Genomic DNA, 57,671 nt, shown 5'->3' with positions numbered 1-57,671 from the left:
TGGTCCCGGTCGTCGCGGGCAGGCGGCGGCGCCGCGAATTGCGGTCGGCAATTTCGGCGGCAGCGGCAGAAGACACGGAACGACGACGGCGGTCCGCGCCGTCCGCCGCGGAGCTGGCCCTGTACTCGCCCGGTGCGGAGGAACCGGCAGGCGCCGAACGGGCAGCCTCCGGCGTCTGGCTCCGGCTGGGAACGGCAGACCAACCGGCGAACATCCGGTTTGAGCCAGAGGACCCGGACTTCCAGCTGCCGTGCCTCGGAGCCGTGCCGCTACTTCTGGATCCCGAGGTTCCACTGGTCACCGTTCGGGGACCGGAAGCTGAAGCGCAGGGGATGATGCGCTCCTTCCTCATGCAGCTCACCGGATATCCGCGGGCCAGCGGGACCCGGATTGTGGTTCACGGCCCGCCCGGCCTGGTGCCGCTGACGGCGCGGTACCTGCCCGCTGTCACCCTGCACGCGGCAGCAGGGATCACCGCGGCGGTCCTGGCGGTGGATTCCGCAGCGGCCGGCCCTCCGGGTGTATTCCTGATCGCCGGCAGCCGGACGACCAGCAGTGCAGATGCCGGACTCATCGAGAGCGCGCGCCGCCATGGCTGGCGGGTGGTTCACTTCGCCGACCGCCCTGTGCTGCCGGCGGACACCGATATTGAACTCGGCGAGCGCAGGGCCTTGTTCCGCTCCCCCGGATCAACGCGGCGGTTCGTTCCCGATCTTGTGCCGCTCAATGTCTTCGACCGCTACTGCCGGCAATCCGGCCATGCCCTGGGAGGTGCCCCGCGAAGCGGCGCGACCTTGCCGGCCGCCTGTCCGCTCACCGACATCCTCGACATGTCGGAGGCCGGAACGGCCCGGCGCTGGGCGAGCGGCAGGCTGATGCCTGTCTCTTATACACATCTAGATGTGTCCCCATCGGTCGCATGTGTATAAGAGACAGGCGCCGGCGGCGTCCGCATCCTGGATCTGGAGGCTGACGGTCCGCATGTGCTCATCGCGGGCACCACCGGATCCGGGAAGTCGGAGCTGCTCCGTACGCTCGCCGCCGCGTTGGCCCTGAGTTTCCCGCCGGACCGCGTGAACGTCCTATTCTTCGACTTCAAGGGCGGGTCCGGGCTGGGCCCGTTGACGGCCCTGCCCCACTGTGTGGGCATGCTCACGGACCTCACCAGGAGCGAACTCGATCGCACATTGGTGTCGTTGCGTGCCGAGGTCCGCCGCCGGGAACAAGCGCTGGCCGCGGCCGCTGCCCCCGACCTGGCGGCCTATCGATTGTCCAAAGCGGCCGACGAGCACCCCCTCCCCCAGCTGATCCTCATCATCGACGAGTTCCGGATTCTCGTGGAGGATGCGCCGCTGTCCCTGAGCGAGTTGATGAGGATCGCCGCCATCGGCCGGTCACTGGGGATTCATCTGGTCATGGCTACCCAGCGGCCGCAGGGCGCGCTCACGGCTGACATCCGTGCCAACGTCACAACCAGCATCGCCCTCCGCGTACAGTCCGCCCATGAGTCTGCCGACGTCATAGGAACCAACGCCGCCGCCGGTATTGCTGTTGAAACGCCCGGCCGGGCCTTTCTTGCGCGCGCAACCGAAGCACCGGAGGAGTTTCAGTCGGCCAGTCTCTCAGCCGGGCTCCCCGATGGGAGTGATTGCGATGTCGCCGTGCTGCTGACCAGCGAGGCGCTGGAGATGCCCTCCTCCGCGGCTGCCGGCGACGGGAATGCGGCACCGCCGCAGGCACCGGCCGCTGCAGTGGCGCCGATAGCGGCGGTGACCCGTTCGCTGTGGGAAACGTTGGGCGGGGCAGCCGTGCGCAGCCCCGTGGCTATGCCGCTGCCTGACGTGCTGCCCTGTCCGCCACGGGCACCGGCCCGGACTCCGGGCGCGGGGCCCGGCGGTCATCGGCCGGATGCCCCGGACACTCGGGATGACCGCTGGTGCCTGGAGCTGGGCTGGCTGGACCTGCCTGAAGAACAGCGACTTGCCGGCCTCAACTGGCGTCCCCGCAGCGACGGACACCTGGCCCTGATCGGCGGCAGCTGCGCTGATCCCGGCGACGCACTGTCCCTCACATTGGATCAGCTCCTGACGCACCCAACGGAGTCGCACCTGTATGTCCTCGATGCCGACGGTTCTTTCGCCGCGCTGGCGTCCTCGTGCCGTGCCGGCGCGGTGGTCAACCTCCATGATTTGCGCCGTGGCGTGCGCGTTCTGGAACGGCTGAGCGACGAAGTGTCACGGCGGCTGAGCCGGTCGGCGGCCACACCGGCGGTTCCCTTGGTGCTGGCCATTTCGGGCTGGGGTTCGTGGGTTTCCGCCTTGCGGGCGGGCCCGCTGATCTGGGCTGAGGATCTGGTTCACGGCCTGGTCCGGGACGGGCAGGGCGCCGGCGTTGCCGTCATCGTTTCAGGGGACCGTGAGCTCGTGACCGCACGCTTCTTTTCCGCCGTCTCCAACCGGATCTACTTTCCGAGGGGCGCCAGCGAAGAGAGCAGGCTGGCGTGGCCGCGGATGCCTGACATTCCGGCGGTGCCCGGCCGTGCCGTCGCGGTCGGTGCGCTCGCAGGGAACCGGCAGGGCGTCTGCCAGCTCTACACCCGGGATGGCCCGCCCGGCCAAGAGGCCCCGCCGCAGGAGTCCCCCCGCACGAGGCCCTTCAGGGTGGAGCCCCTCCCCTTGCAAGTTTCGCTGGCCGGACTGCTCGCCCGGATCGGCGGGCCGGAGGGAATTTCCGCTCCGGACCGGCCTGACGCGAGAACATCGGGGCGGGCGCGAAACCTGAAACTGTGTGTCGGCGTGGGCGGGGACGAGCTGGCTCCCGCCTTCGTACGCGTTCCGTGCGGCGGCGTCCTTGCCGTCCTGGGTGCGGCCGGTTCGGGGAAGTCTTCATTCCTGCGTGCGGTCCAGGCCCTCAATCCGGGGACGGCGGGCTGGGTCCTCCCGGCCCCGGAGGTGGACCCGGCCGACTTCTGGGCGGAGACCCGCGCCGCGGCCGCCAAGGGCCTCCTCGCCCGGGATGCGGTACTGCTCGTGGACGACGCGGATCTGCTGCCCGCCGCCGCCCACCAGCTGTTGCTGGAGCTGAACGCTTTGGGCCGGACGGTCATCATGGCTGCCGGCTTCGGCCCGGCCCTTGTGCAGCGCGTCCCGCTAGCCTTGGCCGCCCGCAATTGCGGCAGCGGCATCCTGATTGGGCCGCGCAGTCCCATGGACGGCGACCTTTTCGGGCTGAGGTACGAGCTGGAACCGGACCCTCCGCCGGGCCGCGCCCTCCTCCTCGCGGACGGCAGGGCAATGGCGGTCCAGCTTGCCGCGAGCCGTCCCGAGGACGTGTCCGCCGGAGAGCCGTTGGCGGGCGGTTAAGGCAAAGCTGCATCAGCCGGGACTCATCGCCGGCGCCGTCGCCGTACCGGCCCTTGTGCCTGCCCGGGCTCAAAGCGCGGGAGGCGCACCTGCGGGACGGGAGGCGAAGCGGACCACGCGCTTGTCGAAGAGGAGCACAATGGCGGCCGCCGCCGGGATGAGCATCGCGGCCCCTGCCACCGGGTAACCACCCGTCAGAGTGGGGAAGCCGACGGTCAGCACGAACAGTTGCGCCACCAGTGCACCAGCCCTGGGCCAGCGGAAGCCGCGGAACAGAAACACCGCAACGGCACACAGCCAGGAAGCGAATGCCAAAAGCAGGGCAAGCGTAAACACGGCTCCCCAGAAGGACAGGACCGGCGCTCCGGCCACGAGCTGAAAACCGTACCAGGCGGCGGCTACCAACAGCGCCGCGGCTTCGGCTGCGATAATCGCCGCAATTAGCGCGACTGCCCTCGGCCTTTCCCCGGCAGTCGCGGGCCGCTCCGGCCCGCTTTCGCGGTCGGAAAAGCCGCTGCCTTCGGGCTCGGGGGACGGTTCGGGGGGGCCTGCTGGGGGTCTTGACACACTGGCACCCTACCCGACATAGTCAACTGACGGTGGGGGCAGCCCTCCGGCGTATTGCAGGTGTGATGCATCGCTCACGCTTCCGGGGGATTTCGTGCACCAGTACCCCTTGTTTACACAGCGTTAACATGAAACGCTTGATCCAGATGACCAAGGGGGCCCTCAGGGCCCCTTTCCTATGTAGGCCCTAGTGAATATTTTCACAAGTGGCAAATGACTTCCCAGGAATGGAGTGACTGATCAGCATGGATTGGCGTAATCGCGCAGCCTGTCTCGACAAGGACCCGGAGCTTTTCTTTCCGGTCGGCAACACCGGGCCGGCGCTTCTCCAGATTGAGGAGGCCAAGAGCGTTTGCCGCAGGTGCCCCGTCGTGGACACTTGCTTGCAGTGGGCGTTGGAGTCGGGCCAGGATGCCGGTGTCTGGGGCGGCATGAGCGAGGACGAGCGCCGTGCGCTGAAGCGCCGCGCGGCCCGCGCCCGCCGCGCTTCCTAAGCGGCAGGTCAACACTACGGCGACGGCCGCAGACCAAAGGTCCGCGGCCGTCGCTTTTTTGTGCGCTTTACGCGCAGTGGGGCCCTCGCCTCAGCGGCTTGCGAGGCTGAGGATGATCTGGACCGCCGTCCCGCCTCCCTCACGGGCCTTCCACTGGATGGTGCCCCCCAGCTCACTGGTGACCAGAGTGCGGACAATCTGAAGCCCAAGGCCCTCGACGTGTGGCGTGTCCGGCAAACCAACGCCGTCGTCGGCCACGGTCACCGTGAGCAGTTCCTCGCCGTCTTCTCCAGCCGAGCGGTCGGCGAGGAGCCAGACCGTCCCGGTCCGGCCTTCCAGTCCGTGCTCGACGGCGTTCGTCACCAGCTCGTTGATCACGAGCGCCAGGGGCGTGGCAAAGTCACTGGGAAGCTCACCGAAAACCCCCGACCTTTGCGTCCTGACCTGCTGGGACGGCGACGCCACCTCGGCCGAAAGACGGAACTGCCGTCCGATCAACTCATCAAAGTCAACGCTCTGCGTCAGGCCCTGCGACAGCGTCTCGTGGACCAGCGCAATGGTCGCCACGCGCCGCATCGCCTGCTCGAGCCCCTGCTTCGCTTCGTCACTGACCATCCGGCGGGACTGCATCCGCAACAGAGCGGCCACGGTCTGCAGGTTGTTCTTCACGCGGTGGTGGATCTCACGGATGGTGGCATCCTTCGTGACCAGTTCCATCTCACGGCGCCTCAGCTCGGACACGTCGCGGCACAGGACCAGCGCCCCGAACCGCTGCTGCTCGTCGCGGAGCGGAATGGCGCGAAGCGACAGGCTGACGCCGCGGGATTCAATCTCGCTGCGCCACGGCATCCGGCCGGTGACGACGAGCGGCAGGGTCTCATCCACCAGGCGCCGGTCCCTGAGCAATCCTGCGGTGACTTCCGCCAGCGAACGGCCCTCCAGCGATTCGCCGTCGCCGAGGCGCCGGAACGCGGACACGCCATTCGGGCTCGCATACTGCACGATCCCCTCGGCGTCGAGGCGGATCAGGCCGTCGCCCACGCGTGGCGCCCCGCGGCGGGAACCCGTGGGTGAGGCAAAGTCGGGCCACAGGCCCAGGGTGCCCATCCGGAGCAGGTCGTAGGCGCACTGGCGGTACGTCAGCTCAAGGCGGGAGGGCATCCGCGAACTGGAGAGGTCCATGTGGGTGGTGACCACTGCCAGCGTGCGGCCATTTCTGACCATCGGCACGGCCTCGACCCGCAACGCCATATCGCTGCTCCAGTTGGTCTCGCTGGAACGCTCAATGGCGCGGCTGGCCCACGCTTTGTCGACCAGCGGCTGGAGATCGGACCGGATGCCCTCCCCGACGAAGTCGGCATGGAACACCGTATGCGTCGTGGAGGGCCGCACGTGGGCAAGCGCCACATAGCCGTGGTCCGGGTGCGGAAACCAGAGGGCGAGGTCGGCAAATGCGAGGTCGGCCACCATTTGCCAGTCGCCCACCAGGAGGTGCAGCCACTCGGCATCCCCCGGCCCGAAATCAGCATGTTCCCTGATGGGGTCCGTAAAGATTGCCACTGCACCTCCAGATTTCGACGCCGGGCCAATGCCTAGCGTCGGACGATTGACCTCAAGAGCCTCAATGCTACCGACAGCGACGCCATATCGTCGGCTTCGAGGGCATTGACCTCATCGAACATGCTCTTCGCCCGGCCCAGCTGTTCCGCGTTCAGTGCCTCCCACGCCTTGAGCCGCTCCTCGGCCGGCAGGCCTTCTGCAGTGGACTCAAGCACCGCCGTCGTCATGTCTGAAACGGTGGAGTACAGGTCGTCCCGCAGCGCGGCCCGGGCCAGCGCCTGCCAGCGGTCCTTCCGCGGCAGCGTGCTGATCCGTTCCAGCAGGGAATCCGCGTGGAAGCGGTTGAACACCGTGTAATACACGCGTGCGATCTCCTCCACCGGCTCCTTGCGGGAGTGGGTGATCTTCGCAATATCCAGGAGGACAAAGCTCTCAAACAGCTCGGCCCAGCGGTGGGCCAGGTCGTCCGGCAGGTCCCAGGACCGTGCCTTCTCAAGCCAGGCCGCCACCCGTGACCGGTCATCGCCGCGGAGGTAGTCGAGCAGCCGCGCCCGCATCGGATCCATGAGGGGCTTGAACTCGCTGACGACGTCGGCGATGGGCTGCGAGGCGCTCCCCTGGCCCAGGACCCAGCGCACCGCCCGGTCCAGCAGCCGCCGGATGTCGAGGTGAACCGTGCTCCAGTGTTCGGTGGGGAACGATGCCGGCAGGTCGTTGAGCTCGGACACCATGATGTCCAGTTCGTAGATCTCCCGCAGCGCAACAAACGCCTTGGCCACCGCGACTTCGCTGGCGGACGTTTCCTCCATGGTCCGGAACACAAACGTGATGCCGCCCATGTTGATCATGTCGTTGGCCACCACGGTGGCGATGATCTCCCGGCGCAGCGGATGGGAGTCCAGTTCGGCGTCGAACCGTTCCCGGAGCTGCTTAGGGAAGTATTCCCGAAGCGTGCGCCGGAACCAGGGGTCGTCGGCGAGGTCGCTGTCGCGCAGCGCCGTCGCCAGCTCGATCTTGGCATAGGCGGCCAGCACCGACAGCTCAGGCGATGTCAGCCCCTGTCCCTGTTCGAGGCGTTCGCGGAGGGCTGCGGTCGAAGGCAGGGCTTCAAGGTCGCGGTTGAGGTCCGCCGTCTTTTCCAGCCAGTCCATCAGCCGCTCGTAGCTGGGGCTCCAGTCGGCCACCTTCTGGCGGTCGTTGAGCAGCAGGATGTTCTGGTCGATGTTGTCCTCGAGGACGAGACGGGCCACTTCGTCGGTCATCGACGCCAGGAACCCGGGACGTTCGCCGGCATCAAGCTTGCCTGCGGCGACCATCCGGTCCACGAAGATCTTGATGTTAACCTCGTGGTCCGAGCAGTCGACGCCGGCGGAGTTGTCAATCGCGTCCGTGTTCAGGATGACGCCCTGCAGTGCCGCCTCGATGCGCCCCCGCTGGGTCATGCCAAGGTTTCCTCCTTCGCCCACCACCTTGACGCGAAGGTCACGCCCGTCAACGCGGATGGCGTCGTTGGCCTTGTCTCCCACCATGGCGTTGGTCTCGGAGCTGGCCTTGACGTAGGTGCCGATGCCTCCGTTATAGAGCAGGTCGGCCGGTGCAAGGAGGATGGCCCGCAGGAGTTCAGGCGGGCTGAGCTGGGTGGTGTCCTCCGGCAGGCCGAGGGCCGCGCGGACCTGCGGGGAGACCGGAATGGACTTGGCCTGGCGCCGGTACACACCGCCGCCTTCGCTGATCAGCCCCTTGTCGTAGTCATCCCACGACGATCGCGGCAGCTCGAACAGCCGTTGCCGTTCGGAGAAGGAACTGGCCTCGTCGGGGTTGGGATCCAGGAAAACGTGCCGGTGGTCGAACGCGGCCAGCAGCCGGATGTGCTTGGAGAGCAGCATCCCGTTCCCAAAAACGTCACCGGACATGTCGCCCACCCCGACTACCGTGAACGGCTCGGACTGCGTATCCAGGTCCAGCTCGCTGAAGTGACGCTTCACGGATTCCCAGGCGCCCCGGGCGGTGATGCCCATCGCCTTGTGGTCATACCCCACGGATCCGCCGGAGGCGAAGGCATCGCCCAGCCAGAAGCCGTATTCCGCGGCGAGCCCGTTCGCGATGTCGGAGAAGGTGGCCGTTCCCTTGTCCGCCGCGACGACCAGGTAGGAGTCGTCGTCGTCATGCCGCACGACGTCCGCAGGCGGCACCAGCCGTTCACCGTCGGCGGTGGTGACCAGGTTGTCGGTGAGGTCCAGCAGTCCGCGGATGAAGGTCTTGTAGCTTTCGATGCCCTCGGCCATCCACGCGGCCCTGTCCGCGGCGGGGTCGGGCAGCCGCTTGGCGAAGAAGCCTCCCTTGGCGCCGGTCGGAACGATGACGGCGTTCTTGACAGTCTGGGCCTTGACCAGTCCCAGGATTTCCGTCCGGAAGTCCTCGCGCCGGTCGGACCAGCGGAGACCGCCACGCGCCACCTTGCCGAAGCGCAGGTGCACACCTTCGACCCGCGTCGAGTAGACCCAGATTTCGAACTTGGGCCGGGGGAAGGGCAGGCCCTCAATGCCGGCAGGATCCAGTTTGAAGCTCACATACGGCTTGTCCTGGTAGAAATTCGTGCGGAGCGTTGATTCGATCAGGTTGGTAAACGTCCGGAGGACACGGTCCGCATCCAGCGTCGCCACCGCTTCGATCGACGACGACAGCTCAGCGCGGACTTTTTCCTGCCGTTCGGTCCGCTCCAGCTCAGTCAACGCCGGATCGAATCGTGCCGCAAAGAGGGCACTGAGCCCCCGAGTGACGTCCGGGTTGCTCAAAAGCGTGTCTGCCATGAACTCGAAGGAGTTGGTGTTACCCATCTGCCTCATGTATTTGGCGTAGGCCCGGAGGACGATGATCTGCCGCCACGCCATGCCTTCGCGCAGCACGAGCCGGTCGAAGCTGTCGGATTCAACGGCTCCCGAAACGGCTGCCCCGAACGAATCCGCCAGCAGCTGCCCGGTAGACACCGGGTCCACGCCGGCCGGGTATTTCAAGCCGAGGTCATAGAGGAAGAAGTCCCGGCGGTCGGCGGTCTCGATCTCGAAGGGACGCTCATCCAGCACTTCGAGGCCCAGGTTGTGAAAGTAGGGAAGGATCTGGCTCAGGCTCTTGGGCTCCAGCATGTAGAGCTTGACCCGGGCGTCCTCTTCGAGCGTCGCGCCGGCGCCCTCGGGCAGGTAGACGTGGACGCCGGGGCGTTCCTGTGTCGCTCCGGTCATCCGCTCGGCTGCGGCCCCGTACTTTTCAAACCGGGCGATGTCTTCGAGCGCGTCCTCAACCTCGTAGTCCACCCTGTAGCTGGCAGGGAAGGCCTCCGCCCAGATGGCAGCCAGCTCTTTATTCCCGTCGTCAGCGCGCCGGTCACGCAGGACCTCGCTGATTCCTTCGCTCCAGGAGCGGGCAGCCCGGACAAGCCGCTTCTCGAGGGCATCGGCGTTGACATGGCTGACGTCGGCACCCTTGGGCAGCCTGATCCGGAAGAAGAGACGGGCCAGCGCCGATTCCGTCATCCGCGCCTCATAGTCAATGGACTCGGCATGGAAGGTCTCGCGAAGCTCCTGCTCAATCCGGAGCCGGACATTCGTGGTGTACCGGTCACGCGGCAGGTACACGACGGCGGACATGAACCGTCCGTAAATGTCCGGGCGCAGGAAGAGCCGGGTGCGACGGCGTTCCTGCAGTCTTTGGATTCCGGTCGCCGTTGCGGCGAGGTCGGGAATCTCGATCTGGAAAAGTTCGTCGCGCGGGTAGGTCTCGAGGATTCCCAGCAGGTCCTTTCCGGAGTGCGAATCGGGCGGAAACCCGGCGCTGCGGAGAACGGCGTCGACTTTTTCGCGGACGATAGGGATGTTCTTTACCGAATCCGTGTAGGCGCTCGTGGCGAAGAGCCCGATGAACCGCTGTTCGCCGTTCACGTTCCCGGCGGCGTCAAAACTCTTCACACCCACGTAGTCGAGGTAGGCGGGCCGGTGCACGGTGGAACGGGAGTTGGCCTTCGTGATGACGAGAGCGCGCTTCTCCCGTGCCTTCCGCCGGCCTGCATCGGTGAGGTGCTGGACCTGACGGGTGTCGTCGTGCGCGCGCAGGAGCCCGAGTCCGCTGTTCTCACGGAGTTCCAGCACGTCCTCGCCGGCATCGTTTACGAGGTCGTACTCCCGGTACCCCAGGAATGTGAAATTTCCTTCGTCAAGCCACCGCAGCAGGTCCTGGGCCTGCCGGATCTCTGCGATTTGCGACGCATGGGCCACTTTGTCCAGGCCCTGTGCAATCTGCAATGCCTTATTGCGCATCTTCGGCCAGTCTTCCACCGCCGCGCGGACGTCGCCCAGGACGCGCTCCAGTCCTTCCTTCAGCTGGACCTTTGCTTCATCGCTCGCCCGGCCGATCTCGACGGCAATCCAGGACTCCATGTGGGAGGCGTTGTCACCCTGTGCAATCAGGTGCGACAGGCTGGGCAGCGCCGCCGTATCGCCGCTGGAGATCCCGATGTTCGACGGCACCCGGTCCACCTTAACCAGCTCATTGCTTTGGCGGTTGCGCGTGACCACAAACATCGGGTGGAGGACGAGGTGAATGGCCGAATTCTGCCGGACCAGCTCGGCGTTGACGGAGTCCACGAGGAACGGCATATCGTCGGTGACGATGTACACCACGCTTCGATCGGTTTCGTCGGAGATCGAGATGTTTGCCCGCCCGGGCTGGCGTATGGCCCCAACCTGCCGGTGCATGTCTGCCCGGGCAGTCAGAAGCTCACGGGGGTACGCTCGGGCGTCCTCCTCCGCGAGGTGCTCATAGTAGTCCGCAAAAAAGCCCTCTTCGGCTCCTATGGAACGGGACTGATCCTCCACACTGGACCCAGACGACATCGACAAACGCCTCCATCACAAGTTCACGGCCGCACCGTTGCAGCCCTCACCGTGAGCCTAACCCCTTAGCTTTGCCTTTGCTGTGGAAGAGAACACAGAGGATCTGCGCTTTTGCTGGACAGGTGCACAAACCAATCTGGCGATGGCGGCGCGCAGGCGCGAATCCGGCGCCACCTCCAGCAGCAGCGACCCGGAAAGGAGCGCCGCGTCGCTGGCCCCAGGATCCGACGGGAGGAAGGCCTTGATACCGGTTCCGGGCCCGTATCGGTCCCAAGCCTCACGGAGTTGCCGTTCCGGCGAGCGGCCGACCGCGGCAGCACGCACCTTGTTCATCACGACCTCCGGAGCAACGCCCGGAACTGCTGTTTCGAGCTCCGCCAGTCCCCTGACAAGCCGGGGGACGCCGACAGGATCGGCAGCTCCGACGGCGAACACGGTATCGGCCATTTCCAGGCTCCGGAGGGTGGCGGCATTCCGCCGCGGCGCCATGGTGTCGAAACTCAGTTCCTCGTCGGCTTCGAGGCAGAAGCCGGTGTCCACGACAACGACGTCGGCCACTTCCCTGGCCCGCTCCAAGACCAGCGCCAACGCGGCAGAGCGGAGCTCGGTCCAGCGGTCTGCCCGGGTAATGCCGGTCAAGACGCGGAAACTTCCCGCTGTGGCAGCAACGGGGACGGCGACGCGGAGCAGCGTCTCGCGGTCAAGGAGGCCCTGGTCCGCCAGCCGGCAGGCCTGGGCCAGGCCAGCCGCCTCGTCGAGCAGCCCCAGAACCGCAGCCACGCTGGCCCCGTAGCTGTCCGCGTCGACGAGGAGGACGGATTGTCCTGCTGCGGCAAGCTCGCCGGCGATATTCACCGCCACGAGGGTCCGTCCCGGCGAGCCGGCGGGTCCCCACACGGCCACGATCTTGCCGGTTCCGGCCGCCGACGGAACCGGCACGGCCTCGTCAGCCTCCGGGCGCAGGGCCGCACCGGTCTCTGCAAATCCGTGCTCCCGCTGCTTTCCCCCGGTGAGCCCGCTGGCCGTGAGCCCGTTACTCGCGGGCCGGCGGCCAGTGAGCCCGCTGCCCGTGAGCTGGGCAACCGCGTCGGAGATCCGTTCGGCCAACGCCGCTGAGTCGACCGTGGTAAGCGCCGATGTTACGCCGATGCCGTGCAGCCGGGCGGCTTCCTCCGGGCTGTCAGTCAAGGCGATAATGGCGACGCCCACGGCGCCGAGCCTGTCCGCGAGGGAAGCCGTCAGGTCCTCGCTCCCCTCGGCCACGACGGCTGCCCGGGCCAGTCCGCTCTGGCAGGCAGCGAGCAGCTCCGCCAACTCCGTGCACCGCCGGACCACGGTGACGGGCCCGTGGAGTCTCTCCAATCCGCCGACCACGTCCTCTTGGGCCTGGCCGACAGTCACAACCGGGATACTCACTTGGTACCGCCCCCGGGATTCCACACGACAGAAATCTTGGCTTCGTTGGCCTGCGCGCCGAGGATCGCCGGCATTTGTCCGTCGCCCACCAGGACCATGAGGACCGTGGATTTCGAGGACCCCAGTGCAGTGGAACCTGACGTGACCTGGGCGATTTCAGCACCCGGCAGGAGAAGCCGCGGCTCGGCGAATCCGTTCCTTGCATCAGGCAACGAGACCCAGACGTCGACGCGCGTGCCGGCCACCGCCTGCTCAGGCAAGGTCTCCTGAACAGTGATGGCCACCGGCTTCCGGTCCAGGGCGTCCACGCTGCCCAGGCTTTCCCGGGGCAGTAGCTGGTCCTTACCGATCCGCTGCACGGCGACCATGCCTTCAGGCATCCCTGACTCGGCCGTAAAGTAGTGCTGTTCCACGTCCCCCAGCCGGACTTTGACCCGGCTGACGTTTTCGGGGGTGAGCTTCTGACCCACGGCAATCGCCTCCCGGGCGGCCAATACTTCGGTGGTCTGATCCGCGCTGCCGACGAGCGAGATGACACCGACAACCGAGGCAAGGACCAGCAGCACGCCCACCAGGAGCCGCGGGTCCTTCCAAGAGGGCTTCTTGAGACGGGCTCCCGTGGCCGTGGCGCTGACACTCATGCGTACCGTTCCCCCCTGACGCGCCGGGCGCCCAGTTCGCGCCGGTCATGATCATTGTTACGGCATCCTTGGCCAAACCGAAAGTCACGGGGGCAAACATCATCAAACTGTGGATAACGGCATCATCAAGTGCCTCCGGTGGCAGAATGGGATCATGCCCCGTTTCCTCACCCTTGCAGATGTAGCCGAACAACTCCAGATCAATGCGCCCGCGGCCTACGCACTGGTCCGCAGCGGCGAACTGAAGGCTATCCAGGTCGGCGGCCGCGGTCAGTGGCGCGTAGAAGAGAAAATGCTCGAACAGTACATTGAAGAGCGCTATGCCGAGGCCAGCCGCATGATCCAAGAGGCCAAGTCCAAGTCAGTCTGAATCTCCGGCGGCAGGCTAGAGATCCCCGCCCCGCATCGAGCGCAGTGCGCCCAGCGCCCGGAACGGCACCGTAGCGACGTCCGTGACACCCGACGCCCGGCGCGCCTCCCCCTCATGGGTCATGGCGAGGTCAAAGAAGTCCCGCCCGACCCTGTCAATGACGCCGGTGATGCGCACGTCCCCCGCCGCCATCACGACGGTCAGTCCCGCCCTGTCGCGCGCCAGGATTCTCAGTGCACTGGCCAGGCCCAGCTTCCGGCGCACCACTGAAGACTCCCCGACGGCGAACCTGCCAATGCCCACGTAATGACCCACGGCCGCGTACGGAATCAGCACCTGGTGCGCGGGTTCGTCAATGACCAGACTTTCTGCGCCCGCGTGACTCAACGTGCCGGCAAAGACGGTGCCTGAGGCGAGGTGGACACCGATGCGCCGCCCCAGCGACCCGCGGAGCCGCTCGGCAAGTTCGACGGAAGCCAACTCAGCACGTGAACGGTCAGCCACTTCGGATTCCCGGGTCAGGACCTCGGCCTCGGCAATCTGGGCCTCAAGGTCCTCAAAAAGAGCATTCCATCGCATGGCGCCAGCGTAGGCGGGCCTTCAGGGAGGGTCAATCCGACAACGCAGCTCCGCGTCCCTAGACAACAAACACAAACGTGATGCACACTGTGCTTATTGAGATCAAACATAGTCAAACTATATCAAAATGTATTAAACGAGAGGGACGACATGACCGGCGAGCCACAGTCAGCCAGACCGATCAGGTCCGACGCCGCCCTGGCGCTGGTCATCCTGGGCCTCGGGCTGTTCCTGGCGTTTGCGGGCAGCAGGCTGCTGGAGCAATGGCAGCGTTCCGCCTCCTACAGGCGGTCCCTCGGATTCGAGGATCTCCTCGGCCTGTTGGCCAGCGCTGCCGGCCTGGCGGTGGTGTCGTGGTGGGTGCTGTCCCTGGCTGCGGCCATTGCAGCTGCTTTGCTGGAGCGCGCGGGTCGGAAGCGTGCGGCCGCCGTCACCGGAGGGTTCAGCCCCGTCTTCATGCGCAGGCTGGCCCTCGCTGCCCTGGGCCTGCAACTGATGGGGGCGCCCCTGGCCCACGCGGACGCAGCGCCCGCAGCGCCGGTGTCATCAAACAGCCGGGCCGCCGTGTCGGCCGCCTGGACGCCCACAGCCGGACCCTCCACGGCCGGCCGGAACCGGCCAGCCGAAGAACCCGATGTTTCCGGCCGCCCGCTACCCGGGGCACCGGATCTCCAGCCCCAGTGGAAGCCGCGCGCGCCGGTCACGGAGCCGCGGCTGGTGGCCGCCGTCCCGGTCAGGTCAGCCCGCCAGCTTCCGAACACCGCAGGCACGGAAGTGGCCGTGCGGGCCGGTGATTCCCTGTGGGCCATCGCTGCCCGGGCGTTGGGCCCCGCGGCGAGCGACGTCGAAATCGCCGCGCAATGGCCCCGCTGGTATGAAGCCAACCGCAACGTCATCGGCGCGGACCCGGACGTCCTGCTCCCGGGGCAGGTCCTCACGCCACCTGTCCCGTGACCCGCGGGTGGGTGATCCGTCCGTGCAACTGCCGTCCCGCCATGCCACTGCAACCAAAGGACCGAATCATGACTGCTTTAACTCCCGTCCGGAGCGCGGGCACCGCAAGGCCCCAGTTTGCCCCTTCCATCCGGGCCGCGGGGACGGAGGAAATGCGCGAAATCCACGCCATTACGAGAGCCACGGTCCAGGCCGCCATTGAGGTCCTTGCCGGCACGCGGCCGATCCATCAGCTGGCGCGCCGGCTGGACCAGCGCTGCCTGACGGCCCTGCAGCACCGTGTCTCCCTGATCCGCCACGAGGCAGCCAGGTCACCGCGCAGGCTGGGCGGCCTGCACCGGAACCCCACGGTCAGGTCGGTTCGGGCCTGTGAGGTGACACCGGACATCTACGAAGCCAGCGCGGTGGTGATCGACGAACTTCGGACACGGGCTGTCGCCGTCCGGTTGGAACGAAGCAAGCAGGTCTGGCGCGTGACCGCCCTTGAAATCGGATGAGCCGGCCCGGAAGCAGTGAGGGACCGGAGCAACTGCTCCGGTCCCTCACTTTGTTCTTACAGACGCCCTAAGTCCTAACGCTTCTTCTTCTTGGCATCACGGCGGTCCTGCGATCCGGCCTTGGCCGGGTTTCCCGAGCGCCCGGTGGACCTGCCCTCAATGCGCGTCTGGGCCCCGCCGTCTTCACCCGGCGCCGTGTACTGCAGCTGGGCCGGCTTCTCGGGAGCTTCCAGCCCGGCGGCGTGGATCTGCGGCTCGTGGTGTTCGGTGTGGCCGCCCGCGGCATCGGCAATGACCACGTCCTCGGCAGGGGTGACTTCAACCTCAAGGTTGAACAGGAACCCGACGCTCTCCTCGCGGATGGCTTCCATCATGGCCTGGAACATCGTGAAGCCCTCGCGCTGGTACTCGACCAGCGGATCGCGCTGGGCCATGGCGCGCAGGCCGATGCCCTCCTTCAGGTAGTCCATCTCATACAGGTGTTCCTGCCATTTGCGGCCGATGACGGAAAGGACAACGCGCCGCTCAAGCTCGCGCATGCTTTCGGAACCGATGGTTTCCTCGCGGGCCTGGTACATGAGCCGCGCGTCGGACAGGATCTCTTCCTTCAGGAATTCAACCGTGATCCGGGACTTTCCGCCGGCCTCATCGATGACGTCGTGCGCCGTGACGCTGACGGGATAGAGCGTCTTGAGGTTCGTCCAGAGCTGGTCGAAGTCCCAGTCGTCGCCGTTGCCCTCGGCGGTGGCGGCGTCGATCAGGGCGTTGATGGTGTCTTCGATGAAGTACTGGACCTTCTCGTGGAGGTCGTCGCCCTCAAGGATCCGACGGCGGTCGCCGTAGATTGCCTCGCGCTGGCGGTTGAGGACGTCGTCGTACTTCAGGACGTTCTTGCGCTGCTCGGCATTCCTGCCCTCGACCTGGCCCTGGGCCGACGCGATGGCACGGGAGACGAGTTTGGATTCAAGCGCCACATCGTCAGGCACGGAGCTGTTCATCAGGCGCTCCGCTGCGCCTGAGTTGAACAGCCGCATGAGGTCGTCGGTGAGTGAGAGGTAGAAGCGGGACTCGCCCGGGTCTCCCTGGCGTCCGGAGCGGCCGCGCAGCTGGTTGTCGATCCGGCGTGATTCGTGGCGCTCGGTGCCCAGGACATAGAGGCCGCCGAGATCCAGCACCTCTTCGTGCTCGTCCTTGACGGCCTGCTTGGCAGCCGCGAGGGCGGCAGGCCATGCGGCCTCGTACTCTTCGGAGTTCTCCTCCGGGTCAAGGCCGCGCTGGGCAAGCTCGGCGATGGCCGTGAACTCGGCGTTGCCGCCGAGCATGATGTCAGTACCGCGGCCGGCCATGTTGGTGGCGACGGTCACGGCTCCCTTGCGGCCAGCCTGAGCCACGATGGCGGCCTCACGGGCGTGGTTCTTGGCGTTGAGGACCTCGTGGCGGATGCCTTCCTTGGCGAGCAGCCGTGAGAGGTATTCGCTCTTCTCGACGCTCGTGGTGCCCACCAGGACGGGCTGGCCCTTTTCGTGGCGCTCAGCGATGTCCCGGACGACGGCGTCGAACTTGACGGCTTCGTTCTTGTAGACGAGGTCAGACTGGTCGATCCGCTGCATGTCCCGGTTGGTCGGGATGGCGACGACGCCCAGCTTGTAGGTGCTCATGAATTCCGCGGCTTCTGTTTCCGCGGTGCCGGTCATGCCGGAGAGTTTGCCGTACATGCGGAAGTAGTTCTGCAGCGTCACCGTGGCGAGGGTCTGGTTCTCGGCCTTGATTTCGACGCCTTCTTTGGCTTCGATCGCCTGGTGCATGCCCTCGTTGTAGCGGCGGCCGGCGAGAATACGGCCGGTGTGCTCGTCGACGATGAGCACTTCGCCGTCCAGGATGACGTAGTCCTTGTCCCGCTTGAACAGTTCCTTGGCCTTAATGGCGTTGTTGAGGAAACCGATCAGCGGCGTGTTGGCGGATTCGTAGAGATTCTGGATGCCCAGGTAGTCCTCGACCTTTTCGATCCCGCTTTCGAGGACGCCGACTGTGCGCTTCTTTTCGTCGACTTCGTAGTCGTGGTCCGGCTGCAGGCGGAGCACGACCTTCGCGAACTCGCTGTACCAGCGGTTGGTGTCACCCTGGGCGGGGCCGGAGATGATCAGCGGGGTCCGGGCCTCGTCGATCAGGATGGAGTCGACTTCATCCACGATCGCAAAGTGGTGTCCGCGCTGGACGAGCTCGGACTGGTCCCAGGCCATGTTGTCGCGCAGGTAGTCGAAGCCGAATTCGTTGTTGGTGCCGTACGTGATGTCGGCGGCGTACTGCTCCCGGCGGACCGACGGGTCCTGGTTGGAAAGGATGCAGCCGCTGCTGAGGCCGAGGAACCGGTAGACGCGGCCCATCAGTTCCGACTGGTATTCGGCCAGGTAGTCATTCACGGTGACAACGTGAACGCCGTTGCCGGCCAGGGCGTTGAGATAGGCCGGAGCGGTGGCCACAAGCGTCTTGCCTTCACCGGTTTTCATCTCCGCGATGTTGCCGAGGTGAAGCGCCGCACCGCCCATGAGCTGTACGTCAAAGTGGCGCATGCCCAAGGTGCGGGAGGACGCTTCCCGGACAGCGGCAAAGGCCTCGGGAAGGAGATCGTCGAGCGTTTCACCGTCCTGGTGGCGGGCCCGGAGCCGGTCCGTTTCTTCACGCAGCTCAGCATCGGTGAAAGTTTTGAATGAGTCTTCAAGGGCGTTAATGGAATCGGCATAGTTCCGCAGTTGCCTCAGGGTTTTCTTGTCACCCGTGCGGAGAAGTTTTTCGATTAGTGATGCCACGTGAAGTTGCTCCCAGTCTCATGCTGCCGAATTCTGGCGTGTTCAGTCTACGGGAGAGACGCACAGCACGTTGCGCCTGTTCCCTCAGAGCGGATACGGCGGCGCCGGCGCATTGACGGCGGCCGCGACACTGGCGGAAAGGTCCCCTACCGGGGACACAACCACCTCGGCGAGCCCGAGCCAGTCGGCCATCAGCCGCAGTTCCGCGGCCAGTTCGACGGCGGTGTCCGCCGGCGCGTCCGGCTCGGCAAAGCACGCCTTGGCCAAGAGCCGGCTGCCGGCCCGGTCAGCCTTGAGGTCCACCCTCGCCACGAGGCGGTCCCGGAGCAGGAAGGGTAGGACGTAGTAGCCGAAGCCTGTCTCTTATACACATCTAGATGTGTATAAGAGACAAAGAGCTCTTCAAGCCTGCGCCGCTCGAAGACCAGGGAGTCAAAGGGGCTGAGCAGTGCCCTGCCTGTGGCCGTGCGCGGCAGCCGCGCATCTGTATGGCGGTACAGCTTCCTGTCCCAGCCGTCCACTGTGACAGGAACCAGCCGTCCGCTGTCCACGAGGTGCTCCACCGAGAGCGCTGCGGCCTTGAGCGGCGTCCGGAAATAGTCTGCGAAACACCGCACCGTACCGATCCCGTGTGCCTGTGCCGCGGCCTCGATAAGCCTGTCCATCGATTCCCCTGGCTCCGGCGCCGTGTCCAGCGCGTGCCCGGGCAGGACGCTGCGCGTCAGTGCATACTTGCGTTCGAACTGCTCCGTCCGCGACGCGGCAGACACCACGCCTTCTTCAAAGAGGTGTTCCAGAACCCGCTTGACCGCATTCCAGTTCCAGCCCCAGTTGACGTGCTTGCGGTCCTCCACATGCCCGATCCTCGCCGTGAGCTCAGCCGCCGTCATGGGCTTGCCGCCGGCCAAGGCCTCAAGGATGCGGCCGGTCACGCCGGAACGCAGACCCGGATCCATGGCTGAGGCCCCTACCCAAGTGCGGTTCTGCCAGGCCACGAGATCCAGGAAGTGCTCTGGCCGGATGAAACTGGCTTCATGCGCCCAGTACTCCATCATGCGCCGGGGATGTTTTCCGGACATCTGCTGGAGGATGGCCCGGTCATAGTTGCCGAGCCGGGAAAAGAACGGCAGGAAATGGCTCCGTGCCAGGACATTGACAGAGTCGATCTGGACCAGCTGGATCCGGGCAAAGGTCCGGCCCACCGTCCGTGAAGTCACGGGGCCGGCGGGCCGTCCTTTGTCCAATCCCTGTGCTGCCAGGGCGATCCGCCGGGCCTGTGAAAGGCTCAGCGATGCACCCATGTCAACCCTTTCGTTGTTTGGGCACTATCTTATGCAGTCGCGGCCGCGTCGTCCGAGCGGTACGCGTGGATCTTCTCTTCATGCGTGTTCTCACCGGGCTCGCAGTAATGGTCCAGGGTGATAACACCGTACGTCCAGCCCCGGCGGCGGTACACGACGGAAGGGGCATTCGTGGCCTTGTCCACGAAGAGGTAAAAGTCGTGGCCGATAAGTTCCATGTTGTCCACGGCGTCATCGAGGGTAAGGGAGGCGGCCGGGAACACCTTGCGGCGGATCAGTACCGGCGAATCACCGGCAGGAATGTCGTTGTCGACGTCGTACGGCGACTTCTCGGCCGGCTCCGGAGCAGGTTCGGGGCGGTGGCTCGCTTCGACGTAAATCGGCTCATTGGGGCTCGCGGGCTCCAGGGTTGCTGTTGCCTCGCGCACCGCCTTGGGCGTGTGCCGCCCGTGGTGGACCTTCTTGCGGTCCTTGGCCCGACGCAGCCGCTCAAGCAGCTTGTTGTAGGCGAGATCGAAAGCGGCGAACTTGTCTGCGGCGCTTGCTTCGGCACGGATCACGGGGCCGCGGCCCAGGACTGTCACTTCGACTGTGAGCTGGTCACCGGTCTGACGCGCATTCGTTTCCTTCGAAACCTTCGCGTCGACCCTCTGGACCTTGTCCCCAAGCGATTCGATCTTCGAGATCTTCTCGCCGGCGTATTCGCGGAATCGGTCCGAGACCGTCAGATTTCGTCCGCTGATCATGAACTCCATGGTGCCCTCCAAATGACTTCGGTGACACGACGGCGGCACTTCGCGGGGACGATCTGATTGACAGTCGAGCCCCTTTCCGAGCCGCTATCGAAAGGTACAACTGATCTTGGTACCCATACCCGACGTTAGTTCATAGCAACGAGTTATTCATCCTTTCGCTGTTTATTTTTTTGTATGTCTCCGGTAGGCCCGGCATGCCAAGTCCTACGCCGGTGAGGGCGGCGCGTCGGGTGCGCGGGTGGCCGCCAGGACCACCGCGCCGCGGACAATTCCCCCTGCCTGATGGACCGCTCTGGCAGCTTCAGCGAGGGTCGCTCCGGTGGTCAGGACGTCGTCGACAATGATGCACGGCCGTCCCCGCAGCCCGCCCCGGGCAGCCCTCCGGACGGCCCGCATGGAACCGCGGACCCTCCGGGCCCTGTCCCCCCGGCCGAGCCCTTTCTGGCCACCCGCCAATGCCGCCGGTGCGCCCGCGATCCTGACTTTCCGCAGGGCGTCCTGGCAGCTGACGCCGCTGAGGCTGCTGCTGCTGCGGAGGGCTCTGGCCAGCAGCAAATGGACAGGGCTGAATCCTCTTGTCCGGAACGCGCTGTTGCTGCTGGGCACCGGCACCAAAACGATCCCCCGGTCGCCCGCGGCTGCGGCGGCGATCGCCCGCCCGAGTGCGTTGCCCAGGACACTCCGGAGCTGCCGCTGTCCGTGGCGTTTGAAGGCCAGGACCGAATGCGCGAGTTCCTCCCGGTAGATGCCGGCAGCCACCACCGGCAGAATGATCGAACCGTCAGTATCCATGAGGGCAGGCGCCGCTGACTCAGCCCGGAACGGATGCCGGGTCAGGAGCCGGAGCCGGCGCTCACAGCCGGCGCAGATAGCCAGGTCCTCCCGGCCGCAGCAGACGCACTCTATGGGCAGCGCCAAGGCCAGAACCTCCGCTGCGGCTGCCGCAATCAGGTCTGCGGCCTTCAGGATCCGTTTCCGGTGTTCGCCGCGGTGCCTCGCGGACCATGCCGGCTGAACCAGCAGGTCGGGATCTGTCGGCCCCCTGCCCGGCTGAGCTGCTCGTCGCTGTCCCACACGCCAAGACTGCCGGACCGGACGGCCCGGCATGAAGAGCCCGACTGCCGTATGTGGAAACTCCCCCCGAACGGGTCAGCCAGGGAATGAAGGGTCGGTGGGCCCTTTCAGTTGCGGGGACCAGCCATTTCCCAGCCTTTGGAAAATGCCGTCGGCAGACTGGGCGAAGATCTCCTCGGGTCCGTTGCCGGCGCTGAGAGCCACCAGCCCCGGCCACGGGGCCAGCTTCTGCGGCTCGGCGGAGGTGAGGGACAGCAGTTCCGGAGTTACGTCTGCGGACGCCGCGCCCTTCATCACGACAACCGTGGTGTCGTTGACCCACGCGCCCTGGTCCGGGCTGCCGCTGGCCTGCAGCGTGATGGGCGTGGTCAGCTCCTTGGGCGCTCCGTCAGCACTGCGGATGATTCCCGTCACCTGGACGCGTGTCTGGCCGTTTTGCTCGGAAATGACCAGCGCCCGGACCCCCTCGCGGGAGACGCGGAAATCTTTCACGGAGCGGCCCGCCAGCCAGGAAGGGGTCAGCGTCACTGAAGGCACCGTGGCGCCGGCAGCCACGCCAGTGGGCCGGAATGCCGTCAGCTCGGTGACTCCCTGGGCGCCCGGCCCCGCAGTCCACACCCAGTCGTGCAGGCTGAAGGAAGGGTGCGTCAGGGTCGAGCGGGTCGTCAGGGCACGCGCGGGCTGCCCGGGCACCATCGAATACAGGGTGCTGCGGCTGCCGTTCAGGAACGCAACAGACTGGGAGACCGGCGATTCGGCAGGCGAACGGGGCCTCAGCGCCGCGACCGACTGCATGTCGGGCAGCGGCGAAATCCTGTTGTTCTCGTACCGCACGAGTTCGTTGTTGCTGACGGCGATCTGGCGTGCCGGAGCGTTTCTGTTCTGGACCGGGGGCAGCACCGAGCCGTTGTCCTCCACGCGGACAAGGTCCTGGTTGGCCCGGAGCTCTACGTTGATCACGTCAGGCTGGCTGCGGAACGTCAGGGCCAGCTGAGTCTGCATCCGGAGCCTGTCCTCGGTGGAGGCGTCGGTCAGTTCCTTCGCCGACAGGTCCACCTGCGCCGCTCCCGAAACCACCGGCACGGACTCGCGGGCCAGCTTCATGCCGGAGGGGAAGGCGCTGACGACGGCGCCCTTCAGATACGGCGCCGGCCCGCCGAGCAGGGCACTCGTCATCGACTTCACGGTTTTCTTCTTGATGAACCAGCGCACGTCAGGAACGGCGTACGTGAAGCTCGGATCGTAGAAGTAGATCGGGTAGGCCCCGTAGATGACCCGGAAGGTTTCCTCGGGGATGGCCGTGCCGTCAGGAATTTTCGAAATGCGCCACTCGCCGTCGACCTGCACCAGGGTGACAGGGATGCTTTCCTTGGTTCCTTCCGGCATCTGGGTGGCCACGCCGTCGGCATCCACGGAATATGCCACGTCCAGCTGGTAGTTGAAGACGCCCTCGACGCCGGTTTTCACGACTTGCTCCGACCGGAAGACGAGCGTCCGCTGATCCGGCTTCCAGGCGACCGCGGACGCCTGGGTAAGGTACTGCCGCGCCACCGCGTAGTCATCCTCGTATCCGCTGCCGGCGCTGTAGAAGTCCTCGATCACCGCCTCCGGGCTTGATCCGGTCAGGGGGGCGCGCGGGAAGAAAACGGGTGCATTAGGATTTCCGGCGCCCTCTTCGCGGCTCTTGCCGACGGGACCGGACCTGGGGATCTGGGCGCAGGACGCCAGGAACAGCAGCACGACGGCGAGAACGCACGCCACCACGCCGCGGACGTTCGGCCTCCGGCCGCTCATGACCGCTCCCCTGTCCCGGACACTCCCGAAGCCCGGGTTCCACCGGGCACGTGGGTTCCGGCCGCCACGTGGGGACCGCCAGGCACGCGGGCTTCGTCGGCCTCAGCGGCGGCAGCGTCCTCAGCGGCGGCAGCGCCGTCAGCGGGGATGGCGTCGTCACCGGCGTCCGCCGGCCCGGCAGCAGCGCTGCCCACATCTAGATGTGTATAAGAGACAGCGCCGTGGCCGGGCAGGCCCACATCCGCGGGCTCCAGCTGAAGGGGCGACTTGGTGATCGTGCCGCCCTGTTTCAGGGGCAGCGTCAGCCGGAAATTGGAGCCGACGCCCGGGTTGCCCCAGGCCTGCAGCCAGCCGTTGTGGAGCTTCGTGTCCTCGGTGGCGATGGAGAGCCCCAGCCCGCTGCCTCCCGTGGTGCGGGCACGGGCAGGGTCGGCGCGCCAGAAGCGGTCGAAGACCCGGGCAGCCTCCGCCGGGCTCATGCCGATTCCATGGTCCCTGACGGTGACGGCGACCGCGGTTTCATTGGAGGCCACGGAGATGTTGACGGGCCGGCCTTCACCATGCTCGAGGGCGTTCAGCACCAGGTTCCGCAGGATCCGGTCAATGCGTCGGGCATCCATTTCCACCACGACGCTGCCCTCCGGGGCGTTAAGGGTCATGCCCGAGCCGTACTCCTCTGCAACGGGCGAGACCCCTTCCATGACGTGGGACACGAGCTGCACGATGTCCGTGGCCTCGGCATCCAGCATGGCGACGCCGGCGTCGAACCGGGAGATTTCGAGCAGGTCGGCCAGCAGCGACTGGAATCGTTCCACCTGGTTGTAGAGCAGCTCGGCCGACCTCTTATTAATAGGGTCAAAATCGTGACGGGCATCAAAGAGCACCTCAGCCGCCATCCTCACCGTGGTCAGCGGCGTCCGCAGCTCGTGGGATACGTCCGAGACGAACCGCTGCTGCATCTGGGAGAGCGTGGCCAGCTGCGTGATCTGTTCCTGAAGGCTGGCGGCCATGTGGTTGAAGGACGCTCCCAGGCGTGCCATTTCATCTTCACCCTTGACCACCATGCGCTCCTGCAGCTGCCCCGCCGCGAGCTTCTCGGACACTACGGCGGCGTGGCTCACCGGGCTGACGACGTTCCGGGTGACGTACCAGGCGATGCCGCCGATCATCAGGATCAGCGCCGCGCCGCCCGCCCAGAGGACGTTCTGGATCTCGTTCAGCGTTTGTTGTGCCGTGTTGAGGTCATAGATCAGGTACAGCTCATAGACGGTGCCGTTGAACGTAACCTTGTTTCCGACGGCGATGCCGGGACGGTCTTCTGTCCCCACCGGGAACTCGGTGGAGGCCCAGAACTGCTCTTTGCCGGAATTCTGCACGGCGGTCCGGAGTTCGGGCGGGATGACGCTGATGGTCAGCTGGTCGGACGCCCGGGACTCGACCCAGCGGTTGCGGGGCTTGGTCTGCTCCGGCATTGCCTCGAACACGTAGCGGCGCTGGATAACAGAGCCCCTGCCCTCAACGGCATTCAACGTGTCATAGACCAGGGTGATCACACTGGACTGGTCGGTGACCTGCGCGCCGTCGAACGTGTCCTGCACCTGCTTGACGTTATAGCGGGTTTCGGACTCCGCCTGGGTCAGCCGCTCCTGGAAAAGGTTGTTGGCAATCTGGTTGGACAGGTAGGCGCCCACGATGGCAAAGGAGCTGATGGACAGCAACAGTGTGGTCAGGACAGTCCGGAACTGCAGCGACCGGCGCCACCGGCGCTGCAGGGAATGCAGGAGGTAGCGGATTCCCGGGAAAAACCGGTCCATGCCGGTGCGCACCAGGCGGCCGACCCGCACTGTGACGATCAGCGCACGGCGCCGCCAGATCCGGATCTGCGACGGCAACCTGGCGAGGCTCGCGCCAAAGGCGTCGGTGTGTTCCGGCACGGGGTGGGCACCGGGTTTGCGGGGTGCATCGGACGTCTTTTCCGCCGTCGCAGGGTTCGGCGAGGGGGCTCCGGGAGCGGAGTCCACCGGGGCATCAGAGGGATTGGGCCCCTGCGGTTCAGGAACCTGCTTTATAGCCGACACCACGAACCGTCAATACTACTTCCGGAGCTTCCGGATCACGTTCAATTTTTGACCGCAGCCGCTGGACATGGACATTGACCAGCCGGGTATCCGCCGCATGCCGGTAACCCCAGACCTGCTCCAGCAGCAGCTCGCGGGTGAACACCTGCCACGGCTTGCGTGCCAGCGCCACCAGGAGATCGAACTCCAGGGGCGTCAGGGAAATCCGCTCGTCCCCGCGGTTCACGAGGTGGCCGGCGACGTCGATCGTGATGTCCGCGATGCGCAGCGTCTCCGGCGCCTTCTGGTCGCCCGGGCGGAGGCGTGCCCGGACGCGGGCCACGAGCTCCGCCGGCTTGAAGGGCTTGGGAACGTAGTCGTCGGCGCCGGACTCCAGGCCGCGCACCACATCCGAGGTGTCGGATTTGGCCGTCAGCATGACGATGGGAACATCCGACTCGGCCCGGATCTGCCGGCACACCTCGATGCCGTCGGTACCGGGGAGCATGAGATCCAGCAGCACGAGATCCGGCTTCGACGAACGGAAGATTTCCAGGGCCTGTCCGCCGTCGGCGCAAAAAACGGGCTCGAAGCCGTCGTTGCGCAGGACGATGCCGATCATCTCTGCGAGTGCCTCGTCATCGTCAACTACCAGAATGCGTGCCTTCATAGTTATATATTCCCTTATTGCTGTTGCTTTGTCTTATTGGCCGCATCCTCGGCATGGCGTCAACGCCCTGCTTCCGTGCGCGCAACGCCGGGCTTCGGCGGGGAAGACCTTGCGGTTTAACGGCCTGCAGGACCGGGCCGCGCCGCCGCCAGGCGGTGAAATCTCCCGGAGGCTAGGTTGCCCGACGGCGGAACTATAGTCTGGAGTGGCCCGGCCGTTTCCGGTGCGAACCTTGGGGAGGAACAGCTTGTCACAGCAGGACCCGAATTGCCCGCCGCCAGAGCACCTGCCGCCGGAGTCCGGACGCCAGCCATGGGGCCCTGCTTCCCCCCAAAACCAGGACGGACGGCCGCCGCAGACCTGGGGCGCACCGCCCCAGTGGGGTAACCCCCAACCCGGAAACCAACAGCCGTGGGGCGCCTACCAGAACCGGCCCGCCGGCTACCCCGCCTATACCGCGCCGCCAAAGCCGGGGGTGGTGCCCCTCCGGCCGCTGATGTTCGGCGAGATCATGGACGGCTCATTCCAGACGATCAGGCGAAACCCCAAAGCCATGCTGGGGGCGGGCCTCCTTGCCCAGGCCCTGGGGGCGATCGCCGCCGGCGTCCTCACGGCGGCGGGGACAACCTCCGAAGCGTCGATAAGCGCCTGGCTGGAGACCCAAAGCAATGCCGAGCTGGCCGGCATCGGTTTGGCAGTGACCAGCGCAGTCGCGGTTGTCTCGATCCTGAGCGTTTTTATTTCCACGGTGCTTCAGGGTGCCATGGTGGTTCCGGTGGCCAGGTCCATCCTCAACCGGCGGACCGGTTTCCGGCAGATGTGGTTGCTGGCACGCGGACGCGCCTGGGCGCTGGTGCGCATGGCAGGCATCGCGGCTGGAGCCGGCATCCTGGCAACGGCGCTGTTCGCGGTGGTCGCCATCCTGCTGGTCAGCACGGCCGGCGCGCTGTCCTTCGCAGTCGTGTTTCCGCTGGGGCTCGCTTTTCTTGCGGCCTTCATGTGGGTCGCCGTGAAGCTGTCCGTCGCGCCGGCAGCCATCGTTATTGAAGAGCTCGGTGCCCTGGACGGGATCCGGCGCTCCTGGAGCATCACCCGCGGGCACTGGTGGCGCATCTTCGGCATCATCCTGGTGGTAGCGCTTCTCGTGGGTGTCATCGCCCAGATAGTCATGATCCCTGTCAGTCTCCTCTCCGGGCTGTTCACCGGGGTGGTGGCCCCGCACGACGCCGCGGGCCAGGCCGCCGCCATCGGAATCGTGGTTGTCGTGGCCACCACAGTCATGTCTGCCCTCGCCGGTGCCGTGGGATTCGCCTTCCAGACGTCCGTCATGGCATTGCTGTACATGGACCTGCGCATGCGCAAGGACGGCCTCGACATCGCGCTGCTCCGGCTGCTGGAGACCGGGGCCGACGACGGCGGAGTCCCGGGCCGCGGAGTGCCTGTCTACGGTGCCGGTTCGGCCGGGCCCGCGGCGGGCTGGCCCCCACCGTCCGGCGCTCCTCCGCTGCGCGGATGACCGGCCGGCAGGCACTGTTCGCCGGCGATTGGCCAGGCACATGCTGACCCTGCTGGCCACAGAGCCTCCGGTGCAGCCCGACCGGGAGGAGGCGCGCCGCTGGGCCGTGGAAGAGCTGTCCAAACGCGAATACCGGGATGCCGAACCGGGCTGGCTGGCCGAACTCTGGCGCCAGTTCCTGGACTGGCTGCAGTCTGTCTCTTATACACATCTAGATGTGTATAAGAGACAGCCCCACCGCGCCGCTGATCGGAATCGGCATCGCGGTCCTGCTGGGCCTGGCCATCATCCTGGCCAGGCCGCGTCTCAACGCCCGGCGCCGGGCGCCAAAAGAAGTGTTCGACCCCGACGGGCGGGTTACCGCCGCAGCGTACCGCCGCCTCGCGGCAGCCGCCGCAGCCCGCGGCGACTGGGCGGCCGCCGTCGTCGATCAGTTCCGCGCCCTGGTGCGCTCCGCCGAAGACCGGGCGGTCCTCGAGCCTCAGCCGGGCCGCACAGCGGACGAAGCTGCCGCACAGCTTGCCGCCGTCTTCCCGACGGCTGCCGAGAAGCTGGCACAAGCGGCAACCGTGTTTGACGCCGTGCGCTACGGAAGCGGCAGCGCGAACGAGGCCCACCACGAGGCCATTGCCGCCCTGGACTCCGCACTCGATTCCCTCGCACCCTCCTATGCTGACGGCGCAACCGCAGGGCTCGCGGTGCCCAAATGACAGCGCCGGAGCGAGTCCGCCCAACCGGCGGGGGCGAACCAGCCAACAGCCCGCCGGGCCTCGGCGGAGCCGTCCGCCACGTTGACGTGCGAAGGCTGCCCGGATGGATCCGACGGCACCGGGGGCGATTGGTGTTCAGCCTTGTCATGGTCGTCGCCCTCGCCGTGATCCTCGCCGTGCAACTGTCGCCGCGGTCCGATTCCACCGAGCTGTCCATCCGCAACCCTGCACCAAACGGCGCCAAGGCTGCGGCCGAAATTCTGGGCCGCCATGGCGTAACGGTGGAGCAGTCGGAGTCCTTCGAGGAAACGCTCGCGTCTGTGGCTGCTGCCCGCCGGAAGGGCAGCGGATCCACCGTCCTGCTCTATGACCAGCGGGGTTTCCTGGAGGGTGAACGGCTCCGCCAGTTGCTGTCAGCCGCCGACCGGCTCGTGGTCGTGTCGCCGCGCCTCGCCACGCTGACCGGCCTGGGCGGCACTGTCCGGCAGGCAGGTGTAGTGCCGGAGGCGGCAACCACCCTGGAGCCGGGCTGCGCCGTTGCCGATGCCGAGGCGGCGGGGACAGTCAGCGCTGACCAGGGCTTCCTCTACACCGGCGGCAGCACCTGCTACGGCGCTACCGGCAACGGGCGCGGCCTCTACGCCGCGGCCGAGAACGGAAAGCTGGTCGTCCTCGGCAGCACGGCGATCATCGGCAACCGCCTGCTGGACGAAAACGGCAACGCGGCCCTGACCCTGCGGACCCTGGGCAGCCAAAGCCACCTTGTCTGGTACCTGCCGGGCGTTGCCGACCTTGGCTTCACCGCGTCCCCGAAGACCCTGGACGATCTCGCCCCGGACTGGGTGGCCGTCCTGGGCCCGTGGCTCACTTTCGTGGCCCTGCTGGCGGTCTTTTGGCGGGGCAGGCGCCTCGGGCCGCTGGTCTTCGAGCCCCTGCCGGTTATCGTCAAGGCCGCCGAAACGGCCGAGGGCAGGGCCCGCCTGTACCACGATGCGCACGCGGTGGACCGTGCGGCGGACAATCTCCGGGCGGGGACCCTGGTCCGCCTTGCCGGATCCCTTCGGCTGGGTGCCGGCGTGGAGTCTGCCGACGTGTCCGCGGCCGCGGCCAGGCATCTGGGACGCGACCCTGCCGACATGTACCGCAACCTGCACCGCCGCCCGCAAACGGAGGCCGAACTCGTCAGTTGGGCCCAGGAGCTGTCAGGACTAGAGAAAGAGGTAACCAGTACATGAGCGACCAACCAACCGGCGATGCTCCCGGGACCTACGGCGATGCCCCGGTGACCACCTTGGCCGGGCCGTCCGCGCACGGGGCTCCGGATCCCGTCCGCCAGGCACTCCTCGATGTGCGGCACGAGGTGGCCAAGGCCGTCGTCGGACAGGAGTCCACGGTCACCGGCATGCTGATCGCCCTCCTGTCACGCGGCCACGTATTGCTCGAAGGGGTCCCGGGCGTGGCTAAGACGCTGCTGGTCCGCGCCCTGTCCGCGGCCCTGAGCCTGGACACCAAGCGCGTGCAGTTCACGCCGGACCTCATGCCGGGCGACGTCACCGGATCCCTCGTCTATGACGCGGCCAACTCCGATTTCAGTTTCCGTGAGGGCCCGGTTTTCACCAATATGCTCCTGGCAGACGAGATCAACAGGACCCCGCCGAAGACCCAGGCCTCGCTCCTGGAGGCCGTGGAGGAACGCCAGGTCTCGGTGGACGGTGTGTCGCGGCCGCTTCCCGTGCCCTTCATGGTTGCGGCCACGCAGAACCCCGTGGAGTACGAAGGCACCTATCCGCTGCCGGAAGCGCAGCTGGACCGGTTCCTCCTCAAGCTGACCATGCCCCTGCCGGACCGCGCCGCCGAAATCGAGGTCATCCGCCGGCATGCCGCTGGTTTCGATCCCCGTGATCTGGCCGCCGCCGGCATCCGTCCGGTGGCGGGCGCGGATGAACTGGAGCGGGCCCGCCGGGCTGTGGCGGACGTGGCTGTGGCGCCCGAAGTCATGGGCTACATCGTTGACCTTGTCCGCGCCACCCGCTCAGCCCCCTCGTTCCAGCTGGGCGTGTCGCCGCGCGGAGCGACGGCCCTGATGAACGCGTCGCGGGCCTGGGCCTGGTTGTCCGGCCGCGATTTCGTCACCCCGGATGACGTCAAGGCGCTGGCCCTTCCGTGCCTGCGGCACCGCGTGGCGCTCCGGCCCGAGGCGCTGATGGACGGCGTCCAGGCCGACGATGTGCTGGGGAGCATCCTGACGTCCGTGCCCGTCCCCCGCTAGCTCATGGCAATTTCGGGACGGTTGGTACTCCTGGCACTCTCCGGGCTTTGCCCTGTGCTCCTTTTCCCGGGGTGGGAGGCTGCGCTGGCCGTGCTCCTGGTCCTGACCGCGCTGGTCCTGGTGGACCTGGGCCTCGCCGCATCTGTAGCTCACGTTTCCGTGGCGCGGTCCACGCCCGGAAATGTCACGCTTGCCGGCACCGCGGACTCGGTGCTCACGGTGCACAACACGGGGAAACGGGCGCTGAGGGCACTGGTGCGCGACGCCTGGCAACCGTCCGCAGGGGCCGTAAACCCGGTCCAGGAAACAGAAGTCCCGCCGGGCGAGAGACGGCGGCTGACCGTCCGGCTGCGGCCTACCAGGAGGGGCGACCTCACCGCGCCGCACGTCACCCTTCGGTCCTTCGGCCCGCTCCGTCTCGCCGCACGCCAAAAAACCCTGGAGTGCCCGGGGTCGGTCCGCGTGCTGCCGCCGTTCAATTCCCGGCGCCACCTCCCCTCGAAGCTGCGGAGGCTCCGGGAACTGGATGGCAAGGCCGCCGTCCAGATCCGTGGCGCCGGCACGGAGTTCGATTCCCTCCGCGACTACGTCCGCGGCGATGATGTCCGCTCCATAGACTGGCGTGCCACGGCGAGGCGGTCCGCCGTCGTGGTCCGCACCTGGCGGCCGGAACGGGACCGGCGGGTGGTGATTATGCTGGACACGTCACGGACTGCCGCAGCCCGCATCAACGACGAACCGCGGCTGGACACCGGGATCGAAGCGGCGCTGCTTCTGGCCGTCCTCGCTGAACGGGGCGGGGACCGGGTGGACTTCTTCGCCTTCGACCGCCGGACGCGGGCCAGGGCCGGAACGGCTGCCGGCGGAAACCTGCTGGGACAGCTCGTACAGGCCATGGCGCCCCTCGAAGCGGAGCTCATCGAGCTTGATTGGGCACAGATTCCCGGGCAGGTCCGGGCCGTTTCCGCGCACCGCTCACTCGTGGTGCTGCTGACGTCGCTCGACGGCGGCGCTCCGGAGGAGGGGCTCATTCCGATGGCGGCGCGGCTGGCCCAGCAGCATGTGGTGGTGGTGGCTTCCGTCCGCGATCCCATGCTGGGCGAGCTGCTGGCGGAACGGACGACGGCGGCGCAGGTGTTCCGCGCGGCGGCGGCGGAACGCGCCCTGCTGGAGCGCGAGGCGGTGAGCCTGCAGCTCCGCCACCTCGGCGTGGAGGTCGTGGATGCGGAACCCCACCAGCTGCCCCCTGCGCTGGCGGACGCCTACATCCGGCTCAAGGCGGCGGGCCGCCTGTGAACGGCAAAAGAGCATTCAAAATCAATTCAGCAGCTCAGCCCATCAGGAGGTCTTCCGTGAACACGCCGATCTACCAGCAGGCCATGGGTGCCGGCTTCGGCCGTCTTCAGCCCGAACTCCAGGATTACTTTTCACGGCCCCCGGTTCCGGCCGGTACGGCGTCGGGGAGGGCGTGTTCGACGTCGTGGGCTGCCGGCAGCGCTGGCTGCGGCCGCTGCTGGGGTTGACCGCCGGCGAGGAGGCCTTCTTCCCGGAATACGGTGAGCGCGTACCGTTCCGGATCGAAAACCATGCACATCTGGACCCGTTCGGCCGCTCGAGCCTGACCGCCCGCCGGCAGATCTTCTTTCCCGGCCGCACCCGGATTTTCCAGGACACCACCAGCGTGCGCTCCCCGGGCACGGGCGATCCCCCCGGAGCGGCGCGGCTCGTGGACTACGTCGGCAGGTACCGCCGCCTGGTCACCGACCTGAACCTGAGCGCGACGGCCAAAGGCCGGCTCCGCGGGGTCTCCGAAGCGTCCCGGCTGTTCCTGGGGCCGCTGCGTGTGCAGCTGCCCCCGCCGCTCGATGCCAAAGCCTATGCCGAACAGTGGTGGGACCCGTCAGAAGGGGCACATGGCAGGCACCGGATCCAGGTGAAGGTGATCCAGCCGCAGGTCGGCCTGGTCCTGGTCTATGCCGGGCACTTCGATTACCGGCTCGAGGCCTACCCGGGCGGGAATTCGGCGCCTGGCTTCCTCCCGTTGCATGCCGTGCCGGACCGCTGGGAACAACGGACCTAACGCCTCCGCCTCAGCCGAGCGCCAGCTGGTTCAGGCCGTCGGCCGCCTGCGTCAGGCGCGTGAGCACCGCCGTCGCGGCCTTGGGGGTGTGCTCCTCAAGCCCACCCGACGGCGTGATCCGGAGCGTCCCCAGCTCTGCCAGCGGCAACCCCAGCTGCTGCCAGGGGCGACGTACCGTTTCAACGACATCGGCGACCCGGGGCAGCTCGCCGGCAGGGTTGTCCACGCGCAGGGCGCCAGCCCAGATCCGCCTGCCGGCTTCAACCGCTTCGGCCAGCTGCTCCCACTGGCGGGACGTCAGCGCCTTCAGCGGAACGGCGATGCCGTCCGCGCCGGCGGCGAGGATCCTGTCGAACGGAGCCTCGATCTCCGGGACCGCGATGGCGATCTCGGCGGCACCGGCGTCGCGGACGGCCTCAATCACCACGCGCCACAGCTCCGTCACTTCCTGTCCGGCAACGGACCGCAGCGTCCGGTAGCCGCTGGAGGTGGGAATGGTGCCGGCCAGCACGGAGGCGATGTCCGGCTCGTCGAGCTGCACCACGAGCCGTGCACCCGGCACGGCAGCAGACACGCGGGTGAGGTGCTCGCCAACGCCGGCGGCAAGGGAGGCTGCAATGTCACGGCGCGCACCGTAGTCGATCAGGGCGCGTTCACCGTTGTGGAGGTGCAACCCGGCGGCCATGCTCAGCGGCCCCCGCAGCTGGACCTTGAATTCAGCGGCCGCCTGGCCGTCCTCTTCGCCGGCCACGTCGGCGAGCACGTTGATATCGGTGGACAGGGCCGATCTGGCCCGGATGAGGTCACGCCCGGGACGGTCGACGATGCGCCAGCCATGGGGCTGGACATCCACGGCCATCTCCACGAGCAGGGACGCCGTCCGGCCGATGGCGTCCGCGCCCACTCCCCTGCCGGGGAGCTCTGCCAGGAACGGAAGATGCGGGCTGCCAAGTTCCCCGCGGATGATCCGGGTGGCTTCGATCGGGTCCTCCCCGGGCCACGGGCCGAGTGCGGTGGCCGTCACTTGCCGTTGCGGTGACGTTGCTGCCTCTGGCACGGCTTAGGCGTTGAGCGAGGTGGAAGGGCCGGCAGCGGGCATGCCTGTTGCGGCCCCGGGTGACGCGCCGCCGGCCCGGTTGTTGCCGCCGGCCGCGTTGTGGTCCTCGGCGATCGCCTCGTGGTGGCGGATCACCTCGCCAATGATGAAGTTCAGGAATTTTTCCGCGAAGGCCGGGTCCAGCTGGGCATCCTCGGCGAGCCGGCGCAGCCGGGCGATCTGGGCGGTCTCACGTCCGGGATCCCCCGCCGGAAGCCGGTGCGCCGCCTTGAGGAAACCCACCTTCTGGGTGGCTTTGAACCGCTCCGCCAGGAGGTACACCAGGGTCGCATCGATGTTGTCGATGCTCGACCGGATCGACAACAGTTCCGCCATCACTGAAGGATCCACATGCCCGGCGAGGGAACTCGCGGCGGGGTCGTAGGAGTCGGTGTCAGGCAGATCATGGTTTAGCTCGGTCATGGATCCAGTCTATGGGCACTGCCGGAAACTCCGCCGGTGTTAAGCGGCTGGCGTCAGGGCGGGCGCGGCCGGGTCCGGACGTCCGCAGCCGCGACGGACGGGCGGACAATGTAGGTGTCACGCAACACACATCGGTCATGGAGGTTGGACATGAGGATTGCAGTTCTCGGCACCGGCACGGTGGGCAGGACCCTGGCCGGAAAACTGGTCCAGACGGGGCACCAGGTCACCATCGGATCCCGGAGTGCCACCAATGCGGCGGCGCTGGAGTGGGCCGCTGGTGCAGGCCCGCAGGCGAAGGCCGCCACGTTCTTCGACGCCGCTGCGGACGGCGAAGTGATCATCAATGCCACTCCCGGAGCCGTATCGCTGGACGTGTTGGCCGCCGCCAGCACGAAGAACCTGGACGGCAAGGTGCTCCTTGATGTGGCGAATCCGCTGGACCTTTCGGCGGGCTTCCCGCCGTCGCTCTCCATCTCCAATACGGACAGCCTGGCGGAAACCATCCAGCGGTCCTTCCCCACGACCCGCGTGGTCAAAGCCCTGAACACCATGCGGGCCGACGTCATGGTGGCTCCGGACCGCCTGGCCGGCGGCGACCACGACGTGTTCATGGCCGGCGACGACGCCCAGGCCAAGGAAGTGGTGGCCGGGCTGCTGCGGGAATTTGGCTGGCGGCCCGAACACATCCGGGATCTGGGCGCCCTCGAAGCGGCGCGGGGGATGGAGATGTGGCTTCCGCTGTGGCTCCGCATCTTCCTCCGGCAAGGCGACCGCGTCTTCAACATCAAGGTGGTTTCCGAGTAAGCCGCAGACAATTGAATGCAAAAGGCCTGCCCGTCCGCCACGCATGCCGGACGGGCAGGCCTTTGCTGCCGGAGGTGCTGCTAGATGCCCAGGAGGGCGCGGTGGTCCTCCCTGCGCTTGGCCTGCTCGGCCGGATCCGGAACCGGGAGCGACGCGATGAGTCGCTTGGTGTAATCGTGCTGGGGCGCACCCATGACATGCTGGCCGATCCCCTGTTCAACCAGCTTGCCCTTGTACAGCACCCCCACCCAGTGCGACAGCATGTCCACCACGGCCAGGTCGTGGCTGATGAACAGGGCTGCGAATCCGAACTCCCGCTGGATTTCCTTGAATAGCTCCAGCACCTTCGCCTGCACCGAAACGTCCAGCGCGGAGGTGGGCTCGTCGGCGATCAGCAGCTTCGGGTTGAGGATCAGGGCCCGCGCCAGCGATGCCCGCTGGCGCTGCCCGCCGGACAGTTCGTGCGGAAAGCGGTCAGCGTACGACGCCGGCAACTGAACTGATTCGAGCAGCTCGCCGACGCGTTTGCGCGCCTGCGCCGCCGACGGATTTGTGTGGATGATCAGCGGCTCCGCCACACAGTCCCCGATGGTCAGCTGGGGATTGAACGACGCTGCCGGGTCCTGGAACACGAATCCGATGTCCTTGCGAAGCGGCTTGAAGGTCCGCTCCTTGAGGTTGAGCATCTCGTAGCCGAGCACGCTGAGGCTTCCGCCCGTGGTGCGGTTGAGCCCCGCAATGGCACGGCCGATGGTGGTTTTGCCGGAACCTGACTCGCCCACGAGGCCAAAGACCTCGCCCTCGGACACCGTGAAGCTCACACCGTCCACGGCTTTGAAGGCGGGGCTGCCCAGCCGGCCAGGGTATTCGATGGTCAGGCCTTTGGCCTCCACCAGCACCTTGCCGCCCTGGTGCGCCCGTTCCGTCATCCCTTCCGAGGCCGAGTTCCGGCCGAGGTGGGGGACGGCAGCCAGCAGTTTTCTGGTGTAGTCCTGCCGCGGTTCGGCAAACAGGGTCTTGACCGACGCCTCCTCCACGACGTCGCCCTGGTACATCACCACGACGCGGTCGGCGAGGTCTGCCACGACCCCCATGTTGTGCGTGATCAGCACGATGGAGGTTCCGTACTTGTCCCGCAGGTCCCGCAGGAGCTCCAGGATCTCGGCCTGCACGGTGACGTCCAGAGCCGTGGTGGGTTCGTCCGCCACGATGAGGCCAGGATTCAGCGCGAGGGCAGCGGCAATGACCACGCGCTGCTTCTGCCCGCCGGAGAACTGGTGCGGATAGTAGTTGACCCGCGTTTCCGGATCCGGAATCCCCACTTTCCCCAGGGCCTCGATGGCCCTGGTCTTCGCGTCCTTGGCCGAAACCCGCCTTCCGCCGGGACCGCCGGAATGCGCCCGGATGCCTTCGGCGATCTGCCAGCCGACGGTGAATACCGGGTTCAGGGCCGTGGACGGCTCCTGGAACACCATGGCCACGTCGCGTCCCCGGATCTGCCGGAGCTCCCTGGCACTGACGCTGATGACGTTGTTTCCGTTGATCAGCACGGCTCCGCGGCTGGTGGCCGTTTCGGGCAGCAGGCCGAGGATGGTCTTGGCGGTGACTGTTTTGCCGGAACCGGATTCGCCGACGATGGCCAGGACCTCGCCGGGGTTGACCTGGAGGCTGACGTCCTTGACGGCATGTACATCGCCGGCGTCGGTGGCGAAGGTGACCTCGAGGTGGTCAATGTCGAGGACCGGGCCTGTGCCGGTGCCTCTCCTGTCGATGTTGACGGTCATGAGCTTCTCACTTCTGCGTCGATGGCTGCCTGCGCACCTGCGGTCGAGTCCGGCCCGCCCTTGCCGGAGGCAGCTTTCTTGCGGCCTCGAAGGCGCGGATCGTTCAGGTCGTTGATGCTCTCGCCCACCAGGGTGAGTCCCAGTACGGTCCAGACGATGGCGAGGCCGGGGAATACACCCGTCCACCAGATGCCGGAGGTTGTGTCCGCCAGGGCCTTGTTGAGGTCGAAGCCCCATTCAGCGGCCGAGGAGGGCTCGATGCCGAATCCCAGGAAGCCCAGGCCGGCAAGGGTCAGGATCGCCTCGGAAGCGTTCAGGGTGAAAATCAGCGGAAGGGTCCGCGTGGCGTTCCGATAAATGTGCCTGCTCATGATGCGGATGCTCGATGCGCCCACTACCTTGGCCGATTCGACGAACGGCTCAGCCTTAAGCCGGATGGTCTCGGCCCGGATGACCCGGAAGTACTGGGGAATGAACACGACGGTGATGGAGATGGCTGCCGCCATCACGCCGCCGAAGAGGCTCGACTGGCCGCCGCTGATGACGATGGCCATGACAATGGCCACGAGCAGCGAGGGGAAGGCATAAATGGCGTCTGCAACGACCACCAGGATGCGGTCCAGCCAGCCGCCGATGTAGCCGCTGACCAGGCCCAGGATGACGCCGGCGAAGATGGACAGCAGTACAGCTACAACGATGACGAAGACCGCCGTCTGGGAACCCCAGACGACGCGGGAAAGAACATCGTAGCCACCCACGGTAGTGCCCCACAGATGCTTGCCGCCGGGCGGTTCCTGCGTGGGAAAGCTGCCGTCGGCGTCGGAAAGCTGGGCAAAGCCGAAGGGAGCAATGAGCGGTGCAAAGATGGCGGTCAACAGGAACGTCCCGGTCAGGACGAGGCCCATGACGAGCATCCCCCGCTGCAGCCCCACGCTCTTGTTGAAATGCGAAATGACGGGGAGCCGCTTGAACAGCGGAGCCCTGTGATCCACGGTGGTTTCCACCGGAACATTCGTACTCATGTCAGTACCTCACGCGGGGATCGATCAGCGCGGCCACGATGTCCACGATGAAGTTGGTGACGGCCACGATGACGGCCAGGAGCACCACAATGCCCTGAACCGCCACAAAGTCGCGGGCCGTCAGGTAGTTGGCCAGCTGGAAGCCGAGACCCTGCCACTCGAAGGTCTTTTCCGTCAGCACGGCGCCGCCGAGCATCACTGCGATCTGGAGGCCCATCACGGTGATGATGGGGATCAGCGCGGGCTTGTAGGCGTGTTTGGTGACCAGACGGAATTCGCTTACACCGCGGGAACGCCCTGCCTCGACGTAGTCCCGGCCGAGCGTGCCGATCACGTTGGTCCTCACCAGCCGGAGGAAGATGCCGGCTGTCAGGAGCCCCAGGGCAACTGCGGGAAGGACGGCATGCGCCATCACATCGCCCAGGGCCGCCACATTGCCGCTGCGGATTGCATCGAGCCAATAGATGCCGGTGGGTGCCTGCAGTCCGGTGAGTGCCAGTTCGCTGGACGTCTTGGCGCGCCCCGCCACCGGGAGCCAGCCGAGCCACACCGAGAACGTCAGTTTCAGCAGCAGGCCCGCGAAGAATACCGGCGTGGCGTAGCAGAGGATCGCGAACACGCGCAGCACGGCGTCGGGAGCGTGATCACGACGGTGGGCAGCGATCATGCCGAGGGGAATGCCCACCAGAAGCGCGACGATCAGGGCGTTGATGGTCAGTTCGAGGGTGGCCGCGCCGTACGTGGCCAGCATCTCGGTGACCCTGCGGTTGTCCGACAGCGTGGTTCCGAAGTTCCCGGTGGCAAGCTGTGCCAGGTACTCGAAGTACTGGACCAGGAGCGGGCGGTCGTAGCCCGCAGCATGGATCCGCTCCTGCAGCTGCTCCGGCGGTAGCCGGCCGCCCATAGCGGCCGTGACAGGATCACCGGTGATCCGCATGAGGAAGAACACCATGGTGACCAGGATGAATATGGTGGGAAAGATCAGGAGGAACCTGATCATGATGTACTGGCCCAGTCCCCCACCGGACTTCTTCTTCTTTGACGGCAGAAGGCCGTCGGCGTCGGTTGGCGGCGCCTCAATCAGTGTTGTCATTACTGCCTAATTTTGTGTTTCCGGGCCGTCGGGCTCCGGATTCTGCTGTTCGGCAACCAGTAAGAAAGGCGGGACGCCTCGCAGGCGTCCCGCCTCCTCAGCTGGTCAGGACCTAATGGGGATGCAGTCCTACTTGGAGATTACGCCGAGACGGGTCTTGAACGATGCATCGAGGGTCTTTTCAACACCCTTGACGTCCGCTCCCGCCACCATCAGCTGGGCACCCTGCAGCAGCGGCAGCGTGGACAGGTCCTTGGCGACGGCCGTCTGGGCTTCGCCCAGCACCTTTTCGCGTTCGGCCTTGTCAACCGTGGTGAGCTGCTTGCTGACGAGATCCGTAACAGCCGGGTTCTCGTAGTGGTTCTTGAGGAAGTTGCCGGGCACGAAGAACGGCGTCAGGTAGTTGTCAGCGTCGGAGTAGTCCGGGAACCAGCCGAGCTGGTAGACCGGGTAGGCGTCCGCGGTGCGTGCCTTGGAGTAGGTGACCCATTCGGTGGACTGGAGGTCCACCTTGAACAGGCCCGACTTCTCCAGCTGTTCCTTGATCATGGCGTATTCGTCGCCCGAGGACTTGCCGTAGTGGTCCGGATTGTACTGGAGCTTGATGTTGACGGTGCCGGTGATGCCGGCGTCGGCGAAGGCCTTCTTGGCCTTGTCCAGGCTGGGCTTGCCGCTGCCGTCGCCGTACATTTCTTTGAGCGGCTGGATGGCGCCGGCGAATCCGTCCGGAACCACGGAGTACGCCGGCAGGTAGGTGCCCTTGTACACCTGCGTGGCGATGGCGTCACGGTCCACCAGGTCGGCCATGGCCTGGCGCACTGCGAGGGCCTTCTTGGGATCGGCGTCGGCGGACTTGGCGCCGAACGGCATGGTGTCGAAGTTGAACACGATGTAGCGCAACTCGCCGCCGGGACCCTTGTGGACCTTGACCTTCGAGTCCTTTTCCAGGTCTGCGGCGTCGGTGGCTGTAAGGCTGCGGCCGGCGACGTCGATGTTGCCCTGCTGAACGTCCAGCTTCAGGTTGTTGGAGTCGGCGTAGTACTTGATGTTGGCGCCGTCGTTGGCCGGTTTGCCGAGGAGGCCCTGGTAGTCCGGGTTGGCCTTGAGGCTGACCAGCTCGTTCTTCTTGTAGCTCTCAATGGTGTACGGCCCGGCAAAGGGCTTGGCCTTGACGATTTCGTCGTCGCCCATGATCTTGTCCGCCGGGAAGACCTCTTCGTCGACGATCGGGCCGGAGTTGGATGCGAGGACACCCGGGAACACCTGGTCGTTGCCGGCCTTGAGCGTGAAGACGACCGTGGAATCGTCCTTGGCTGCCACTGACTTCAGGTTGCCCAGCAGTGACGCCGGGCCGTTGGGGTCAGCGATCTTGACTACGCGGTCGATGGAGAACTTCACGTCCGAGGACGTCAGCGCGTGGCCGTTGGCGAACTTGAGGCCCGGCTTGAGCTTGACGGTGTATTCCGTCGGGGTGGTGAAGGACGCAGATTCGGCGATGTCGGGGGAAGCATCGGCAGATCCGGGCTTGGAGTTCATGAGGAACGGATAGATCTGGTTCATGACCATGAAGGAACCGGCGTCGTAGGAACCGGCCGGATCGAGAGTTACCACCTTGTCGGTGGTGCCATAGGTGATGGTGCCACCGCCAGCGCTGCCGGTGGTTGTTCCGCCGCCGCCGGAGGGGCCCGTGCAGGCAGTCAATGCGAAAGCGGAAATGCCTGCGAACGCGATAGCGCCCTGCAAGGCCTTTTTGTTCATTGCCATCTGTGAACTTTCTGTTCGATGAGTGCGCGCGGCCCGGCATGAATCGTGCGGGCGACGCGCTGTCCTGATGCCTTGATTGAACCAGACGGTTGCCCGGTGAATCGCTGCATCTTGTGAGATGAGACACAAAATTTACCATAATGGGGCCGAGGCAGGGTTTCGGAGCTACCCGTGGGTACGAAAAACGGCCGACGGGTATCCGTCGGCCGTTACGTGGTCCGGAGTTGCGTCAGACCAGTTCAGGGGTGCGCGTCAGTTGAGTTCAGCGCGCTGCAACGAACGCGCGGCGTCGATGGTGGCTTGGCCGAGGACCCGGCTGCCCTGGTACAGGACCACCGTCTGTCCGGGGGCGACTCCGCGAAGGGGATCAGTCAGCGTAACCACGAGGCGGTCGCGCAGCACTCCGGCGTCATCGGCCATCCGCTCCATGCGGGCCGTCGCGGGGACGGGGTCGCCGTGGGCGCGCACCTGCGCATAGCAGTCAAACTCCGCCCCTGTGCCCACCTCGGCGATGGGCAGCCCCGCCCAGGAAACCTTGATGCCGCGGATCTCGTCGATGGCGAGCAGCGCCTCCGGCCCGACCACCACCTTGTTTTCCTTGGGCCGGATTTCCAGCACGAACCTGGGCTTCCCGTCGGCGGCAGGCCGGCCGAGCTTGAGGCCACGACGCTGGCCGACCGTGAAGGCATTTGCCCCCGGGTGCTCGCCAACCTTGGAACCGGTTTCGTCAACGATGTCGCCGGTGCTCATCTCAATCTTCTCGGCGAGCCAGCCGGCGGTGTCCCCGTCCGGGATGAAGCAGATATCGTGGCTGTCCGGCTTGTTGGCGACGGACAGGCCGCGCCGTTCCGCTTCCGCCCGGACCTCGGCCTTGGAGGGTGTGTCCGCGAGGGGAAACATCGAGTGCTTGAGCTGCTCATGGGTCAACACCCCGAGGACGTAGCTCTGGTCCTTGGCCCAGTCAGCGGCGCGGTGCAGCTCGGGGTTGCCGTCGGCGTCGGTGATCACCTTCGCGTAGTGGCCGGTGCAGACGGCGTCGAAGCCAAGGGCGATGGCCTTCTCCAGCAGGGCCGCGAACTTGATGCGCTCATTGCAGCGCATGCAGGGGTTGGGCGTCCGGCCGGCAGCGTACTCGTCGATAAAGTCCTGGACCACGTCTTCCTTGAACCGCTCGGAAAAGTCCCACACGTAGTAAGGGATTCCCAGAACGTCACAGGCGCGCCACGCGTCGCGCGAGTCCTCAATGGTGCAGCAGCCGCGGCTTCCCGTGCGCAGGGTGCCCGGCATCCTGGACAGCGCCAGGTGAACGCCGACGACGTCGTGCCCCGCGTCGACGGCGCGGGCGGCGGCGACGGCGGAGTCAACTCCGCCGCTCATAGCTGCTAGAACTCGCATTTCGGCTTTCTGTAGTCTGATGGCGGCCCGGCCGGCGATTCGCAACGCCGGATTCTGAAACGCAGTGCGGGGCGCGGGTCACTCCCCTGTTGGCACCTACGTCAGATGACACACCGCTTGCCCATCTATTCTAGCGCCCGGCCGAATCAGGCCCTAAATTCCCTTGACCGCGCAGGACGGCACTTCTAAAGTCAAACGTACTGGTTTTAGAACGCGGCCGCACTCGGCCACCGGATGAATCGAGCATGTCATGACTCTTGAGAGCATCATCATCGCCGGTGGCGGCCTGGCGGGGGCCACCGCGGCACGCACGCTGCGCGCCGAAGGCTTCCAGGGCAACATCACCGTCGCCGCGGCCGAAGCGCATCATCCCTACATCAGGCCCCCGCTGTCCAAGGAATACCTGCTGGGAAAAGCCGGTGAGGACGCCGTCGAGGTGGTTCCGGAAACCTGGTACGCCGAAAACAACGTCAACCTGCGCCTCGGCGCTCCCGTGGCCGGCGTCGATCCTTCCGCCCGCATCGTCCGCTACGCCGACGGGGCAACCGAACGGTACGGAGCCCTGCTGCTCGCCACGGGCGCGGCGCCCCGGCAGATTCCGCTGCCCGGCAGCGGGCTCGACGGCGTTACGACGTTCCGCACGCTGGATGACAGCCGCCGCCTGCGCGGGCAACTCGCGGCCGGTGGCCGGAAGGTGGTCCTCATCGGCTCCGGCTGGATAGGAATGGAACTGGCGGCAGCCGCGAGCACCTACGGCAACGAAGTCACCCTGCTGGGACTCGAGGAGGTTCCGCTCGGCGGGGCGATCGGTCCGGACCTGGGCAGGTTCTTCCGGTCGCTGCACGAGGGCTACGGTGTCCAATTCCGGCTGCCGGCTTCCGCTACGGAGATCACGGGGCACGCAGGAAGCGCCACGGGCGTCCTGACCAATTCGGGCGAGCATCTGCCGGCAGACGTTGTGGTCATCGCCGTGGGCGTGGTTCCCGACACCGCCCTGGCCAGTTCAGCCGGCCTCGAGATCCGTAACGGGGTCCTCACCGATGCCTCACTGCGGACCAGCGCCCCGGATATTTTCGCGGCGGGCGACGTCGCCAACGCGCTGCATCCGTTCACGGGTGGGCACCACCGCAGCGAACACTGGGCCAACGCGCTGAACGGAGGCAAGGTGGCGGCCAAGGCCATGCTCGGTCAGGAGGCCGTCCTGGACGCCATTCCCTACTTCTACACCGATCAGTTCGACGTCAGCATGGAGTACTCGGGATTCCCCACACTCGCGGCGGGGTCTGCTCCCGTCATCCGCGGCTCGCTCGAAGCGAAGGAATTCGTTGCCTTCTGGCAGCGGGACGGGCGCGTGGTGGCGGGGATGAACGTCAACTGGCCGCGCACCGGCAAGCCGGGCGCACAGAAGACCATCAAGGCCCTCATCTCGGCCCGCTCCGAGGTGGCGGCGGCCGCCCTGGCGGACGCGGCAGTCCCCTTTGATCAGCTGATTCCCGAACCCTGACGGGCAACGGTGGCGGCAGTCTGGATGGAGGACTCATGACCGGCCATGCCCGCCTGCCGGGCGCGGGCATATGCTCCGGGGAGGGCGGCTAGCAGCGCGTCCACATCCTCGTCAGTTGACGGGTGGCCCAGGGTGAAACGCTGGGCACCCCTGGCAGTTGCCTCGTCCAGTCCCATGGCCAGGAGAACGTGCGACGGGCGCGGAACACCGGCAGTGCAGGCGGAACCCGTGGACGACTCGACGCCGGCGAGGTCGAGGAGGAAGAGCAGGGAATCACCCTCGCAACCGGGGAACGTGAAGTGCGCGTTTCCGGGCAGCCTTCCGGGGCCGCGCGCCCCGCGGAGCACGGCAGAGGGCACGGCGTCCTGCACCCCTGCGATGAGTCGGTCCCGCAGGGCGGAGATCCGCGCGGATTCCGCCGGGAGGTTTTTGGCAGCGGCTTCCGCCGCGGCGGCAAAGGCGGCGATGGAGGCTGTGTCCAGCGTGCCGGAACGGACGTCACGCTCCTGGCCCCCGCCGTGCTGGACCGGAGTGAGCTTCACGGCACGTCCCAGGAGCAGGGCCCCGACGCCGACCGGGCCGCCGATCTTGTGGCCGGAGATGGACATCGCGTCCAGCCCGGAAGCCTTGAAGTCCACGGCAACCGACCCGAATGCCTGCACGGCATCGGAGTGCACCGGCACTCCCGCCGCGCGGGAAAGCTCGACAACCTGCGCGATGGGCTGGATGCTGCCCACCTCGTTGTTGGCCCACATGACAGTGACAAGGGCGATGGACGCGGGATCCCGGAGCAGCTCGGCCTGGAACGCCTCAAGGTCAAGGACGCCTTCCGAGTCCACCGGAAGCCAGGACACCTCAGCCCCCTCGTGGCGTTCCAGCCACTCCACCGTGTCCAGAACGGCATGGTGTTCGACGGCGGTACACAGGATGCGCCGCCGGCGCGGATCCTGGCCGCGCCGCGACCAAAACAGACCCTTGACTGCGAGATTGTCCGCTTCGGTGCCGCCGGAGGTGAAAATGACCTCCGACGGGTGAGCCCCGGCGGCCGCGGCAATGGCCTCCCGCGAGTCCTCCACGGACCGCCGCGCGCGTCGGCCCGCACCGTGCAGTGACGACGGGTTTCCCGTCCGGGCCAGTTCACGGGTCAGCGCGGCCAGGGCCTCGGCGGCGATGGGCGTGGTGGCAGCATGATCCAGGTAAGCAGGCACGCTTAAAATTCTACCCGCGGCTTAATTCTCCCCGCCGCGAATTACTCCCCCGGCGACCGCCGCGGCCGCCCGCCCCAATGCCTCCTGTTGGCGCACCGCCTGTAGATTCGAGCGGTGAGAGCGCCCATCTTCCTCGTCATTGCCACCCTGTTCTGGTCCGGAAACTTTGTCGTAGGCCAGGCGGCGATGAAGTCAATGACGCCGCTGGAGCTCACCTTTTTGGCGTTGGGCCCTCGTGGCCGTGCCGCTTCTGCTCCTCGCTCACCGGGTGGAAAGACCGGACTGGCGGGCCGTGCTGCGGCGCTAGCCCGCGCGCCTGCTCCTAAGCGCCCTCGGCATGAGCGGCTACACGCTGCTGCTCTACAGCGCATTGGGCCACACCTCTGCCCTCAACGCCTCCCTCATCACGGCAACCAATCCGGCACTGATCGTGGTAATGGCCATATTCATGCTTGGAGACCGGCCCGGCCCGGTGGGCTGGCTTGGGATCGCACTGGGCCTGTTCGGCGTGCTTCTTGTCCTCACCGGCGGCGACGTGCAGCAGATTTCCTACCTGTCGTTCAACGCCGGCGAGCTGCTCATGCTCTGCGCGATCGTCGTCTGGGGGCTTTACACCATCATTGCCAGGCGGCTGGACCTGCCGGCCATCGCCGCCACAGCTGTCCAGGTGGCGATGGCGACCATCTCGCTCACGCCAATTGCACTGGCTGCAGGCGCGGAGCTACCGGACACCGCCGCCGGAGCGTGGTCGCTCGCGTACGTGGCACTCTTCCCGTCGTTCGGCGCCTACCTGCTGTGGAACCTGGCCCTTAAGTCCACCGGACCGGCCGTAGCCGGAAACTACCTCAACCTCATAGTGGTCTTTACGGCAGTGATCACCCTGCTCCTGGGCATTCCGGTGACCACCCCGCAAATACTAGGCGGATTGTTGGTCATCTCCGGCGTGCTCCTCACCGGAGTGAAGCGCCGGGCGCGGCAGCCAGCTATGGCTTGATCCGGGCGCAGCAGCGCCCGGCTGTCCGGTCCTCTTCCACCGTGTCTTCAGGCATGCCGCAGGCCGCGGCGGCTCCGCTCAGGAAGGCACCGTTCATTGCGCACACCACATCCGCATGTCCGTCCGCCAGCCGGTGGAAGGGACAGTTCATGAGAACAAGTCCGCCGTTGCCGTCCGGCGCCGGCCTGTACCCGATCCCGCTCAGCAGGTCCTCGAATGACGCTCCCCCGGTCGCGGACGCACGGCCGCGGGAGTACGACGTGGCAAGCAGCGCCTCATGGGCAGACGCCCTGCCGGACATCGATTCCTCGATCGCGGAGGCCATGAGCTCGCCGGCCAGGTCGTAGCTCCGCTCCGGGACCGACGCTCCCACTTCCTCCAGCGCCGGGCGGTAAAGTTTCGCCGGCCGGCCGGAGCCCGGGCCACCCTTCCCGCCGAGCTTCCTGAACTCCACGGCAAGCAGGCCTTCACGGACCAGCCTGTCCAGGTGGAACGAGGCGGTGCTCCTGGGCAGGCCCAGGCCTTCCGCGGCGTCGTCGCGTCCCACCGCGGAAGCCGACGCAGCGACGAATTCGAACAGCCGCCGCCGGGTGTCATCCCCCAGCGACGCGAGGGCGGCGAGGCGGCCGGCCCACGAAAGCCTGGTACTCGGTTGACGGTTCATGACTCCAGCGTATCTCTAAAAACAAGATCCGTTGCTAAATAAGGTGCGCGGGTCTAAAATCAATATATCCACTTTTAGAAGGAGCAATCATGAAAACCACAGCATTGAAGGAGCCCGGACGCACGGAGGCACTGGCTCCGGACACGGTCAGGCAGGCGTTCCTCCTCCTCCGCACCGTCTTCACGGTGGCCCCGGTCCTGTTCGGGCTGGACAAGTTCACCAACGTGCTCACGGACTGGACAAGCTACCTCGCCCCGGTGGTGCCGTCCGTGGTGCCGCTGCCCGGGCAGACCATCATGTACGCCGTCGGCGTTATCGAAATACTCGCCGGGCTGTTGGTAGCCTTCCGCCCGCGGATCGGCTCATTGGTCGTCGCGGCCTGGCTGCTCGGGATCATCGTTAACCTGTTGATCCTCGGCAATTTCTACGACGTAGCCCTGCGGGACTTCGGACTGCTCGTGGGTGCCCTGGCCCTGAACCGGCTCGCCACAGCCGCAAAACGGTAACAGCAGGCCAGCGCCCTCGCACGCGCAGGGGCCGCCATGCTCCGCCCACGCGTTTGCCGCTATTCCGAGGGCGGAACCACGGTCAGCAGGCGCTCGACGTCGGCCCTTGCGGCGGCGAGCGCCGGCGCAGACGGGCATGAGACCGATGCGTACACGGAGGAACCGGCCGTTCCGAACACCCTTGCCAGCACAACGGCGGCCCTGCCCGCGGGCCGGGCCGCCCGCTCAAGGACAAGGACGTCCACCGTCGGCCCAGGCCTGCCCGGTTCCCCGCCCCAGCGCAGCACCGCCGGTTTGAGGTATTTGGGCAGAATGGTCGGGTCGAGGTAGGCGAACAGCGCGGCCGTGGATTCCCGGTCATCCCCCTTAACCAGGGGCCACTGATTTGCGCTCACCTTCGCCGCAACCTGGCAACCGTCGGACTTGAGGTAGACGTTCGTACCGCCTCCGCCGCTCCCCGAACGCCTCCATTCCGGCGCGTCGGCCAGGCCCTCGGACAGCCCCACGGGGATCCCACGGGCGAGCGTGGTCCCGGCGGAAAACGTCATGTTGCGGGCGGCGACCGCCGCGGCGTCGTAGCCCGGAGTGATGGTGGGAGTGGCTAGCTGACGTGTGGCAGGCGCTGTGCCGGGAACAGCCGGATCGGGTATCCCCACGCTGCAACCCCCGAGGAACGCGACAGCCGCCGCTGCAGCCACGGCCTGCCGCCCGCTGCGGCGGATTCCACTCCGGGGCCTGGCTGCCATACGCACCTCACTACTGAATCACGGACGTCGACTGACGGACACGGCTCATGGACACGGACCCACGGACCCGGCTGTCATGTGGATCCCGGATCACCCGGGAGGCCACCGCGGCACCTGGCAAAGCCGGCCCCGCTCCCGGAAAAGTCTAGACGTCCGGCCTGCTTCTGCCGGACCTCCAGCCACTGGGAACCCGGGACACGGGCCCGTGCGTTGTCTGAGTAGCCCGGCGACCCGGCCGATATGCTGGGCACACCGGGCTGCAAGTCTGCGCTGGCAACGACAACCGAAGGACCATGCTTGACCGAGGGCAGCAGTTCCCACTACGAGGTACTCCGCGTCGCCGTGACCGCCACGGAAAGAGAGATCAAGGTGGCCTACCGCAAGGCGGCCCGCGCTTCCCACCCGGATCACGGCGGCGACGCCGCCGCCTTCCGGCAGGTCACGTTGGCCTACGAAACGCTGATCGATCCCCGGCGACGCGCAGCCTATGACCGCTCCTATGCGGGCGGACCGCGCCACAGGACTCCGGCGGGCGCCGACGAGGCGCACTTCGACGCTCCGGCCGCCGGCAGCCACGCCTCCGCCACGATCCACCGGCCCGGAACTCCCCGGAATACCTCAGGTGACGCCCCTATCTACGTGCCGCCCTTCGACGTTCCGGGCAGCGTGCCGCTGATCCCCCTCGACCTGGCCAGCCAACAGATCCACGGAATGCCAAGGAAACGCGGCATCTTCGGCGCTGAAGCCAGGATCCAGCGCGAGATGCGTACGGTGCAGCTCATCGACAGGCAGGTCCTCCCGGCCATCCCGGCGGCGCGGCTGATCAATGGACTGCTGTCTCCCGCCGACAACAGCCACATCGACCACGCCCTGCTCTCCGGCTACCGGCTGGCGTTGATCGGCTCCATGCTCCTGCCCAAGGGGGCCTACGCGTGGGACGGCAACACGCTGAACCACGGCGGCAGGTCCATCGCTCCCCCGCAGCTCGCCCCGGTGGTCAGGCGGATGCAGGACATTTTTCCGGAACTGAACGTGACCGGCTGGACTGTGGTCCACAGCCCGGACGGCAACCTGCATGAACCGGTCATCGATCACCACCGCCGGGCCCGCGGCGCTTCTGACATGGTGCAGGTGGTCAATGCAGCGGGGCTGTCGAGGGGCCTCAAGCAGTTCTTGGCCGGGGGCCCGGCACCCAATACCGTCAATCTGCCCGTGCTCGCCCGGCTGCTCCGGGGCATGCACTGACAGAGGCTGTCCCGCGGCACTGATGCACGTGCGTCCGCCGGAATTTTCCCCGGCGATAGGATGGAACCGTGTTCCGCATCCTCTTCCATACCCCTGAAATTCCCGGCAATACCGGCAACGCCATCCGCCTGGCCGCCATCACCGGCGCCGAGCTCCACCTGGTGGAACCGCTGGGCTTCGACTTCTCCGACGCCAAGCTGCGCCGCGCCGGCCTGGATTACCACGACCTGGCCGTGGTGACGGTTCATCCCGACATCGAGGCCGCGTGGGAAGCCCTGCAGCCCGCGCGGGTCTTCGCCTTCACTTCCGACGGCGAGGTGTCCTACACGGACGTTTCCTACCGGCCGGGCGACGTCCTGCTCTTCGGCCCGGAGTCGGTGGGACTGCCGGAGGAGTTGAAGCACGATCCCCATGTCACGTCCAGGGTCCGGCTGCCCATGCTGCCGTCGCTGCGTTCCCTGAACCTGGCCAACGCCGCATCGATCGCCGTGTATGAGGCCTGGCGGCAGCAGGGCTTCACGGGCGCCCAGCTCTGACCGGGAGGTCCCGCCCGGGAAGCATGCGGGGGGAACTAATCGCCTGCCCGCACCCATCCGGAGCTGCTCCGGCGCCGAATCACTCCTGAGCAAATCCCCCGGATTGAGGAGCGGCAGGTGAAAACAGTTCATGCGGGCAGGACGGCACTGCGTTTTGCCCGGCACGACGGTGCCGTATCCGGTTCGGGTGCTCAGCGATTGTCGTCCGGCGACCTATGCTTGACTGTGATGGAAACTCCCAACGCGCCGAACTTTGGCGCCCCAGCGCCGCCCGGCACCGCCGTCGACCTTAACCGCCAGCTCGCAACGCTGCTCGAGCGGATTGCCGGCGGCGACCAGGCGTCCTTTGCCGAGTTCTATCAGCTCACCTCGCGCCGCGTGTTCGGCATGGCCCGCAGGGTGCTCATCGATCCGGAGCTGAGCGAGGACGCGACCCAGGAGGTGTTCCTGCAGGTCTGGCAGAACGCCGCCAAATTCGATCCGGCCAGCGGCAGCCCACTGGCGTGGCTGATGACCATCTCGCACCGCCGCGCCGTGGACAAAGTCCGGTCGTCGCAGTCATCCACTGACCGTGAGGCCAAATACGGCGCCAGCAGCCAGGACATAGACCACGATTCCGTGTCCGATGAGGTGGGCAGCAGGCTGGAGGCCGAGGCCGTGGTCCGCTGCCTCGAGACCCTGACCGAGACACAGCAGGAATCCGTGCGGCTCGCCTATTACGGCGGCCTCACCTACCGCGAAGTCGCTGAAAAGCTCAACGCGGCCGTACCTACCATCAAGTCCCGCATCCGCGACGGACTGATCCGATTGAAGACCTGTCTGGGGGTGAGTTGAAATGACCGATACAAATGATGCACACGGCCGCCAGCTGCCCCGTGCCTTCGCTGCCGACATTTCCACTGACCTCGCAGCGGGCCGCGCCGTCGAGCTCGCCGAAGTCTACGCGCTCGATGCCGTGAGCGACGCTGAGCGCGGAGCCATCGAGGCCTACGTCAGCACCGCCCCGGAAGCAGAACGCCAGTCCTTCTACGAGCGCGTCCGCCAGGCCAGGGAAACACTCGCCACCTCGTTCACGGACGAGGAGGAGCCGCCGGCAGACCTGTTCGACCGCATAGTGGCCCAGCTTCCGGCGCCATTCGCGAATATCGGCAGTGCGCCTGCCGTCGCGGCGGCTGTGCCGCCCGTGCCCGATCAGCTTGCCGCTGCACGCGAACGCCGTGAAGTCCGACGCCGGTCCCCCGGCGTTCGCAACTGGCTGGTCGGTGTTGCGGCTGCTGCGGTGATCGCCTTGGGCGGCGTGGGTGTCGGCGCCTATGTGGCCAACCAGAACGATCCGCTGCGGCAGGTCCTGGAGGCACAAGACGTTCGCCAGGCGACCGTGGATGTCAGCGGCGGCGGGACGGCGACAGTTTCCATCTCGTCGTCGAGGGACGCCCTGGTGGTGCGGATGAAGGACGTTCCCGCTCCTCCCCCGGGCAAGGTCTACCAGATGTGGCTGATCCCGAAGGACGGTTCCGCTCCGGTTTCCGAGGGCCTGATGGATGCCGAGGCCCTGTCAAAGCCTGCCGTCGTCAAGGGGATCGGCTCGGCCGCCTCGCTCGGGATCACCGTGGAGCCTGAGGGCGGCTCCGCCTCGCCCACGCTTCCCACGGTTGCTGCCGCGGCGCTCAACACCTGACCTCACCTGGCCGTGGCCACCCGGTAGCCGAACATTGAACTAGGGCCCCGTCCGCGGGGCCCTAGTTCGTCCGCGGCGGGCTCCTAGTTCGTCCGGGGGGCTCCTACGTCCGGGCCTACTACCTCCGGGCTACAACGTCCGGTGGGGTTAACGACAAAAAGCCGCGCAGGCCCTGCCCCTATGAACCAGGAGCAAGGCCTGCGCGGCTCCGCCGCACGTGGTGTGACGCTAAATGATCAGCGACAACAGCATCACGAAGCCGAAGCCGACCACCGAGATCAGCGTTTCCATGACGGACCACGTCTTGAACGTCTGGCCCACAGTGAGTCCGAAGAGCTCCTTGACCAGCCAGAACCTGTCTCTTATACACATCTAGATGTGTATAAGAGACAGTGACCCTGCACCGATCGCCAAGGCCAGCAGCGCGGCATGGGTGGGGCTCAGCGAGCCGCCAGCGGCGCGACGATTCCGGCCGCCGTCACCGTGGCCACCGTCGCGGAGCCGGTGGCCAGCCGCAGCGCAACTGTCTCTTATACACATCTAGATGTGTATAAGAGACAGGACCAGCACCGACATGTTGGTGCCTTCAGCCCACTTCTTGACGGCGTCGCCGACTCCCGCGCCGATCAGGGTCTGCTTGAAGCCGCCGCCCGCACCCACAATGAGCAGGATGGCCGCGATGGGCCCGAGGCTCGCGCCGATCTTGGACGTGATCCGGTTTCCGGTGAAGCCCACGGCGTAGCCGAAGGTGACGATGGCCAGGAGCACCGCGAGGGTCATGGCCACGAGGGGCTGGCCGACGAAGTCGAAGAAGATCCGGACCGGCGGTGCGGTCTGGGGGTCCGGCCAGATGATGTCCACGATTGCCTTGGCGAGCATCAGCACCACGGGGAAGATGATGGTCAGCAGGGTGACGAGGAACGTCGGCTGGCGCTTGACGCCCGTCGTGTCCGCGCCGTGCTCCGTGTCGATGCCGCCCGCAACCGCCGGCGCGCCGACGGGAACCCATTTGGCCGCCAGCCGGGAAAACAGCGGTCCGCAGATGATGACCGTAGGTATGGCCACCAGCAGGCCCAGGGCCAGCGTGGTGCCCAGCTCGGCCTTGACAGCGCTAATGGCGATCAACGGGCCCGGGTGCGGAGGCACTAGGCCATGGAGCACGGACAGGCCGGCCAGCGCCGGAATGGCAATGCGCATCAAGGGCATGCGGGAGCGCTGGGTAACCAGGACCACCACGGGGAGCAGGAGGACCAGGCCGATCTCGAAGAACATCGGCAGCCCGATGATGACGGCCACGAGCGTGATGGACCAGACCACCTTGTTGCCGCTTGCCTTCTCCAACAGGGTGTCCACCACCCGGTTCGCGCCGCCGGAGTCTGCCAGGAGCTTTCCCAGCATGGCGCCCAGGGCGATCAGCAGTCCGACTTCTTTGAGGACGCCGCCTACTCCCTCCTCGAAGTTGGTGATGATCTTGGGCAGCTCGACGCCGGATGCCAGGCCCACGAAGGCCGAGCCCAGCACGAGTGCGAGGAAGGGGTGCAGCTTGAGCTTGGCGATCAGCACCACGATGAGGGCAATGCCGAGGCCAGCCACAACCAGCAGCTGGGTGTCGTGGCCTGTCCAGCCTTCGACGGCAGCGGGTAGCTGCGTTGCAATGCGAGAGTTCAAGGTAAGTTCCTAGTTCTGATCCGGAGCGGCGGAGGCAGCTGCGAGATTCAGTCGTTCAATGATTTCCTGGGCCTCCTCGGCCGGGGTGGCCGAGACGCACAGGGCGATGTAGTTTTCATCCTCGGTGGGTTCTTCCAGCGCCTCGAACTGCGATTCGAGCAGGGCCGGAGGCATGAAGTGTCCGTGCCGTGAGGCAAGCCGGCCCGAGATGTTGTCCTTGCTGCCCTGAAGAAACACGAACACGACATTTTCGCCCCGGAGCACATCACGGTACCGCTTCTTGAGCGCTGAGCACGTGATAACGCCCGGAGTGCCGGCCTGGGTGTGGTGCCGGATCCAGTCAGCAATGGTTTCCAGCCACGGCCAACGGTCGTCATCGGTGAGGGGTTCGCCGGCCTGCATCTTGGCCACGTTTGCCGCAGGGTGCAGGTCGTCGCCTTCCGCGAGGTCCCAGCCGAGCTTGCCGGACACAACGCCGGCCACTGTTGATTTGCCGGATCCTGAGACGCCCATGATCACCAGGACCGGCTGCTGTGCAGTCTTCGCCATCAAAGTCTGCCTTCCTGAATAAATATGATTTAAACAGAGGCAAGCATATGACACGGGTTACAGTGTGGCAATACTAGAAGCCCGCGATCGTGCCCGGCCCGTTGATTGTTACGACGTGGAATGCCTCCGCGCTGCGGCCGTCCGGCAAACCCGCGCGCCGTGCGTTGACCTGCATTCCGTTGCGCACGGCAGCCTCCATGGCCTCGACGTCGGGGTGCTGGCTGACATGGACGTGGATCGCCCCGAGCTTGCTGTCCACGTGCTCCGTGACGTCGGTGAAGTGGTTTTCGCGTTCCTCCGGCCCGGCATAGAGCCACAGCCACGGCACCTTGTAGGCCTCGAGGCCGGATTCGGCCAGTTCCGGATACGCGTACGGGTTTTCCACGGCCGGGTAGACGGCCCGGGTCACCGCTTCCCCGACGGCCAGGTGGTCGGGGTGGCTTTTCTGGATGCGGTTCCAGTTGCGTTCCGGATGCATGGAAAGCACGACGTCGGGGCGGATTTCGCGGATCAGCTTCACCACTCCCCACATCACCTGGTGGTTCGGTTCCAGGAATCCGTCCCGCTCGTGCAGATAGTGGATGTCGGTGACGCCGACGAGCGCTGCGGCACGCTGCTGCTCGGCGGCCCTCATGGCGATGATTTCGGCCCGGTGGGCCGGATCGAAACCGCCGGCATCGCCGTCCGTCATGATGCAGTAGCTCACCTCGACGCCGGCTGCCGTCCACGCGGCGATGGTCCCGGCAGCGCCAAAGTCGATGTCGTCCGGATGGGCGGCGAAACAGAGCACCCGCTCAACCCGGTGCTTGTCCGGGTTGAACGGGCTCTGTGCCGGAGCAGCGTTTGAAGTCAAGGACTCAGCCCTTGCGCTTCTTGATTTCTTCCGTCGCCTGCGGCAGGACCTGGAAGAGATCCCCGATAATGCCGAAGTCAGCGATTTCGAAGACGGGAGATTCCGCGTCCTTGTTGACGGCCACGATCACCTTCGCCGTCTGCATGCCGGCCTTCTGCTGGATGGCGCCGGAGATGCCTGCCGAAATGTACAGCTGCGGGGATACGGTCTTGCCGGTCTGGCCGACCTGGGCGTCGTGGCTGATCCAGCCGGCGTCTGTTGCCGCCCGCGATGCGCCCACGGCAGCACCCAGCGCGTCTGCCAGGTCCTCCACCGGGCCGAAGTCGCCGTCAAGCCCCCGTCCGCCGGCCACCACGATCCGCGCGTCGGTGAGGTCCGGGCGGCCGCTGACGGCCTTCTGTTCCCGGGCCGTGATGCGCGCTGCCGAAGCAGTGGCGTCGGCAGGCACGTCAACCGTCACTGTTTCGGGGGTGCTGGGCGCCGCGGCCGGTTCGGGGGTGACGCTGTTGGCCTTGACCGTCAGCACGCTGACCGGCGTGGTCGCCTTAGCCGCGGTGGTGTAGGAACCTGCCAGCACTGATTTGCGGGCGGTGCCGTCGGGGTCGACGGCAACGACGTCAGTGATTACGCCTGCGCTGAGGCGGATCCCGAGCCGCGCCGCGATTTCCTTGCCCTCAGGCGAATTTTCAACCAGCACCGCGGTGGCGCCGGACTTGTCGGCCGCCGCCGCCACGAAAGCTGCCTTGGGCGCCACGAGATAGTCATCAAGGTCCTGCGCGGAGGGCCGGTAGACGGCAACGGCCCCGTGCTCACCGAGGGAGGCTGCGACGCCGTCGTGCAGTTCGCCGTTGACGGCCACGGCCGTCTCCCCGAGGGAACGGGCGATGGTGAGGAGTTCAAGGCTGCTCTTCTTCAGAGCCTGGCCGGGGTTGTCAATGAATACCAGTACGTTTGCCATGTTGTGTGATCCCTCTTAGAGCAGCTTCTGTGCGGCCAGGAAGTCAACCAGCTTGATGCCGGCGTCGCCTTCGTCGGTGATGATGGTGCCCGCGGTGCGCGGCGGGCGTTCCTCAGCCGAAGTCACCGTGGTCCAGGATCCGGCGTGGCCCACCTGGGAGGGATCCACTCCAACGTCCGCCAGCGACAGTGTGGTGATGCTCTTGCGCTTGGCCGCGATGATGCCCTTGAAGTTGGGGTAGCGGGGCTCGTTGATCTGGTCCGTCACCGACACCACTGCTGGCAGCGGGGCTTCGACCGTCTCCGAGTGCGTGTCGGCGTCGCGGCGGGCGGTGATGCGTCCCCCGTCAACATCCAGCGACGACGCGAAAGTCACCTGCGGCAGGCCGAGGCGCTCAGCGAGCTGGGCCGGAACGAGTGACGTTTCGCCGTCGGTGGATGCCATGCCGGTCAGGACCAGGTCCACCGGGGTGTCCGCGCCGAGATGGCGGATCGCGGCGGCGAGCGCCAGCGAGGTGGCGGCTGCGTCAGAGCCGGCGAGTGCCTCGTCCGTGAGGTGGACGCCTTCGGACGCTCCGATCTGGAGGGACTTCTTGATGGCATTCACGGCGCCGGCCGGGCCCATGCTGAGGGCGATGACCTTGTTGCCCGCCTTGCTTCCGCCGCGCGCCTCGGTGAGCTGCAGTGCGGCTTCCAGGGCGTATTCATCCAGCTCGGACAGAATGCTCTCATCGCGGTCCGTGGTGTGGCCCTCGCCGCTGAGGTGCCGGTCAAACTGCGCGTCCGGCACATGCTTGACCAGGACGATGATCTTCAATGTCTCTTCCACTGTATTTACAGCAGCCTTCCATGCTTGTGGATAGCCAGCCGGGTGAGGTCATGGCCGCGGAACGCCCGGGATACGGGTAGCTCCTAGCTAACCATATAGGGGCGGCCCGATGACGCCCCGTTAACGCCTGTGTCAGAGGGCCGTTGCATTGGAAGCGGCGAGGTTCTTCCGCGTACGACGGCGGGCCGCGCCTCGCTGTCCATCGTCTGGGAGGCGCGGCCCGCCGCTACTGCTTGCTGCTTCCGCTGCTGTTCTGCTGCTGTCCTACTGCTCTGCGGCGGCGCCCAGCGTCACGTCCAACTGCTGCTCGCGGCCGTTCCGCTGGATGGTGATCTTGACCGTTGCGCCGGCCGGCTGTTCACGGACCGCTGCGGTGAGCTGGTTCGGGTCGCTGATGGCGAGGTCGTTGAACCGCGTCACGACGTCGCCGCTCCGGATGCCTGCCTTGGCCGCCGCCGAGCCCTGCTCCACCGTGTCGACATCCGCGCCCACGGAGAAGCCGGACGCCGAAGCAGCCTTCGCCTTGACGCTGACGCCCAGCTGGCCGTGGGTCGCCTTGCCATTGTCGATGATCTCCTGGGCCACGCGCTTGGCGTTGTTGATCGGGATGCTGAAGCCCACTCCGATGTTGCCTGTTCCGGTCGCTGCGGAGCTGCCGCCGGCCGACGCGATGGCGACGTTGACGCCGATCACCTCGCCCTTGCTGTTCACCAGGGCACCGCCGGAGTTACCGGGGTTGATGGCGGCGTCCGTCTGGATGACGTTGATGGCGATGGTTCCCTTGCTCGCGGAGCTTTGGCCCTGCCCCTGGCCCGGAGGAGCGAACTCGAAGCCCTGGTCTCCGCCCTGGGAATTGTCGGCGCCGCCCTTGGGTGCTGCCGAGGACGCAACGCTGATAGTCCGGTTGAGGGTGGATACGATACCGTCCGTCACGGTGCCCGTGAGGCCCAGGGGAGAGCCGATGGCCACTGCGGTGTCGCCGACGTTCAGCTTCCCCGAGTCACCGAGCGTGGCCGGCGTGAGCCCTGAGGGGTTGTCCACCTTGATGACGGCCAGGTCCGAGAGGGGGTCCGTTCCTACGATCTTCGCTGTCATGACGCGGCCGTCGTTCGTGCGGATTTCAATATCCGCGCTGGCCGCCGTGCCGTCCAGGGTCACCACGTGGGTGTTGGTGAGAATATGGCCCTGGTCGTCGAGGATGACACCTGAGCCGGTGCCGCCCTCGCTGCCGTTCGTGGCCTTGATCGTCACAACGCTCGGCGATGCCTTGACGGCAGCGGCCGTGATGGCGTTGACGTCATCCTTGTTGTTGACGATCACTGTCCCGGGCTGGCTGCCGGTGCTGACGGCTGGCGCCGTCCCGGCGACGAAGAGATTGCCGGCGCCGACCGTCGCCACCCCACCGCCAACGAGTCCTGCGGCGAGGATGCTGGCCACGAGCGTGCCAACGCCGAAACTGGCCTTGCGCCTGGGCGCGTTGGCCCGGTTGTCATAAGGGGCCGAGTGGGGGACGTGCTGGGCATAGGGAGACTGATGGGGCTGGCCCGGGCCCCCGGGATGCGGGGCGGACGCGAACTGCTGGGTTGCAGGCCCCGACTCGTGCCCGTAGAAAGGAGCGTGCTGGGGATATACGGGACGCGGCCCGTTGAAGGGCTCTGACTGCGGGTGGCCCTGGAGCTCGCCCGGAGCCTCCTGGTCCGGCCGGTCAAGCCGCATGGTGGGGTTGGCAGAGCCGGCGGGCAGGGCATCATCGCCGCCCATGTTATCGCGGCCCGCATCCCCGCCGCCCAGCTGTTCGGTGGGGTGGTCCCTGTAGTTTCCCTCCGGCTGACTTCCCTGAGATTGGAAACCCTCCTCGTGCGCAGGCCGAGCCGTGGGATCAGCGGGCCGCCCTGCAGGATCTCGGTTCTCAGGTGCTGCGCCCGGCACTGGGTTCTCAGTCATTGGACTTCCTTTCATCCTCGTCTGTATTAACTATGGACGATTCGACT

General features: G+C 66.5%; 46 protein-coding genes and 3 pseudogenes (1 of these 49 running past the window's edge). 20 read left to right on the top strand and 29 right to left on the bottom strand.

All coding sequences use genetic code 11. The features are described 5' to 3' along the window. Nucleotides 1-929, top strand: the 3' portion of a protein-coding gene (locus B1A87_RS23585) for an FHA domain-containing protein (protein ID WP_260680643.1). It extends 763 nt beyond the left edge of the window; the window shows 929 of its 1,692 coding nt (coding positions 764-1,692); its start codon lies beyond the left edge, outside the window; its stop codon occupies nucleotides 927-929. Nucleotides 930-983: 54 nt separating this feature from the next. Next, a complete protein-coding gene (locus tag B1A87_RS23580; RefSeq protein ID WP_260680642.1) occupies nucleotides 984-3,362 on the top strand; it encodes an FtsK/SpoIIIE domain-containing protein in 2,379 nt (792 codons plus the stop codon). A gap of 69 nt (nucleotides 3,363-3,431) precedes the next feature. Here B1A87_RS23580 and B1A87_RS03995 read toward each other — a convergent pair whose 3' ends face one another. Then, nucleotides 3,432-3,929 (bottom strand): hypothetical protein, encoded by a 498-nt coding sequence (locus B1A87_RS03995; RefSeq protein WP_078028013.1) that lies wholly within the window; start codon nucleotides 3,927-3,929, stop codon nucleotides 3,432-3,434. 245 nt (nucleotides 3,930-4,174) lie between these two features. Between B1A87_RS03995 and B1A87_RS03990 the strand changes: the two genes are divergently transcribed. Beyond that, entirely contained in the window at nucleotides 4,175-4,423 is a 249-nt protein-coding gene (locus tag B1A87_RS03990; protein ID WP_003804966.1) for a WhiB family transcriptional regulator, read from the top strand. Nucleotides 4,424-4,513: 90 nt separating this feature from the next. Here the strand turns inward: B1A87_RS03990 and B1A87_RS03985 are convergent, their stop codons facing one another. From B1A87_RS03985 to B1A87_RS03970, 4 genes are read right to left on the bottom strand one after another with little or no spacing between them, the layout of a single operon-like run. Further along, on the bottom strand, nucleotides 4,514-5,983 hold the full coding sequence (locus B1A87_RS03985) for a sensor histidine kinase (protein ID WP_078028014.1): 1,470 nt from the start codon (nucleotides 5,981-5,983) through the stop codon (nucleotides 4,514-4,516). A gap of 32 nt (nucleotides 5,984-6,015) precedes the next feature. Further along, entirely contained in the window at nucleotides 6,016-10,869 is a 4,854-nt protein-coding gene (locus B1A87_RS03980; protein ID WP_078028015.1) for an NAD-glutamate dehydrogenase, read from the bottom strand. A gap of 57 nt (nucleotides 10,870-10,926) precedes the next feature. Then, a complete protein-coding gene (locus B1A87_RS03975; RefSeq protein WP_078028016.1) occupies nucleotides 10,927-12,285 on the bottom strand; it encodes a chromosome partitioning protein in 1,359 nt (452 codons plus the stop codon). Then, nucleotides 12,282-12,926 (bottom strand): SAF domain-containing protein, encoded by a 645-nt coding sequence (locus B1A87_RS03970; protein ID WP_078028017.1) that lies wholly within the window; start codon nucleotides 12,924-12,926, stop codon nucleotides 12,282-12,284. The genes B1A87_RS03975 and B1A87_RS03970 overlap by 4 nt, the downstream gene beginning before the upstream one ends. A 154-nt stretch (nucleotides 12,927-13,080) precedes the next feature. Here B1A87_RS03970 and B1A87_RS03965 point away from each other — a divergent pair, with 154 nt between their 5' ends. Then, on the top strand, nucleotides 13,081-13,296 hold the full coding sequence (locus tag B1A87_RS03965) for a helix-turn-helix domain-containing protein (RefSeq protein ID WP_043419585.1): 216 nt from the start codon (nucleotides 13,081-13,083) through the stop codon (nucleotides 13,294-13,296). A gap of 15 nt (nucleotides 13,297-13,311) precedes the next feature. Here the strand turns inward: B1A87_RS03965 and B1A87_RS03960 are convergent, their stop codons facing one another. Then, nucleotides 13,312-13,875, bottom strand: a complete 564-nt coding sequence (locus B1A87_RS03960) for a hypothetical protein (protein ID WP_078028018.1) — start codon at nucleotides 13,873-13,875, stop codon at nucleotides 13,312-13,314. A 150-nt stretch (nucleotides 13,876-14,025) separates the two neighbouring features. On the opposite strand from B1A87_RS03960, the gene B1A87_RS03955 reads away from it, so the two are divergent. Together B1A87_RS03955 and B1A87_RS03950 are read left to right on the top strand one after the other, a co-directional pair. Next, complete coding sequence (locus B1A87_RS03955; protein WP_139362786.1) at nucleotides 14,026-14,829, top strand: LysM peptidoglycan-binding domain-containing protein; 804 nt, start codon at nucleotides 14,026-14,028, stop codon at nucleotides 14,827-14,829. Between the two features lie 68 nt (nucleotides 14,830-14,897). After that, a complete protein-coding gene (locus B1A87_RS03950; protein WP_078028019.1) occupies nucleotides 14,898-15,326 on the top strand; it encodes an Rv3235 family protein in 429 nt (142 codons plus the stop codon). Between the two features lie 74 nt (nucleotides 15,327-15,400). Here B1A87_RS03950 and secA read toward each other — a convergent pair whose 3' ends face one another. From secA to mtrA, 7 genes and pseudogenes are all read right to left on the bottom strand, one after another. After that, the gene (gene secA, locus B1A87_RS03945; RefSeq protein WP_078028020.1) at nucleotides 15,401-18,133 is read right to left on the bottom strand and encodes a preprotein translocase subunit SecA; all 2,733 of its coding nucleotides are present in this window, start codon (nucleotides 18,131-18,133) and stop codon (nucleotides 15,401-15,403) included. 84 nt (nucleotides 18,134-18,217) lie between these two features. Then, a pseudogene (locus tag B1A87_RS03940) lies at nucleotides 18,218-19,434 on the bottom strand (winged helix-turn-helix domain-containing protein). A gap of 29 nt (nucleotides 19,435-19,463) precedes the next feature. After that, the gene (gene hpf / locus B1A87_RS03935; RefSeq protein ID WP_078028022.1) at nucleotides 19,464-20,189 is read right to left on the bottom strand and encodes a ribosome hibernation-promoting factor, HPF/YfiA family; all 726 of its coding nucleotides are present in this window, start codon (nucleotides 20,187-20,189) and stop codon (nucleotides 19,464-19,466) included. Nucleotides 20,190-20,393: 204 nt separating this feature from the next. Continuing rightward, entirely contained in the window at nucleotides 20,394-21,263 is an 870-nt protein-coding gene (locus B1A87_RS03930) for a ComF family protein (RefSeq protein WP_078028023.1), read from the bottom strand. A 75-nt stretch (nucleotides 21,264-21,338) separates the two neighbouring features. After that, nucleotides 21,339-23,057, bottom strand: coding sequence for an LpqB family beta-propeller domain-containing protein (locus tag B1A87_RS03925; RefSeq protein WP_078028024.1), 1,719 nt, complete (start codon nucleotides 23,055-23,057; stop codon nucleotides 21,339-21,341). Then, nucleotides 23,054-25,138 (bottom strand): MtrAB system histidine kinase MtrB, encoded by a 2,085-nt coding sequence (gene mtrB, locus B1A87_RS03920; protein ID WP_395940220.1) that lies wholly within the window; start codon nucleotides 25,136-25,138, stop codon nucleotides 23,054-23,056. Before mtrB ends, B1A87_RS03925 begins: the two co-directional genes overlap by 4 nt. Next, the gene (gene mtrA, locus B1A87_RS03915) at nucleotides 25,110-25,784 is read right to left on the bottom strand and encodes an MtrAB system response regulator MtrA (RefSeq protein WP_078028025.1); all 675 of its coding nucleotides are present in this window, start codon (nucleotides 25,782-25,784) and stop codon (nucleotides 25,110-25,112) included. Before mtrA ends, mtrB begins: the two co-directional genes overlap by 29 nt. Before the next feature lie 247 nt (nucleotides 25,785-26,031). Here mtrA and B1A87_RS03910 point away from each other — a divergent pair, with 247 nt between their 5' ends. The 6 genes and pseudogenes from B1A87_RS03910 (at nucleotide 26,032) to B1A87_RS03885 (ending at nucleotide 32,359) form a co-directional block, all read left to right on the top strand. Next, entirely contained in the window at nucleotides 26,032-27,300 is a 1,269-nt protein-coding gene (locus B1A87_RS03910; protein WP_139362788.1) for a hypothetical protein, read from the top strand. Nucleotides 27,301-27,515: 215 nt separating this feature from the next. Then, nucleotides 27,516-28,010, top strand: coding sequence for a DUF4129 domain-containing protein (locus tag B1A87_RS03905; RefSeq protein ID WP_260680638.1), 495 nt, complete (start codon nucleotides 27,516-27,518; stop codon nucleotides 28,008-28,010). A 131-nt stretch (nucleotides 28,011-28,141) separates the two neighbouring features. Then, complete coding sequence (locus B1A87_RS03900) at nucleotides 28,142-29,245, top strand: DUF4350 domain-containing protein (RefSeq protein ID WP_260680637.1); 1,104 nt, start codon at nucleotides 28,142-28,144, stop codon at nucleotides 29,243-29,245. Beyond that, complete coding sequence (locus tag B1A87_RS03895; RefSeq protein WP_260680636.1) at nucleotides 29,242-30,279, top strand: MoxR family ATPase; 1,038 nt, start codon at nucleotides 29,242-29,244, stop codon at nucleotides 30,277-30,279. The genes B1A87_RS03900 and B1A87_RS03895 overlap by 4 nt, the downstream gene beginning before the upstream one ends. Before the next feature lie 3 nt (nucleotides 30,280-30,282). Further along, the gene (locus tag B1A87_RS03890; protein ID WP_078028028.1) at nucleotides 30,283-31,575 is read left to right on the top strand and encodes a DUF58 domain-containing protein; all 1,293 of its coding nucleotides are present in this window, start codon (nucleotides 30,283-30,285) and stop codon (nucleotides 31,573-31,575) included. Nucleotides 31,576-31,631: 56 nt separating this feature from the next. Further along, nucleotides 31,632-32,359: pseudogene (locus tag B1A87_RS03885) on the top strand (DUF4166 domain-containing protein). Nucleotides 32,360-32,369: 10 nt separating this feature from the next. Here the strand turns inward: B1A87_RS03885 and B1A87_RS03880 are convergent. Next, nucleotides 32,370-33,383 (bottom strand): hypothetical protein, encoded by a 1,014-nt coding sequence (locus B1A87_RS03880; protein WP_260680635.1) that lies wholly within the window; start codon nucleotides 33,381-33,383, stop codon nucleotides 32,370-32,372. A gap of 36 nt (nucleotides 33,384-33,419) precedes the next feature. Then, the gene (locus B1A87_RS03875; RefSeq protein WP_078028030.1) at nucleotides 33,420-33,878 is read right to left on the bottom strand and encodes a chorismate mutase; all 459 of its coding nucleotides are present in this window, start codon (nucleotides 33,876-33,878) and stop codon (nucleotides 33,420-33,422) included. A gap of 150 nt (nucleotides 33,879-34,028) precedes the next feature. On the opposite strand from B1A87_RS03875, the gene B1A87_RS03870 reads away from it, so the two are divergent. Next, nucleotides 34,029-34,685, top strand: a complete 657-nt coding sequence (locus B1A87_RS03870) for an NADPH-dependent F420 reductase (protein WP_078028031.1) — start codon at nucleotides 34,029-34,031, stop codon at nucleotides 34,683-34,685. A gap of 80 nt (nucleotides 34,686-34,765) precedes the next feature. Here B1A87_RS03870 and B1A87_RS03865 read toward each other — a convergent pair whose 3' ends face one another. The 5 genes from B1A87_RS03865 to mnmA form a co-directional block, all read right to left on the bottom strand. Then, nucleotides 34,766-36,469, bottom strand: a complete 1,704-nt coding sequence (locus B1A87_RS03865; RefSeq protein WP_078028032.1) for an ABC transporter ATP-binding protein — start codon at nucleotides 36,467-36,469, stop codon at nucleotides 34,766-34,768. Then, nucleotides 36,466-37,491 (bottom strand): ABC transporter permease, encoded by a 1,026-nt coding sequence (locus B1A87_RS03860; protein WP_078028033.1) that lies wholly within the window; start codon nucleotides 37,489-37,491, stop codon nucleotides 36,466-36,468. The genes B1A87_RS03865 and B1A87_RS03860 overlap by 4 nt, the downstream gene beginning before the upstream one ends. Nucleotide 37,492: 1 nt before the next feature. Then, on the bottom strand, nucleotides 37,493-38,584 hold the full coding sequence (locus tag B1A87_RS03855; RefSeq protein WP_078028034.1) for an ABC transporter permease: 1,092 nt from the start codon (nucleotides 38,582-38,584) through the stop codon (nucleotides 37,493-37,495). Nucleotides 38,585-38,713: 129 nt separating this feature from the next. Beyond that, nucleotides 38,714-40,348 (bottom strand): ABC transporter substrate-binding protein, encoded by a 1,635-nt coding sequence (locus B1A87_RS03850; protein ID WP_078028035.1) that lies wholly within the window; start codon nucleotides 40,346-40,348, stop codon nucleotides 38,714-38,716. 252 nt (nucleotides 40,349-40,600) lie between these two features. Next, nucleotides 40,601-41,743, bottom strand: coding sequence for a tRNA 2-thiouridine(34) synthase MnmA (gene mnmA, locus B1A87_RS03845; RefSeq protein WP_078028036.1), 1,143 nt, complete (start codon nucleotides 41,741-41,743; stop codon nucleotides 40,601-40,603). 250 nt (nucleotides 41,744-41,993) lie between these two features. On the opposite strand from mnmA, the gene B1A87_RS03840 reads away from it, so the two are divergent. Further along, nucleotides 41,994-43,247: an NAD(P)/FAD-dependent oxidoreductase gene (locus B1A87_RS03840; RefSeq protein ID WP_078028037.1), complete on the top strand. Its 1,254-nt coding sequence runs from the start codon at nucleotides 41,994-41,996 to the stop codon at nucleotides 43,245-43,247. Here B1A87_RS03840 and B1A87_RS03835 read toward each other — a convergent pair. Further along, on the bottom strand, nucleotides 43,226-44,455 hold the full coding sequence (locus B1A87_RS03835; RefSeq protein WP_078028038.1) for a cysteine desulfurase family protein: 1,230 nt from the start codon (nucleotides 44,453-44,455) through the stop codon (nucleotides 43,226-43,228). The genes B1A87_RS03840 and B1A87_RS03835 overlap by 22 nt on opposite strands. Before the next feature lie 337 nt (nucleotides 44,456-44,792). Between B1A87_RS03835 and B1A87_RS03830 the strand changes: the two genes are divergently transcribed. Beyond that, on the top strand, nucleotides 44,793-45,449 hold the full coding sequence (locus B1A87_RS03830) for a DMT family transporter (RefSeq protein ID WP_260680634.1): 657 nt from the start codon (nucleotides 44,793-44,795) through the stop codon (nucleotides 45,447-45,449). Here B1A87_RS03830 and B1A87_RS03825 read toward each other — a convergent pair. Further along, entirely contained in the window at nucleotides 45,439-46,113 is a 675-nt protein-coding gene (locus B1A87_RS03825; RefSeq protein ID WP_078028039.1) for a metalloregulator ArsR/SmtB family transcription factor, read from the bottom strand. The two genes, B1A87_RS03830 and B1A87_RS03825, sit on opposite strands and share 11 nt — an antisense overlap. Nucleotides 46,114-46,202: 89 nt before the next feature. Here B1A87_RS03825 and B1A87_RS03820 point away from each other — a divergent pair, with 89 nt between their 5' ends. Then, nucleotides 46,203-46,619 carry a hypothetical protein gene (locus tag B1A87_RS03820; RefSeq protein ID WP_139362789.1) on the top strand — a complete coding sequence of 139 codons (417 nt, stop codon included), beginning with the start codon at nucleotides 46,203-46,205 and terminating at the stop codon, nucleotides 46,617-46,619. Nucleotides 46,620-46,678: 59 nt separating this feature from the next. On the opposite strand, the gene B1A87_RS03815 is transcribed toward B1A87_RS03820, so the two are convergent. Next, entirely contained in the window at nucleotides 46,679-47,275 is a 597-nt protein-coding gene (locus B1A87_RS03815) for a hypothetical protein (protein ID WP_260680632.1), read from the bottom strand. A gap of 387 nt (nucleotides 47,276-47,662) precedes the next feature. Here B1A87_RS03815 and B1A87_RS03810 point away from each other — a divergent pair, with 387 nt between their 5' ends. From B1A87_RS03810 to B1A87_RS03795, 4 genes are all read left to right on the top strand, one after another. Then, nucleotides 47,663-48,610, top strand: a complete 948-nt coding sequence (locus B1A87_RS03810) for a J domain-containing protein (protein ID WP_078028041.1) — start codon at nucleotides 47,663-47,665, stop codon at nucleotides 48,608-48,610. 68 nt (nucleotides 48,611-48,678) lie between these two features. Next, nucleotides 48,679-49,146 (top strand): tRNA (cytidine(34)-2'-O)-methyltransferase, encoded by a 468-nt coding sequence (locus B1A87_RS03805; protein ID WP_078028042.1) that lies wholly within the window; start codon nucleotides 48,679-48,681, stop codon nucleotides 49,144-49,146. Nucleotides 49,147-49,374: 228 nt separating this feature from the next. Next, entirely contained in the window at nucleotides 49,375-49,980 is a 606-nt protein-coding gene (locus B1A87_RS03800; protein ID WP_078028043.1) for a sigma-70 family RNA polymerase sigma factor, read from the top strand. 1 nt (nucleotide 49,981) lies between these two features. After that, nucleotides 49,982-50,824, top strand: a complete 843-nt coding sequence (locus B1A87_RS03795; protein WP_078028044.1) for an anti-sigma factor domain-containing protein — start codon at nucleotides 49,982-49,984, stop codon at nucleotides 50,822-50,824. A gap of 228 nt (nucleotides 50,825-51,052) precedes the next feature. Here the strand turns inward: B1A87_RS03795 and B1A87_RS03790 are convergent. From B1A87_RS03790 to B1A87_RS03765, 6 genes and pseudogenes are all read right to left on the bottom strand, one after another. Beyond that, nucleotides 51,053-52,480, bottom strand: a pseudogene (locus B1A87_RS03790) (gluconate:H+ symporter). 21 nt (nucleotides 52,481-52,501) lie between these two features. Beyond that, nucleotides 52,502-53,041, bottom strand: coding sequence for a gluconokinase (locus tag B1A87_RS03785; protein WP_078028045.1), 540 nt, complete (start codon nucleotides 53,039-53,041; stop codon nucleotides 52,502-52,504). Between the two features lie 73 nt (nucleotides 53,042-53,114). Then, nucleotides 53,115-53,894, bottom strand: a complete 780-nt coding sequence (locus B1A87_RS03780; protein ID WP_078028046.1) for a PIG-L deacetylase family protein — start codon at nucleotides 53,892-53,894, stop codon at nucleotides 53,115-53,117. A 4-nt stretch (nucleotides 53,895-53,898) separates the two neighbouring features. After that, nucleotides 53,899-54,852 (bottom strand): electron transfer flavoprotein subunit alpha/FixB family protein, encoded by a 954-nt coding sequence (locus tag B1A87_RS03775; protein WP_078028047.1) that lies wholly within the window; start codon nucleotides 54,850-54,852, stop codon nucleotides 53,899-53,901. A gap of 15 nt (nucleotides 54,853-54,867) precedes the next feature. Beyond that, the gene (locus B1A87_RS03770; protein ID WP_078028048.1) at nucleotides 54,868-55,668 is read right to left on the bottom strand and encodes an electron transfer flavoprotein subunit beta/FixA family protein; all 801 of its coding nucleotides are present in this window, start codon (nucleotides 55,666-55,668) and stop codon (nucleotides 54,868-54,870) included. Between the two features lie 276 nt (nucleotides 55,669-55,944). Continuing rightward, nucleotides 55,945-57,624 carry a S1C family serine protease gene (locus B1A87_RS03765; protein ID WP_078028049.1) on the bottom strand — a complete coding sequence of 560 codons (1,680 nt, stop codon included), beginning with the start codon at nucleotides 57,622-57,624 and terminating at the stop codon, nucleotides 55,945-55,947. Nucleotides 57,625-57,671: the final 47 nt, after the last annotated feature.

The organism is Arthrobacter sp. KBS0703 (genome assembly GCF_002008315.2).
Classification (GTDB): domain Bacteria; phylum Actinomycetota; class Actinomycetes; order Actinomycetales; family Micrococcaceae; genus Arthrobacter.
The sequence above is the reverse complement of the archived record's forward strand: the minus strand, read 5'-3'. Positions and strand labels throughout refer to the sequence as shown.

Coding starts and splice junctions, on each gene's coding strand:
- B1A87_RS03775 (WP_078028047.1), bottom strand. CDS start 54,852: ATGGCAAACGTACTGGTATTCATTGACAACCCCGGCCAGGCTCTGAAG.
- B1A87_RS03855 (WP_078028034.1), bottom strand. CDS start 38,584: ATGACAACACTGATTGAGGCGCCGCCAACCGACGCCGACGGCCTTCTG.
- B1A87_RS03800 (WP_078028043.1), top strand. CDS start 49,375: ATGGAAACTCCCAACGCGCCGAACTTTGGCGCCCCAGCGCCGCCCGGC.
- B1A87_RS03850 (WP_078028035.1), bottom strand. CDS start 40,348: ATGGCAATGAACAAAAAGGCCTTGCAGGGCGCTATCGCGTTCGCAGGC.
- B1A87_RS03795 (WP_078028044.1), top strand. CDS start 49,982: ATGACCGATACAAATGATGCACACGGCCGCCAGCTGCCCCGTGCCTTC.
- B1A87_RS03860 (WP_078028033.1), bottom strand. CDS start 37,491: ATGAGTACGAATGTTCCGGTGGAAACCACCGTGGATCACAGGGCTCCG.
- B1A87_RS03905 (WP_260680638.1), top strand. CDS start 27,516: ATGTGTATAAGAGACAGCCCCACCGCGCCGCTGATCGGAATCGGCATC.
- B1A87_RS03875 (WP_078028030.1), bottom strand. CDS start 33,878: ATGACCGAGCTAAACCATGATCTGCCTGACACCGACTCCTACGACCCC.
- B1A87_RS03895 (WP_260680636.1), top strand. CDS start 29,242: ATGAGCGACCAACCAACCGGCGATGCTCCCGGGACCTACGGCGATGCC.
- B1A87_RS03870 (WP_078028031.1), top strand. CDS start 34,029: ATGAGGATTGCAGTTCTCGGCACCGGCACGGTGGGCAGGACCCTGGCC.
- B1A87_RS03785 (WP_078028045.1), bottom strand. CDS start 53,041: ATGGCGAAGACTGCACAGCAGCCGGTCCTGGTGATCATGGGCGTCTCA.
- B1A87_RS03965 (WP_043419585.1), top strand. CDS start 13,081: ATGCCCCGTTTCCTCACCCTTGCAGATGTAGCCGAACAACTCCAGATC.
- B1A87_RS03865 (WP_078028032.1), bottom strand. CDS start 36,469: ATGACCGTCAACATCGACAGGAGAGGCACCGGCACAGGCCCGGTCCTC.
- B1A87_RS03840 (WP_078028037.1), top strand. CDS start 41,994: ATGACTCTTGAGAGCATCATCATCGCCGGTGGCGGCCTGGCGGGGGCC.
- B1A87_RS03830 (WP_260680634.1), top strand. CDS start 44,793: ATGAGCGGCTACACGCTGCTGCTCTACAGCGCATTGGGCCACACCTCT.
- mnmA (WP_078028036.1), bottom strand. CDS start 41,743: ATGCGAGTTCTAGCAGCTATGAGCGGCGGAGTTGACTCCGCCGTCGCC.
- B1A87_RS03950 (WP_078028019.1), top strand. CDS start 14,898: ATGACTGCTTTAACTCCCGTCCGGAGCGCGGGCACCGCAAGGCCCCAG.
- B1A87_RS03990 (WP_003804966.1), top strand. CDS start 4,175: ATGGATTGGCGTAATCGCGCAGCCTGTCTCGACAAGGACCCGGAGCTT.
- B1A87_RS03925 (WP_078028024.1), bottom strand. CDS start 23,057: ATGAGCGGCCGGAGGCCGAACGTCCGCGGCGTGGTGGCGTGCGTTCTC.
- B1A87_RS03970 (WP_078028017.1), bottom strand. CDS start 12,926: ATGAGTGTCAGCGCCACGGCCACGGGAGCCCGTCTCAAGAAGCCCTCT.
- B1A87_RS03765 (WP_078028049.1), bottom strand. CDS start 57,624: ATGACTGAGAACCCAGTGCCGGGCGCAGCACCTGAGAACCGAGATCCT.
- B1A87_RS03980 (WP_078028015.1), bottom strand. CDS start 10,869: ATGTCGTCTGGGTCCAGTGTGGAGGATCAGTCCCGTTCCATAGGAGCC.
- B1A87_RS03955 (WP_139362786.1), top strand. CDS start 14,026: ATGACCGGCGAGCCACAGTCAGCCAGACCGATCAGGTCCGACGCCGCC.
- mtrA (WP_078028025.1), bottom strand. CDS start 25,784: ATGAAGGCACGCATTCTGGTAGTTGACGATGACGAGGCACTCGCAGAG.
- B1A87_RS03890 (WP_078028028.1), top strand. CDS start 30,283: ATGGCAATTTCGGGACGGTTGGTACTCCTGGCACTCTCCGGGCTTTGC.
- B1A87_RS03820 (WP_139362789.1), top strand. CDS start 46,203: ATGAAAACCACAGCATTGAAGGAGCCCGGACGCACGGAGGCACTGGCT.
- hpf (WP_078028022.1), bottom strand. CDS start 20,189: ATGGAGTTCATGATCAGCGGACGAAATCTGACGGTCTCGGACCGATTC.
- B1A87_RS03960 (WP_078028018.1), bottom strand. CDS start 13,875: ATGCGATGGAATGCTCTTTTTGAGGACCTTGAGGCCCAGATTGCCGAG.
- B1A87_RS03825 (WP_078028039.1), bottom strand. CDS start 46,113: ATGAACCGTCAACCGAGTACCAGGCTTTCGTGGGCCGGCCGCCTCGCC.